Here is a 57,087-nt window from a genome sequence, read left to right on the forward strand (position 1 = left end):
CATTTGGTGCAGTGCTCGGCGGCTGAACGGCTGTCATAGTCATGGCGTAAGTGCTATCGCCGAGATGCGTCCTCGAGTTACGCGTGGCCAACGGTAACTCTTAGTGACAATCCGCTCGCGGAGCGGGATCCGGCCCGCCTCAGCGCCGCAGTGAGCACTCTGTCGACGCAGATGTGGCGACTTGTCAGCCGGCACTCGACGGGGGAGCGCGATCGGTGACTCGATCAGGTTGACAGCAGTACGGCCGAAGGCTGCCGATCCGGGCGGGGGACGACTTTTCGAACGATGCGATGTCCGTGCGCGCGTTGGCTTGCGCCTTCAATGGTCGAGTACTCAAGCGCGAGGCCGGCCGAGGCGGAGTATTCCACCTCGGCCGGCCATTTGCCTACGACTGGCAGGTTGCGGGTTCCCGATAGCAACCCAGTACGCGGTCACGGAATGCGGCCTGACCGGCAATGGTCGGATGGTAACTCTCGTTCTTCGTCGTCTCTTGCCTCGGACTGTGCATTAGATTAATCCAGCGGTCTCGGTCGGAGTCGACGCAGGCATCATGACCAGCGAAAGCGTTCTCGACACTGACAAATGAGACCCAATCCCCAGCCTCCAGGGAAACTGTGCGAATCTCAGCGTTGAGTGCCGTTGCGAGGGCATTGAGTCTGGTCATCTCCTTGATCTGAAAGCTCACTCCGGGAAACCCGGTCGAGCATTGATCGCTCGGAGCGTCCGGAAACATACGAGGATAGCCAACGACGAGAATCCTAGCGCGCGGCGCGCGCTCGTGAATGTCGCGAAGCACTGAAGCCATCGGCGCCCTCACGTTCGACACCCGGTCAGTCGCGCCTTCTATCTCTCCCACGCAGTTGGCATCCCAGCCGATGCGAGCCAGCTTCCCGATTGCACAGTTCGCGGCGACGCCACCAAAACCGATATCGTTTCCTCCTAGGGACAGGGTGACCAGTGAGGTGTCCGGTCCCACGGCGCTCCTCTGATCAGGTTGACCGGCCCGTTCGCTCTGCGGCAGCCAATAGTCATGCAGTACAGCACCGCTGCAAGCGACGAAATCGGTCGGCATCCCGAGCGTCCGGCCGACCTCGACGCCGTAGGCATTATCGGATCGGTGGCAGAGGTTGGTCTCAGTGTCATCGAGGTACTCCCGTCCTGCCTCGGGTGCCCCCTCTCCCGACGAGAACGAGTCTCCAAGCGCGGCATACCTTCCGGTGCCCTGCGGAATCTCGTCTGTCTGTTGAGGAGATCCATCTGGAGCATCAGTGTTGCTCCCTGACGCGTGCTCGGCTTGATCGACCAGCAAGTCAGCCGTCGCCGCCCCCACGTTGCCGTCGACCGGCAAGTGGTTGCGACCCTGGAAGTCGAGGACGGCAACTCGAGTCGCCGGACCGAAGAGGTCAGTCCCCGGAAGATTGTAGGTGGGGTTCGTCGAATTGAGATCGCGTTGAAGTCGAACCACGCAAGAGTTTCGTTGACTCTCAAGCAGGACCGGGCAACCCGGATAGCTTCGTGTATCCGTCGACGGCGGCTGAGTGGCTCCGGGGAGTCGTCCAGCGCACTCCGCTGGAGCGCGGGCTGCCAGCAAAGCTCCGGTCGCGGGGCCAACGACTCCGACATTAGGCAAGTTGTTTTCCACCTGGAAGCGGCGGACCGCCTGAACAGTCCGCGGGCCGAAAGTTCCGTACGAACCGCCCCCGGGGTCGACGCCGAGACCCTGCTGAACGCACGTCACGGCTGCGGCGTCGGCGGAGCTAGGCCCGATTGAGTCCGTGTCTTGCTCAGCGGCTGCTGGCGTAGCAGTTCCTATCATCGAGGCGAGTACGCACGCGGCGGCGGCAACGCCAATCGTGAGCGTCCTCCACTGCTTGCCTTTTCTGGGCAGCGTCATGATGTTCTCACGCGTCCTTCCCCCCTAGCGGTGATCACTCTTTGTGAAAGGAGACGCTAGGAGGCCGTAGTCATCTGCCGCGTGAGTGCTAGCCCCTCAACAGCGGGAGGGGTAGCCGCCCCTCGCGCGCTCGGGGGTGGTGGGCCCCGTGCTCGAGGCGGCCGAAGACGTGCTGCGCGACCGCGGCACCCGCTCGCCGTGTATGACGTTGCCCCTCGAGACCATGGTCTTCGTGGCCCAGGGCCCCGGCGGCCTCTCCACCGCCGTTGCCGAGGTCCTCGGCATCTCTCGCCGTCCCCGGCAGGCGACGGCGGTGCGCGCGCCCCACGGCACCATCGGGGTCGCGTTGCTCAGCGAACCCGCTCGCGAGTGGAATAGCCCACGGCACCGCGTCTTCCGCGACGAAGTGATGCCAGCCCTTCGTCGCGCCCGCGCCTCCGCGATTGGCGAGTCCAGCCCAGCTACTTGAGCGACGAGACGACAGCGCGTGAACTCTTGCCCGTGATCACATGGGCTGCGAGGAACATGCCGGGCGACGACCGCGCCTCGGCAAGCGAGTCGACGTCGACACTCGCGCCTGGGTCGACCCAGTTCGCCGGCTGTCTGAACCACCCCGGCACGTCGAACACCGACGCGGTTGTGGGGCGGGCATGCGTCGATCGCTCGGCGCGGCGAATCTCGCCCCCAAGTCCGCACCCTCGTGCGCAGGGGTTCGTGCGGCGCTGCATCGTTGGCCGTAGATGCCCTGGTGGGCTGGGGTGCCCCCGGCAGGATTCGAACCTGCGACAACCCGCTTTAGGAGGACGGTCCACCGCGGGCGCAGGGCCTGCTACCAGCGACTTTGCAGGCGATGGACGTGGCGGAGCCCGCCCCCCAGGCGGTGGTCGACCCCAGTTCGCCCCCGAACCCGCACCCCGAGCAAGATCGACAATAGATCGTCGTCTGGCTGCAGCGCCCGGGCGGAGCCACGCCGTGTTCCTAGTCCTGACCTGGCAACGACCCCGGTGGCCCGTTCCGACGTCCGGCTAGGTTCGACCACGGACTCCGCCGACATTCTGCGTGCACCTGGCGCACGCGCGGGTCGCGCGTCCGTCGGCTCGACTCGGGTGCCGTGGACGCCGCCGTGATCAGCGGGCTGGGGAGCCCGTGAGCACGCGTTCGGCCGCACGGGACACCGCCAGCAGCCGCGCATCGCCGTGGGGGGCCGCCTCGATGGACAGCCCGATCGGGAGGCCGGTCGACGTGGTGGCCACGGGCAGGCTGATGGCCGGCATGCCCGCGGTGGATCCGGGGCCGGTGTTGCGGATGTTGGTGAGGAAGGTGGGCACCTGCCGGCCGTTGTGCTCGGTGGTCTCGTCGTCGCCGAGAGGGGGCGCAGGCATGGGGACGGTCGGGTAGACGAGGGCGTCGATGGGCCCGTCGGGGTGGTCCAGGGCGGCGCGGTAGGCGGCGCGGAGCTGTTCCCGCGTGGCGAGCGCCTGCCGGTAGACGTCCTCGGTGACGGTGCCGCTCGCGGCGACCTCGAGGGCCGCACGGACGTCGGGGGACGCGGTGCGGTCGAGGACGTCGGCGAAGGTGAGCTCACGTTCCGGGCCGGGGAGGGTGGCGAGGTAGGCCGGCAGGTCCTGGGCGATCTCGTGGAAGACGATCGGGAAGCCGCACTCAGCATCGAGGGCGTGGGCGTCGGCCACTGCGGTCTCGACGAGCTCGACGCCGCCGTTGGCGAGGTCGTCGAGAGCGCGCTCCATCGCCTCGGCGACCTCGGGGTGCAGGTCGTCCCAGAAGCCGGGACGGGAGACGCCGATCCGGAGGTGTCGCGGCACGGGCGCGGCGGGCTCGCCGGTGACCACCTCGTCGACGAGGACCGCGTCGCCGACGGTGGCGGCGAGGACGCCGGCGGTGTCGCGGGTCCGTGAGATCGGTACCCCGCGCCCCGTGCCCCAGCGCCCCACGGTCGGCCGCCAGCCCACGACGCCGCAGTGGGCGGCTGGCACGCGTACCGACCCGCCGGTGTCGGTACCGAGCGCGATCGGCACGATTCCGGTGGCGACGGCGACGGCGGAGCCCCCGGACGAGCCGCCGGCCGAGCGGCTCGGGTCGTGCGGGTTGCGCACCGGGCCGAAGGCGGCGTTGTTGCTGGTGATGCCGAGGGCGAGCTCGTGCAGGTTCGTCTTGCCGATCACGACGGCACCGGCCGCGCGCAGGCGGGCGACCGCATGGTGGTCGCGCCCGGGTCGGGAGGACGCAAGCGCCGGGGTCCCGCCCGTGGTGGGGAAGTCGTGGGTATCGAGGTTGTCCTTGACCGCCACGGGCACACCCGCCAGGGACCCGCTCCCGGGCACGGAGAGGTCGGCGCGTTCGGCCAGGGCGAGGAAGACCCCGAGTCCTCGGCTCCCGTGGCCCGCGTCGAGGCTCTCGGCGATGATCTCCGCCACCGGGGATAGGGAGAGGCGTCCGCGGAACTCGTCGAGCGATCGTGCGGCGTGTGGTGACATCCAAGCTCTCCTCACTCCGACGACGCCGGCGGCGGGGTCGGAGTAGGCCTCGGCCGCACAGGCTCGCACCATGTCACTTCCGGACGCAGTGCGGGAAGCTCGATCAGGAAGGTGGCGAGAAGGAGTACCGGTAGTGATCGCGCCCTTGGGGGCGCAGGCGGCGCCTGGTCAGCGCCGCCTGGCCGAGGGGGACACGGTCGAGGGCTCCCGGGTCATCGCTCAGCTCGGCCACAGCCCCGGCCTGCTCGCCTTCTGACGCGAGGCCGACCGCGCCCTCGTCGACGGCGAGGGGCCGATCAACCTGTCCACGGAGCCGCGCCGTCCCCGGTTGCTGCACGGCTATCCCGTCGACGACCTCGACGCCTGGACCTCGGACTCCCGCTGGGTGCGGTCGTGGTGACCGTTGCCGTGACGACGACGGCGGCCACCAGCAGGAGGCCGGCTCCCACGAGGAAGGCCGTGGGTAGCCGTGGGCCAGCGCATCGCCGGCAGCGGCCACGAGAGGCCCGTCGCCGACCGCCGTGGCCTGCTCCGCCACCTTTGCCGCGTCCAGCAGTCGCTGATCGGCGGCCGTGGTCGAGACCGTGGCCAGAACCGCCAGGTCCAGGGCCGCGCCGATCTGTTGCGCCGTGTTGAGCAGGGCCGAGGCGGCACCGGTTCAAGAACCCCGGCGTCGGAGACGTGTGCATCGTGGTCTGCGACGGCCTGGCCGGGCTGCCTGTGCGCTGCACCTGGTCCGCGACACCTTTCCGGTATGCCTCCCGGCGGCAGTGGGAGCAGATGGCCAAGGATGTGCGACCTGTCTTTACACCGGTAGTCCGACATTCCCGAGGGGTGGCGGGGGTCGCGCAGGGAGGAAGCGCCGAGCACCTGCGCTGGTCGCCGCTGGCGCGCCCACGGCCGATGCAGTGCGCTCACTCGGCACCTGCGGCGCGGACGGACCCGCGCTATGCGGTAGTTCGAGCCACGCCCGTCGTCATCACCGGTTGCGGGGGTCGTTGCCGGGCAGGTGCTCCTGGCCGGTCTGCCCGGCCGCGACCTCACCGACGCTCGAGGCACTCGAGCCGACGTGGGCCTCGAGCCGGATGCGCTCGGTGAGGTGCGGGTAGTGCAGCTCGAACGCCGGGCGCTCGGAGCGGATGCGGGGCAGCTCGGTGAAGTTGTGCCGCGGCGGCGGGCACGAGGTGGCCCACTCCAGGGAGTTGCCGTGGCCCCAGGGGTCGTCGACCTCCACCGGACGCCCGTAGCGGTAGCTGTGGAACACGTTCCAGATGAACGGCAGCGTCGAGGCACCGAGGATGAACGCGCCGATCGACGAGATCGTGTTCAGCACGGTGAAGCCGTCGGTGGCGGCGTAGTCGGCGTAGCGGCGCGGCATGCCCTCGTTGCCCAGCCAGTGCTGGATGAGGAACGTCATGTGGAACCCGATGAACGTGCCCAAGAAGTGGAACTTGCCCAGGCGCTCGTCCATCATCCGGCCGGTCATCTTCGGGAACCAGAAGTAGATGCCGGCGTAGGTGGCGAACACGATCGTGCCGAAGAGCACGTAGTGGAAGTGCGCCACCACGAAGTAGGAGTCGGTGACGTGGAAGTCGATCGGCGGGCTGGCCAGCAGCACGCCGGTGAGGCCCCCGAACAGGAACGTCACCAGGAAGCCGATCGCGAACAGCATCGGCGTCTCGAACGTCAGCTGGCCGCGCCACATAGTGCCGATCCAGTTGAAGAACTTGATGCCGGTGGGCACGGCGATGAGGTACGTCGAGAACGCGAAGAACGGCAGCAGCACCGCGCCGGTGGCGTACATGTGGTGCGCCCACACCGCGATCGACAGCGCGCCGATCGCGATGGTCGCGTAGATCAGGGTCTTGTAGCCGAAGATCGGCTTGCGGCTGAACACCGGGAAGACCTCGGTGACGATGCCGAAGAACGGCAGCGCGACAATGTAGACCTCGGGGTGCCCGAAGAACCAGAACAGGTGCTGCCACAGGATGGCGCCGCCGTTGGCCGGGTCATAGATGTGTGCGTCGAGCACCCGGTCGGCCAGCAGCCCGAACAGGGCGGCGGTGAGGATCGGGAACACCATCAGCACGAGGATGACCGTCACCAGGATATTCCAGGTGAAGATCGGCATCCGGAACATGGTCATGCCCGGGCCGCGCATGCAGATGATGGTCGTCACGAAGTTGACCCCACCGAGGATGGTGCCCAGACCGGCAACGGCGAGGCCGGCGATCCACAAGTTGGGGCCGAGCCCCGGCGAGTGCACGACGTCGGACAGGGGCGTGTAGGCGAACCAGCCGAACGCGGGGGCCCCGTTCGGGGTGAAGAACCCGGAGACGACGATGATCCCGCCGAAGAGGAATAGCCAGTAGGAGAAGGCGTTGAGGCGCGGGAACGCGACGTCGGGGGCGCCGATCTGCAGCGGCACGATGTAGTTGGCGAAGCCGAAGAGGATCGGCGTCGCGTACAGCAGCAGCATGATCGTGCCGTGCATGGTGAACAGCTGGTTGTACTGGTCCACCGACAGGAACTGCAGGCCCGGCTGGGCCAGCTCGGCGCGCATCAGCAGCGCCATGAGCCCGCCGATCAGGAAGAACCCGAACGACGTGACCAGGTACAGGATCGCGATGTCCTTGGGATCCGTGGTCTGCAGCATGTGGGCGAACGCCGACCCGCGCGGCGTTCGGCGCGGCGGGTAGGGCGACGTGACGACTGGGCTCGGGTGGGCCGGGCGTGTGGTCGTCATGGCGGCCTCCGTGGTCGTCCGAGGGAGGGGCTCGCAGGAGCACCAGCATCTCGACGGTAGGCCGCGCTCAGTGGCCGGACAACCAGCTCGGGCAGTTCCTTCCCGAGTTCTCGCCGCAGGGTGCGGGGGACACCGGTGGTACCGCCAAATGTGAGGCCACCCCGATACGCAGAGGCATCGATGTCGTCGAGCGACCCTCCCGGAGAAGGATTCGGCATGGAGAGCGACGAGTTCGAGGTCCCCGGCGCCGCGGCGACCGTGGACCTGCTCCGCCGCGCGACCGACGAGCTCGAACGGTTCCACCACCGAATTCCGTCGGGGCGCTGGTCGATCCGCGCACTCCTCGCAACCCGACCGAGATCGTCGCCGGGGATGCCGCGGGACGGACCGAGCACGTCGGGCCCGGTAGCGCAGCGCGCGGTGGATCCTCGCGGTGTCCCCGGCGATGGCACACCCGATCGTCGCCTGGCTCCACGAGACCGCCGAGGTGCTGGACCGGCCCCGGCCGGGCATGACCGCCTCGACCGCCGCGGCGGCTGCCCTCGCCACAGAGCTGCTCGAACAGTTCTGTCCACGGGCCTCCTAGGGCGTGCCCATCCTCCTCGCCCTCAGCAGGGTCGGTGCTGGCGGTGAGGTCGGCCGAACGTGCAGCTGCTGGGGCATCAATCGGTGTCACGCGCCGCGGTCGGCCTGGGTCGCCACCCCGTGCTCGTCGTGCCAGAGGGCACCGCCCAGGACCTCGACGGAGTCAGATTCGGGAGCCGTCCCCGGAAGGGGGACCGGCGGTGTGAACGAATCCACGACCGGGCGTATGGGGCAGCCCCGCGGCTGGCGCCTGGGCGCGGTCGGGGGCGATGGGGTCACGCCGCAGGTCCGGAACGGGTCCCGAAGCGCCAGACGGCGTACACGAGGCCGGCGAGGGCGACGTCGGAGAGCAACATCAGGCCGATCGCGTAGTCCCCGGTGACCTGGTAGACGAGGCCCATGACGATCGGGGGCAGGAAGCCGCCGAGGCCTCCGGCGGCGCCGACGACGCCGGTGACCGACCCGACCTGGGAGGCCGGTACCCGCTGGCCGACGAGGGCGAAGACGGCGCCGTTGCCGATCCCGAGGGCGAAGGCGATCGCGAGGAACGCCACGGTGGCCACCACGATGTGCGGCTCGAACGCCGCGACCACCGCCCCACCCGCGACCACGGCGAGAGCCCCGACGACGAGGCGGTGGGGCGGGCGGCGGTCGGCCAGCCACCCGCCGAGGGGGCGGGCCAGGGTGGCGAGCACGACGAACCCGGCGGCCCGGGCGGCGGCGTCGGTGACGGTGAGCTCGTAGACGTCGCGTAGGAAGGTCGGCAGATACACCCCGAACGCGACGAACCCGCCGAAGGTGATCGCGTAGAGGACGGCGAGGTCGATGCTCAGTCGCAACCCGAGCGCCCGCCGGAACCGTGGCCAGAACGGATCGGTTGCGGCTCGCCACGAGGGGGAGTTGCGCCCGAATACGACGAAGGCGACGGCGGTGAGGGCGAGCAGGCCGGCGACGAGCAGGAACGGAGCGGCCGGGCCCTGTGCGGCCCAGATGCGCGGGGTGAAGAAGGACGAGACGGCCGTGCCGGCGTTGCCGACGCCGTAGACGCCGAGCGCGAAGCCGCGCTGGTGGGCGGGGAACCATGCGTTGACGAACGGGACGCCCACCGCGAAGGAGGTGCCGGCGAGCCCGAGGACCAGCCCCCCGAGGAGCAGGGCCGGGTAGCTGTCGAAGACGGCCAGGAACAGCACCGGGACGATGGACACCGCGCTCAGGGCGGCGAACACCGACCGCCCGCCGTAGCGGTCCGCGGCGGCACCGAGGGGGATCCGGCCCAGCGATCCGACGAGCACGGGCAGGGCGACGACGACCGAGAGCGCGAGCGGTGACAACGAGAGCAGGTCCCTGTACTCGGAGCCCAGCGGGCTGAGCAGCGACCAGGCCCAGAAGTTGACCGTCATCGCGAGCGTGGCCAGCACGAGCGCCCGATATCGACCCGGAGCGCCGCGATCCTCGTCCGGGTCGCTCCGCGTGGACACCTTGGAGGGCCGGGTCACGACCCGGTCCGTTCCCATCCACGGCGCGGGGCGCGGCTGCCCAGGTGGGCGTCGCGGCTGCGGTAGACGATGTAGGGGCGGGTCAGGTAGCCGACCGGGGCGGTGAAGGCGTGCACCAGCCGGGTGAACGGCCACAGCGCGAGCAGGGCGAAGGCCGCGATGGCGTGCAGCTGGAACCCGATCGGGGCTGCGGCCATCAGGGCCGGGTCGGGCTGGAGGTAGAAGATGCCGCGGAACCACACCGACAGTCCGGTGCGGTAGTCGTAGTCGCTGCCGAGGATGTTGGCGATCGCGGTGTTGGCCAGGCCGAGCACGATGACCGTGCCCAGCACGAGGTACATGACCTTGTCCATCTTCGTGGTGGCCGAGAACACCGGCCCGACGGTGCGCCGCCGGTAGATCAGGATCGCCATGCCGACCAACGTGCAGACCCCGGCCACGGTGCCCAGCGCCACCGCGACCACGTGGTACGCGTGGTCGGAGATGCCGAGCGCGGTGGTCCAGCTCTCCGGGACCAGCAGGCCCATGACGTGCCCGAGCAGCACGACCAGGATGCCGAAGTGGAACAGGGGACTACCCCAGCGCAGGAGGCGGCGCTCGTAGAGCTGGGAGGAGCGGGTGGTCCAGCCGAACTTGTCGTAGCGATAGCGCCACACCAGCCCGCCGACCAGGATCACGAGGCAGACGTAGGGGAAGACCAGCCACAGCAGGACGTCGACGGTCGACGAGGGGCTCACCGCGCTGCACCTCCGATGTGGCGGGCGCCCGCCGGCCGGCCGCCCATGTACTCGGGCGGGGCGAACGCCTCGCTGTAGGGATCGAGACCGACGTCCTCGGCCGGAGGACCTTCGCGGGCCAGGGCGAGCACGGTCTCGCGGTCGCGGGCCGGCAGCGCCGGCAGCGTGCGGCACACCGCGTCAACCGCGTCGTGGTAGGCCGACGCGTCGTCGGCCAGTGCCAGGCGCAGCAGCTCCAGACCTGTGCGGTGCTCGCGCAGCAACGCATCGGCGGCCGCGAGGTGGGCGCCGGGCGGGTCGCCGGCCGCGGCGAACTCGAGCAGCACCGCGAGGTGATCGGGCAGCTCCTCGTCCGCGAGCTCGAGCCCGCTACCGCGATAGGCGTGCTTGAACGCCAGCAGCGCCATCCCGCGTCTGCGGGTGTCGCCGTACACGTAGTACGTCAGGTACGGGCAGCAGCGCCGCTTGAGGTCGAAGGTGGCGACGTAGTCCGCGGCCAGCGCCGTCGGCGACCCCGCGCCCAGGTGATCGCACACGCGGCGCAGCGGTTCGCCCACGCCGGTCGGTAGGCCCTCGACGGCGCGCCGCAGCACCGGCAACACCTCGAGCAGCCCGTCGTCGGGGTAGCCCAGCAGCACCGACGCCGCCTGGTAGACCACGGCACGCTGCCGGGCGGGCAGCGCCACCCGTGGGTTGGCCGCGTTCGTGCTCGCCGGCGGGGTCACGGTCGAGGCTCCACTTCACCGTCGGGGTCAGCGCCGTCCATCAGCTGCGGCGCGGCCGGGCGCTCGGTGGGTGGGGTGGGGAACAGTCCTTCGGGGCGGCCCTTGCCGTCCCAGTTGAGCAGGTTCACCCGCTGCACCCGGTCGGTCGGGTCGGCCACGGTGTCGGCGGTCTGGCGGTCCTTGAGCATGTGGAAGTTCTCCACCGCGATGGGGGCGGCGCCGCCGGATCCCTCCCCGAACGGCCCGCCGCCGACCATCCCGGGCCCGCCCTCGTAGTCCAGGGAGCACTCGGTGGCGGCCTCCTCGAGCTTGTGGGCCAGCGCCTCCGGGTCGCCCAGCTCGGTGTGCGCGGTGGGGATGACGTAGCGCTCGTCGTAGGGGGCGAGGGCCAGCAGCCGGTACATGTCCTGCACCTCGTCGCCGGTCATGCCCACCGTGGCAGCGATCGACTCGTCGGTGGGCCGGCCGAGGTTGACCTCGCGCATGTAGGAGCGCATCGCCGCGAGGCGCCGGAGCACGGTGGTGACCGGCGCCGGGTCGCCGGCGGTGAACAGCTCGGCGAGGTAGCCGATCGGGATGCGCAGTGCGTCGATCGCGCCGAAGAGGTTGCCGGCGTCCTCGCCGTCGACCCCGGTGTCGCGGACGATGTCGACCACCGGCGACAACGGCGGGATGTACCAGACCATCGGCATCGTGCGGTACTCCGGGTGCAGCGGCAGGGCCACCCGGTAGGTGTTGATCAGCGCCCAGAGGGGGGAGCGCTGCGCGGCCTCGATCCAGTCCCGGGGGATGCCCGCCCGCTCGGCTTCGCGCGCCACCACCGGGTCGTTCGGGTCAAGGAAGACGCGGCGTTGGGCCTCGTAGAGGTCGTGCTCGTCGGTGGTGGAGGCGGCCTCGGCGACGCGGTCGGCGTCGTAGAGCATCACCCCGATGTAGCGCAGTCGACCGACGCAGGTCTCCGAGCAGACCGTCGGCAGCCCGACCTCGACCCGCGGGAAGCAGAACGTGCACTTCTCGGCCTTGCCGGTGCGGTGGTTGAAGTAGACCTTCTTGTACGGGCAGCCGGTCACGCACATCCGCCAGCCGCGGCAGCGGTCCTGGTCGACCAGCACGATCCCGTCCTCGGTGCGCTTGTACATCGCGCCGGACGGGCACGACGCGACGCACGACGGGTTGAGGCAGTGCTCGCAGATCCGCGGCAGGTAGAACATGAAGGTCTTCTCGAACTCGAGGCGGACCTGCTCGTTCGCCTTCTCGGCCATCGCCTTCAGCGTCGGGTCCGAGCGGGTGAGGTCGGGCCCGCCACCGAGGTCGTCGTCCCAGTTGGCGCTCCAGCGCACCTGCATGTCCTCGCCGGAGATCAGTGACTTCGGCCGGGCGACCGGGACATGGTCACCGAGCGGGGCCTGGACGAGGTTGTCGTAGTCGTAGGTCCAGGGCTCGTAGTAGTCCTCGATGGAGGGCAGCTTGGGATTCGCGAAGATCGAGAACAGCTTCTTGAGCCGGCCACCGGCCTTGAGGCTGAGCCGTCCCCGCCGGTTGAGCGTCCACCCGCCGAGCCAGCGCTCCTGGTCCTGGTAGGTGCGCGGGTACCCCTGCCCGGGTCGGGTCTCGACGTTGTTGAACCAGACGTACTCGACGCCACTGCGGTTGGTCCAGGCCTGCTTGCAGGTCACCGAGCAGGTGTGGCAGCCGATGCACTTGTCCAGGTTCATGACCATGCCCATCTGGGCCATCACACGCATCTCAGTACTCCACGTCCTGGCTGCGGCGCCGGATCACGGTCACCTCGTCGCGCTGGTTGCCGGTCGGACCGAGGTAGTTGAAGGCGAACGACAGCTGGGCGTAGCCGCCGATCAGGTGCGTGGGCTTGATCAGCAGCCGGGTCAGCGAGTTGTGGATGCCGCCGCGGCGCCCGGTGGTCTCGGTGAGCGGGACGTCGATGAGCCGGTCCTGGGCGTGGTACATGTACACGGTGCCCTCGGGCATCCGGTGCGACACGACCGCGCGGGCCACCACCACGCCGTTGCGGTTGACCGCCTCGATCCAGTCGTTGTCGCGGATGCCCACCCGGCCCGCGTCCCCGGGGCTCATCCACACCGTCGGCCCGCCGCGGGAGAGCGAGAGCATGAACAGGTTGTCCTGGTACTCCGAGTGGATCGACCACTTGTTGTGCGGGGTCAGGTACCGCACCGTGATCCCGAGCTCGGTCTGCTCGCCGATCGCGGGCTCGTCGAACAGCTGGGTCATGTTCAACGGCGGCCGGTAGACCGGGAGCTGCTCGCCGAGCTCGGCCATCCAGTCGTGGTCGAGGAAGAAGTGTTGGCGGCCGGTCAGGGTGTGCCACGGCCGGCCCCGCTCGACGTTCTGGGTGAAGGGGGAGTAGCGACGCCCGCCGGTCTCCGAGCCCGACCACTCGGGAGAGGTGATCACCGGCACCGGTCGGGCCTGGGTGTCGGCGAAGGTGACCTGGGTGCCCTCGTGCTCGGCGGCGAGGTCGGCCAGGCGAGTGCCGGTGCGCCGCTCGAGCGTCTGGAAGCCCTGCACCGCCAGGTGCCCGTTGGTGGTGCCCGACAGCGCCAGGATCGCCTCGCAGGCGTGGGTGTCGCGGGTCAGCAGCGGGCGCCCGTCGGCCGGGCTGCCCGGGGCGCGGACGACCCCGTTCCTGGCCTTGAGGTACTCCACCGAGCGGGACACGTCGAACGTGACGCCCTTGGTGGTCGCCCCGAGGCGCTCCAGCAGCGGTCCCAGTGAGGCCAGCTTCGCCCCCACGTGGGGGTAGTCGCGCTCGACGACGGTCAGCTTCGGCATGGTCACCCCGGGGACCGGTGCCACCTCGCCGGCGGCCCAGTCGCGGACCACGCCGCCGGGGGTGGCGGTCTCGTCCGGGGTGTCGTGCAGCAGCGGCGACGCGACCAGGTCGCGACGGACCCCGAGGTGCCGCGTGGCCAGCCGGCTGAAGGCGCCGGCGATGGCGTGGAAGGCGTCGAAGTCCGTGCGGGTCTGCCAGGGCGGGGAGATCGCGGGGCTGAACGCGTGCACGAACGGGTGCATGTCGGTCGAGGACAGGTCGTGCTTCTCATACCAGGTCGCCGCGGGCAACACCACGTCGGAGAACACGGTGGTGCTGGTCATCCGGAAGTCCAGGCTCAGCAGCAGGTCGAGCTTGCCCCGGGGCGCGCCGCCGTCGGCCTCCTCGCGCCAGCGCACCTCGGCCGGCCGGTGCGCGGGCGGGGTCTGCTCGGCGCGCACCGCCTCGTCGGCGCCGAGCAGGTGCTTGAGGAAGTACTCGCTGCCCTTGGCCGACGAGCCCAGCAAGTTGGACCGCCAGACCGTCATCACCCGTGGCCAGTTCGCCGGTGCGTCCGGGTCCTCCCCGGCAAACCCCAGGCGCCCGGCCTGCAGCTCGGCGACCACGTGCGCCGCGGCGTCGCCGCTCGCCTCGGCCTCGTCGGCCAGGTCCAGCGGGTTGCGGTCGAAGGTCGGGTACGAGGGCATCCACCCCATCCGCGAGGACTGGGCCAGCACGTCGGCGGTGGCCTTGCCGGCGAACCGCCCGGAGCCCAGCGGGGAGGACAGGACGTCGGCACCGAAGCCGTCGTAGCGCCACTGGTCGGTGTGCAGGTAGAAGAACCCGGTGCCGATCATCTGCCGGACCGGCCGCGACCAGTCCAGCGCGTTGGCGAGCTGGGCGTGCCCGGTGACCGGGCGGACCTTCTCCTGCCCCACGTAGTGCGCCCAGCCCCCGCCGTTGACGCCTTGGCAGCCGGTCAGCGTGGTCAGGGTCAGGAACGCGCGGTAGACGGTGTCGGAGTGGAACCAGTGGTTCGTCCCCGCGCCCATGACGATCATCGACCGGCCGCCGGAGTCCTCGGCGCTGGCGGCGAACTCGCGGGCGATGCGGGCAGCGGCCGAGGCGGGCACCGAGGTGATCTCCTCCTGCCACGCCGGGGTGTAGGGCTGGGTCGCGTCGTCGTAGCCGGTCGGCCACGCCCCGGGCAGCCCTGCCCGTTCCACGCCGTACTGCGCGCACAGCAGGTCGAACACCGTGGTCACCAGCCGCCCGGCGACCCGGCGCACCGGCACCCCGCGCCGCAGCACCCCGGCGGCCCCACCGGTGCCGGGCTGCGGGTCGAAGCGCGGCAGCAGCAGCTCCGCGGTCTCGCCGACCCCGCCGTCGTACAGCGTGAGCAGCGGATCGACGTCGCCGAGCTCGAGGTTCCACCGGCCGGCGCCGGAGTCGGTGAACCGGAATCCCAACGAGCCGTTGGGCACCGCCGGGGCTCCGGTGGCGGCGTCGAGCAGCACGGTCTTGAACGCCGCCCCCTCGACGCCGGCCTCGTGCCCCTCGCCGAGCGCATCCGCGGTGAGGAAGCGGTCCGGGACAAATGTCCGCGCACTCTCGTTCCCGGCGTGCTCGCGCAGGGTGACCAGGAACGGGAGGTCGGTGAAGCGCTGGGCGTAGTCGGTGAACCTGGGCGTGGTCCGGTCGACGAAGAACTCCTGGAGCACGACGTGGCCCATGGCCATCGCCAGCGCACCGTCGGTGCCGGGCTGGGCGGGGAGCCATTCGTCGGCGAACTTGACGTTGTCGGCGTAGTCGGGGGAGACCGCGATCACCTTCTGGCCGCGGTAGCGCGCCTCCGTCATGTAGTGGGCGTCCGGGGTGCGGGTGACTGGGAGGTTCGAACCCCACATGATCAGGTAGGCGGCGTCCCACCAGTCCGCGGACTCGGGCACGTCGGTCTGGTCGCCGAAGACCTGCGGGGACGCCACCGGGAGATCGGCGTACCAGTCGTAGAACGAGAGCATGGGGGCACCGAGCAGCGAGAAGAACCGCGAGCCGACGGCGTGGCTGACCATGCTCATCGCCGGGATCGGCGAGAACCCGGCGATCCGGTCCGGCCCGTAGGCCTTGATGGTGTGCACGTGGGCGGCGGCCACCAACTCGACCGCCTCGTCCCAGCCGGCCCGCACGAGTCCGCCCTTCCCGCGGGCCGACGTGTAGCGCCGGCGCCGGTCGGGGTCGCCGGTGATCTCCGCCCAGGCGTCCACCGGGTCGCCGAGCCGATGGCGCGCCTCTCGGTACATCTCCAGCAGCACCCCACGCACGTAGGGGTAGCGGACCCGGGTGGGCGAGTAGGTGTACCAGGAGAACGCCGCCCCGCGTGGGCAGCCGCGCGGCTCGTACTGCGGGCGGTCCGGCCCGACCGAGGGGTAGTCGGTCTGCTGGGACTCCCAGGTGATGATCCCGTCCTTGACGTACACCTTCCAGGAGCACGACCCCGTGCAGTTCACGCCGTGGGTCGAGCGCACGACCTTGTCGTGCGCCCAGCGGTCCCGATAGAAGGTGTCCGCCTCGCGGCCCCCGATCTGGTACAGCGCGCGGGCGTCCGACGACACCTCACCGGACCGGAAGAACCGACCCATCCGCAGCACCGCGTCGGTGGCCGGGCCGTCCATCCCGGCGTCGCCGTCCGCGGCGACGCGCTGGTGTTGTCCGGTGTTGATGCCGTTGCCCGTGCGACTGCGACCCACGCCGTCCTCCTGCACGCCGGCCTCACTGATCCGAGGTCATAGGAGCCCCAGCAGTATGGAGCATGATTATCCGCGGAACTAGGTCGTCGTCGGTGCGAGGCGGCGACCGGTCACCCGCTCCGCCCGGATGCGGATCACGTGGGCGGTGCGTCCCGGCGCCCACGGCCGGTCCGCGGGCTCGGCCAGCGCGACCAGCTCGTCGATGTCGTTGACGATCTCGGCATGCCCGACCACGACGACACTCCAGCCGGTGCACGTGTCCGGGTCGAGCTCGTCCGCCTCGAAGGCGATCGTGCCCCGCGAGACGGCGGCCGCCAGCTTCCCGCCTCCGCTGGTGCGCACGATCACGTCGCCCCCGTCCAGGCTGAAGTTGACCGGGTGCACCATCGGCATCGTCTGGTCCGTGAAGACCATCCGGCCGACCTGGAGCCGCCCGAGCAGGCCGAGGCACTCCGTCCGGTCCAGCTCCACGAGCTGCGGGTGCTCGCCCATCACTGATTCCCCCGTGGTGCTCTCGCCGTTCCGTTGTCGGCGAGTATGAGGGATATTCGTCCTCAAAAGTAGGGCCGACGGAGGGGAGTGGCCGTGACCTACGTGATCGCCGAGCCGTGCATCGACGTCCTGGATCGCTCCTGCGTGGAGGTGCTCGGTCGATTGCATCTACGAGTGCGCGCGAGCGCTCTACATCCATCCCGACGAGTGCGTCGATTTCGGGGCGTGCGAGCCGGTCTGCCAGGTGGAGGCGATCTACTACGAGGACGATGTGCCCGAAGAGTGGGCGGCGTTCACCGACGACAACGTCCGGTTCTTCACCGATCGACTGCTGGGTGCGGTGACGGCGCTGGGCTCCCCGGGCGGCGCGGCCAAGCTCGGTGCCGTGGGCGCGGACACTCCGTTGGTTGCCGGTCACCCATCGCGGGGATGATTGATGAGTGAGCGTTCGACCTCCCGCCGTCGATCCGTACACAGCGCAGGCCTCACCCGCGCGTCGCCACGTGCTCGCCCTGTTGCGCGATGCTGGATCGCCACGAGACGCTCAGCAGCTCGCGGCCGCCATTTCCCTCCACGTGTCCACGGTGCGGTTCCACCTCCGGATCCTCGAACAGGCCGGTCTGGTGAGCAGCCGTTCCGATCCCCGAGGCAGCACCGGACGTCCGCGCACCGTCTACACCGCCATGCCCATCACCACGGGGGAGGGTGCCCCCTCGCCCTACGAGCAGATCGCCCGCGTGCTCGCCGCGCACCTCGGCGAGACCGAGGCCCGGCGCACCGCGCGCGCCGAGGAGGCCGGAGCCTCGTGGGCCGCGCAGCTCTCCCGCCCGCGTCCGAACGGGACGGGCACCGGCATCGACGCGGCGGTCGAGCACCTGACCGGCGTCTTCGCCGACATGGGGTTCGATCCCGAACCCGTCAGCGTGGGGGCCCGGCGGCACATCAGGTTGCGCGCCTGCCCCTTCCGTGCCGTCGCTCGCGAACATCCCGACGTCGTGTGCGGGATACACCGGGGACTCCTGCGCGGCATCCTCTCCCGCATCGGTGCACCCCCCGTGACGACCGAGCTGCTCCCCTTCGTGGAACCGGAGCTCTGCGTCGCGCAGGTGTCGCCCACGACGAGCACCACCGCGAACGCATGATGCCGCGGCACGCCTGAGTGCGGTGTGATCGACCACAGCAGGCCGGGGATCACGGGTTGATCGCAGCGCGAGTGGAGTCTCGGAGGCGATGCGAGCCAGCTTGTGCGGCGCATTCGGGACGCGGAGGCCGCGGGCGACACCGGTGACGATCGCGACGCGGGGTCAGGCATCGGAGGGGCTCCCTTCGAGGGGTGGCAGGGTCACGCAGACGCGGCGCGGAGGCCGCCACCGATGATGAGGCGTTGGATCTTGCTGGTCCCCTCGTAGAGCCGCAGCGCGCGCACGTCGCGGTAGATGCGCTCGACGGGGATGTCACGCATGTACCCGGCGCCACCGTGGACCTGGACGGCGAGGCCGGCGGCGGTGCCGACCATCTCGGTGCAGAAGAGCTTGGTGGCCGACGGGGCGATCCGTCGGTCCTCGCCCGAGACGATAGGCGCGGGCGGTCTCACGGACCATCGCGCGGCCGGCGAGCACACCGGTCTGGATGTCGGCGAGCATCGCCTGGACGAGCTGGAAGTCGCCGATGCCCCGGGATCGCCTACACCGTCGGCGCGCCGACGAGGCCACCCGCGAAGCGGGCGCGGAGTGGACCACGGCGACCCGCGCGTCGAGTCCCTCGAGGACCCGCGACCGATGTCCATCGCGCGCCCCCTCGTCCTGCGCTCCGCGGAGTCCCGCTACGCAGATTCAGGCTGCGGCCGCCCCCGGCAAACCCGATTGTCGACCAGCGACAATCGCCAGTAAACCTCCTGGTCAGACCGACAAGGTCGGCTCGGGGATCAGTCCTGGTCGTGCTCCGTCGCTGCGAGCGCGATGATCATTGCGAGCCGCTGTTCGGGCTCGTCGACGGCGAGGTGGGTGGCGCCGTTGATCTTCCGCAACCGGTAGCGCACAGTGTTCGGGTGCACGTCGAGCTGAGCCGCTGTGACGGCGACGTCGCCGTGCGCCCCCAGCCAGGCCCGGAGGGTCTCGATGTAGCGGGTGCCGTGCAGCTCGTCATGCCGTCGCAGTTCGGCGACGGGACCCCGCGTCGGGACCCGCCCGTCCGCGGCGATCGAACGTAGGCGACGCAACAAGATGCGGTCCCACGACTCGTCGTAGACCGCGGCCGGCGCGTCGGGCCGGGCGGCGTGCAGTGCGAGGCTCTCGTCGGCCTCGCGACGACTGGCGGGAAGCGACATCGGCTCGGACGGCGCCCCGATCCCCGCGACAAGGGCGATGTGCGAGGGCAACGCGGCCCGCACGGTCTCGACCCAACGGCGAGCGCCGACGGCGTCGTCTCCCGACGGCAACACCGTGTACACGGTGGTGGCGAACAGTGCACTGCGGCCCAGTCGGGACCAGCCGAAACCGGTGGTGACGTGCTCGAAGACCAGGAGGGCCCCCGCGTGCTGCTCGTCGTCGACATGGGCCTGCAGCGCCACCACCCGCAACCCCGTCGAACTGAGACCGAGCTGGCTGATCATGGCCTGGGCGTCGCCGCTGCCTTCCAGCAGCCTGGTGACCAGATCCGATTCGACCTGACGCTCCAGATCGGCGCTCGCCCTCGAGCGCAGCAGGTGTAGCGCCGCGGTTCGCGCGCCGTCCTCGAGGACCCGGCGCTGCTGATCGTCGCAGGGTTCAGCGGACTCCACCCACAACGATCCGAGCAGCTCGCGGCCGGCGCGGACCGCGACCACGATGCGCCCTCCGAGCCCGTGCGAGGGGGAGGGCGCGACGTACAGCGGAACATCCGAAGCGGCAAGGTGAGAGAACACGCCGCGCTCGGCGAACACCGCGCGCACCGCATCGGGCAGGCGCCGGCCCAGGATGGTCTGGGAACGCACGGCGTCCACGGCGCCCTCGGCGGTGGAGTACGCCAGCACCCGAGAGAGCTGGTCCTCGATGACCACCGGGCGCGCAACCGCGGCGGCCAGGGTGTCCGCGAGAGCGAACAGGTCGGTGGGGCCCCGCCCCGACTCGGTCTCCCGTCCTTCGAGGACAAGCCCGTACGCCAACCCCGTCAGGTGGCTCCATGACGCCTCGAGATCGGCCAGCACCACCGCGACCCCGGTCTCCTCGGCCGCCGACAACACCCCGGGTGCCAGCGGCGAGGGCGCGCGGAGCAGCACCACCGTCGCCCTCGCCGCCTGGGCTAGATGTCGTGACCCGTCACGTTGTTAGCAGGCGAGTCGGGTGATGGGTGGCCGGCCGCCGAGGGCGGAGTGGGCTCGGCGAGTGTTGTAGTCCTGCACCCAGCTGTCGAGGGCGGTGAGTCGTTCGGTGTTGCTGGTCCAGGGTTGGGCGTAGGCGAACTCGGTGAGCAGGGTGCGGTTGAGGCGCTCAGCTTTGCCGTTGGTCCAGGGGCAGCCGGGCTTGATGAACCGACGGCGAATGCCCAGCCCGACACAGACCGCGGCCCAGGTCCCGCCGCGTCGATAGCTCTTGGCGTTGTCGGTGAGCACTCGCTCCACTCGCACTCCGCGCTGCTGAAACCAGCTCGCCGCCCGGTGCAGGAACCCCGCGCAGGTGGGGTCCTTCTCATCAGGCAGGGCTTCGATGTAGGCCAGCCGGGAGTGGTCGTCGACCGCGACGTGCAGATAGTCGTAGCCGATCGGTGTCTTCTTGTGCCGGTGCTCGACGGTGGCGTCGCGTCCGTGCAGGCGCCACCCGCCGCCATCGGGGACCCGCCCGAGCTTCTTCACATCAACGTGGAGCAGCTCTCCGGGCCGGCGACGCTCGTAGCGCGGGCCACCGCGACGTCCCCGGATTGCCTCACCGGTGATCGGGTCGATGCTGGCCAGAACCGGCATCTGATGACGGGCCAGGATCCGCCCGACGGTCGAGGCGACAAGCCCGAGCTCGCCGGCCAGGAACACCGCCCCACGACGGCGCTCGGCGCGCAGCGCCAGCACCTGGGCCTCGACTTCGGCGTCGGTGCGCCCCGGAGTGGTGTGCGGACGCGAGGAACGGTCCTCGAGCCCAGCCGGTCCCTCGGCCTCATAGCGCTGGCACCACTTGGTGACCGTGCCCCGAGAGACACCCAGCTGTTCAGCAATACGGGCCTGGGGCCAGCCCGCAGCGCGGCGCTGCACGATCAGAGTGCGGGCATAGACGGTCAGGCGGGCATTACGGTGCGGCACCGAGGGCCTCCTGTGCTCGGGGCGAGTGCGTCAGACACACCCACCCCGCACCGGAGGCCCTCCCTGCTTCAACCCGACACGCCGCCGCACACAACGTCTCGGGTCACGACAGCTGATATGGAGTGCAGTCCTGTCAAGTGAGCAGGGTTGTTCGAGCCCCGATGTGTCGCGTCGGGGCTGGTCAGGGCGTTATGGGTCCGGCGGGGCCGGGTGGGTGGAGGCGTGTCGGCGGCGACGCGCGGTCAGACTGATATGCGCGGGTTGGTTACCGCATGACCGGGTGTTCGTCGGGAGCGTTCCGCGAATCTAGGGGCGAGCGTCGCCCTGTCCCGGCGGCGCCGGGACCGAGCTGCTCATAGCTGTATCGCGGGTCGCTCCTCGCGCTGCCTGCGTCCGCACCCGGCGCCCGCCGGGGTTTGTGGGTGGCCGAGCTCAGGCTGCGTGCTGGTCGTCGAGCACCGCGAGGCTCCAGCACCATCCGGCGAGCTCGCGGGCGACCGCGACCACCGAGACCGTGGGGCGCTTGTTGCGCTGCTCGAGGCGACACCAGCGCTGGTGCAGACGCCGGTTGCCAGCCTCCGCGCGAGCCCGCACCGTCGCGGGCTGCCCGTCGGCACGCCGGGCGCGTTCCCGGTTGGTGCGCAGCGGGCGGCGGTGGTGCCAGGCGGCTTCGACCAGCAGCCGGCGAGCGTGGCTGTTGCCGGTCTTGGTGATCCCGCCCTGAACTCGACGGGCGCCGGAGGAGAACTCCGAGGGCACCAGCCCCAAGTAGGAGCCGATCGTTGAGCCGGTGAAGCGGTGCCAGTCGGCGACCTCGACACACAACCCGACCGCGGTCAGCGTCGAGACCCCACGTAGACAGCGCAGCCGCCCGACCGGACCGGCCAACGCCGCGTCTGCCGAAGCCATCTCTTCGATCGCGGCGTCGAGACGGTCGCGGCGGGCATGCACGGTGAACACGGTGTCGAGGGCCTCGTCGAAGGCCAGCTGCACACCGCGCCGGTCGAAGCGGTGGCTGCGCAGCCAGTCCTCGTGCGCGCCGGTCCAGGCGCAGCGGTCCCAGACCAGGCCCTGGCGCAGCAGCAGCTTCGAGAGCCGGTGGCGCGCGCGCATCAGGTCTGACCGGCAGTCCTCGCGGGCCCGCACCACGTCCCGGGCGGCCTCCTCGGCCTCGGTGGGCACCCGCACTCCCGGAACTTCACCGATGCGCAGCAGCCGGGCGAGCCGCTCCGCGTCGCGGCGGTCGGTCTTGACCCTATCCCCGGCCGGACGTTCCAGCTTCGAGGGCGCCACCACCTCGCAATGCACCCCGGCGGCGCTCAGAGCTCTGGCCAGCCCGAACCCCGTCGGCCCGGCCTCGTAACAGGCCACCACCGGACCGGGCTGAGCTCTGACCCAGTCCACGATCTGTTCGGTCCGCGCTCCGATCCGCGCGGTCCGGATCTCAGCGGTCGACTCGTCGATCGCGCAGCCCACCACCGAACGCGCGTGAACGTCCAACCCGACCCAACTACCCTCGCCAGGCACCGGCGCCTCCCCGTAAATGCGGCACCGCCACCAGCGACGGTGACCCGCGCCAACTTACGAGCGGAGGCGCCGGCCTCCATACGGTCTAGACGCACCGCCCGCTCCGGAGAGTCGACTCCGACCGCGAGGAAGACGTCCCCCGTGGCCGTGCGTCGATCGGTGGGGTCGTGCAGGAGGAGACTGCGCAGCATCGCCTCGCGGGAACGAGGGCAGCACACCAGCCGCGTCCCGCTGCTGGTCAGGACGTTCACCAGTCGATCCAGAGTGATCATCGCTAACCGTTCTCCCGGGGGACCGCACGTACCGCCGTGATATGGCATGCGGGGTCGGGAGCATCTGTCCCGGCCGACAGTAAGCGTCGGCGCCTTTGTTCCGATGCAACAACCAATGGTGTCGCCGCAGGGTCCATCGTCGGGGCTCGAGCAGAGTCACAGGAGGTGCCCATGGCCGGGCCGGGTGGCGACATGACGCCGCGTAGCGCCGTCGTCGTCGGAGCTGGGATCGTCGGTCTCTCTACGGCGTGGTTCCTGCAGGACCGTGGCGTGCACGTCACGGTGGTCGAGCGCGACGAGGTCGGTGCCGGAGCGTCCTGGGGGAACGCTGGCTGGCTGTCACCGGGCCTGGCGATGCCGCTGACTTCACCGCACGTCCTGGCCGAGGGACTGCGCGGACTCGCCGATCGACGGGCTCCGCTGAGTATTCCGGTGCGCCCGGATCCCCGCCTGTGGGGCTTCCTGCTGCGCTTCGCGGCGCACTGCCGCACCCGGTACTGGCGGCAAGCGGTGCAGGACTACCTGCCCTTGCTGACCGAGAGCCTGCCCGCCTTCGACACCCTGGCCGCCGAGGGCGTCGAGGTCGCCGCCCACGACGCCTCGGTGGTGGCGGGGTTCGGGACGAAGCGGGCGGCCGAGGGCTTGGTTCGCGAGCTCGCGCTCGTCCGCCGGCTCGGCGTGCCCGTGTCGTTCGACGACCTCGATCACGACGAGCTCCGGACGCTGCGTCCGCAACTCTCGGACCGGGCGATCGCCGGGGTCCGGCTCGACGGGCAGCGCTTCATCGACCCGGGGCATCTCCTCGCCGGGCTCGCCCAGTCGGTGGTGAGGCGTGGAGCCACCGTCCGCCCGCGGTTCACGGTCTCGTCCATCGGCGCCGACCGCGGTCGCGTCGCGGTGTTTCCTGAGGAGGGCCCGCCGGTCACCGCGGACGTCGCTGTCGTCGCCACCGGCGCTCGTCTCGACGACCTCGTCCGCTCCCGTGGGGTGCGGACCCGGGTCCGGGCCGGGAGGGGCTATTCGTTCAGCGTTCCCACCGACGCCCCGGTCACGGGCCCCATCTACCTGCCCGGCGTGCGGGTTGCTTGCACTCCCTACCGGGGTCAGCTGCGGGTCGCGGGCACGATGGAGTTCCGGGCCTCCGACGACCCGATGGACCTCAAGCGTGTCGACGCCATCGTCGACTCCGCCCGCCCCCTGCTCACCGGAGTGCGCTGGGACGAGCGCAGCCGCCCCTGGGTCGGCGCGCGGCCCGTCACGGCCGACGCACTGCCCGTCGTCGGCGCCACTCGCCAACCCCGCGTCTTCGTGGCCGGCGGCCACGGCATGTGGGGCGTAACCCTCGGCCCGGTCACCGGGCGGCTGCTGGCCGAGCAGATCACGACCGGGAAGCAACCCGCCGAACTGGTCCCGTTCGACCCTCTGCGTTAGACGGGCCCAACGGGCGACCGAGCACGACCGATCCGGGATTGACCATGATGGTTATCGACGAGACCAGTCAGCGCGGCGACGGCCAAGGCCTGGCGAATGCGGTCGTCGGCGTGGAGTCTTTCGTCCAGACCCTGATCGGCACTCCACGACGTGAGGGCCTCCAGCCGATCCTCGACACCGTGCTGGCCGGTGCGCTCCGCGTCGTGCCCGGGGCACGAAGCGCGACGGCGCTCCTGCTCGATCGCCGCCAACAGATTGCCGCACGGGCGTCGTCGGACCCCGCAGCCGCCGAGTCCGACGATCTCCAGGTCGCGCTCGGGGAGGGACCGACTCTCGAGGCCGCCTTCTCCTCCACCGGCGTCGGCAGCACGAACCTGCACCGAGCGGTTGCGTGGCCACGGTGGTCAGCGCACGCGGCCGGGGTCGCCTACACCGCGGCGCTGGCGGTTCCCCTGCAGGGCCAACTCCTTGGAGGCGCCCTCACGTTCTACCGGACGCCCGACGACGTCGCCCTCGACGAACCGATGGCACGGCTCGTGGCTTGCGCAGCCGCGATGGCCCTCGACCATGCTGTCGACGTCAGCGGGCTGGCGCGTGCGTTGGAGACCCGCGACGCGATCGGACAGGCCAAGGGCATCCTTGTTGAACGTCTCTCCGTCGATGCCGACCAGGCATTCGCGCTGCTGGTCAGTGCCTCTCAGGCCACCAACATCAAGCTCCGCGACGTGGCGGCCTGGCTGACACGATCTGCCACCGCGGCGTCCCCCGACCAAACCCCGTACGAGCGGCCGTCTGAGAGCGGGCATAGCTGCGATCACGAGGCGTTTGGTGCTCTGCGACGCCATCTCGCCGAACAGGAGAAGCGCGATCATGGCGACGAGACATCATCTATCACCGGACATCGTCTCAGGATGTGAACGAGAGCGAAGTGCACCTGGGGACGCGGTGGACGATAGAGGAAATCGGAAGCTGCCGATCTCGAGCGAGGCGAGGAGTGGCACGTTGTCGGGAAGTCCGTGTGTCTGATGCCTCGACTGGTGTCGTTCTTGTGGCGGAGTCGCGGACGACGACCCACCTACGCGCTGCCCACTTTGCGGGCGCCCGTCGACCGCTGATGGGGCGAGCGTTGAGGCGGCCAAATTCTGCGCTGTGCCGGCCTGGCCGTAGTCAGGCTGCCGAAGGTCCCCTGGCCGCTGGGATACCTGTGAGGGCCTGACAGATCGTCTTCAAGAGATTGTCCGTACACACCATCCCGTTCCTCACGGGAAGGGTCATCCTGGTGCGGTAAGCACGACACCTGAAAGGTGGAGGTGGCGGAGATGCCCGGAACCGGGCTCGGCAGCGGCGCCCGAGGAACGCAGCAACCTCAACCGGAGATTCGGCCGATCGAGCGTCCGGAACGGGTCGGAATCGTGGTGGGTGTCGACGGTTCCCTCAGTGTGCTCGGCGCGGTGGCGTGGGCCGGGGTCGAGGCGACGCGACGCGGCGTGGGGTTGCACCTGGTGCAGGTACTGCCGCCGTTGCGTAATTCTGGATCTCGATCCGAAGTGCCGCGCGGGCGAGCCCGTGTGCTGCTGCACCGGGCGATGGGTGCAGTCGGCACTGTGGTCCCAGACGTGCCCATCACCATGGCCACCATTCACGGCAGTGTGGGTCCGGCACTGGTGTCCTACGCAGCTCAGGCGCCGCTGCTCGTCCTCGGCGCCCCCGGAGCCGGGTCAGTGGCGATGTCGGCGGGGCGGGCAGGGACACATGTCTCCACCCACGCCGCATGTCCCGTGGTGGTGGTGCCGCCGAAGTGGGCGGGCTCCTGGTCCCCAACGCCATCGCTTCGGCCGGTGGTGGTGGGCGTCGACGACTCCGATGGCGGCGCGCGTGCGCTCTGGTTCGCCGCCGAGGCCGCGGTCCGGCTCGGAGTGGACCTGCTCGCGGTGGCCGCGGAGAACCGCTTCCGGATCGCGTCGCCTGATGGTCCGGAGCGCGAGCCGCTCCCATCTCGGCTGGCCATTTGCCGTACGAGCCATCCCGGCTTGTCCATGAGATTCCGCGTGGTCGAAGCCGGCGCCGCCGAAGCCCTCGTTCGCGCGGCACGCGACGCTCAGCTGGTCGTCGTAGGCTCCCGTGGACGTGGCACCGCGGCCGGCGCTCTGCTCGGGTCCACCAGTCAGGACTTGTTGCGCGAGAGTCCCTGCCCCGTCGTCGTGCTCTCCCCTCGAACGCCCGCTCCTCCTGCCCTGCGGTCAGCGATGACGCCGGCATCGGCAACAGCGCCGGGAAACGGCGGGCCGGCAGCTCACGACGCCGAGAACCAGGTCGAGACGGTCCCCTCGTGAGCGCGTCCCCCGCAGCGGCGTTGGCGCACGGTCACCTTAGGTGAAGTACAGGCCTACCTGGAGTCGTCAGCGTTCCTGCAAGCCTCGCTTCGCCATCAAGCAACTCGCTGATCGACTCGCCAACCTTCCCCCGGCGTCGCCTCGCTACAGAGAACCTGTCGTACCTCAAAATATCGTGATACGATACAAACAACGCGGCACCTCACCGGTGGGCTGCCGCTAGGTCAGGAGGCCGGTCATGCTCAATGACCACGAACGCGAGACGCTCCTCGACATCGAACGCCGACTGCTCGTCGACGACCCGGACTGGATCATGGCGTTCGACGCCACCGACAGGCGGGTGTCGCGTCAACGGACGTTCGAGATGACCTTCCACATCATTGCGATGGCATTCTCCGTGACTCTCGCCATGCTCATGTTCGCGGCGCACGCGCCGGGTCCCGCGCTGTTCTTCACCACGGTGACCGGAGTGTTGATCTGGTTGATCCGACGACTTCGTCGGAATGCCGGGACTGGCACTCATTCCGCGGGTGCCGACAAGACGGCCCCGGATGGCAGCGCCGGCGGTCCAGCCCAAGTATGACGAAGCGGGTCAGAGTCGCCCTTGAGGACCATCCTCACCGTTGCGGACGCACGCGGTGAGCCAACGAGATGCAGGAGAAGTGAAATGGTGACTTTCAGCATGGTGCTCCTGGCGGCCATTACGCTGCTGATAGTGGCAGTTCTCGGGTCGAGTGTCCGCATCGTCCGGCAGTTCGAGCGCGGGGTCGTGTTCCGGTTCGGGCGGGTGGCCGACGGGACCACTCGCGGCCCGGGAATCGCACTGCTCGTACCGATCGCCGATCGCATGCAGAAAATCAACATGCAGATCGTCACCATGCCGGTCCCCGCTCAGGACGGCATCACCCGCGACAACGTCACCGTCCGGGTCGACGCCGTCATCTACTTCCGCGTGGTCGATCCGGTGCGCGTCGCGGTGGACGTGCAGGACTACCTCGCCGCGGTGGGCCAGCTCGCCCAGACATCACTGCGCTCGATCATCGGCAAGAGCGACCTCGACGACCTGCTGAGCAACCGGGAGAAGCTCAACCAGGGCATGGAGCTGATGATCGACAGCCCGGTGGGGGATTGGGGCCTGCACATCGACCGGGTCGAGATCAAGGACGTCGCGCTGCCCCAGACCATGAAGCGCTCCATGTCACGCCAGGCCGAGGCGGAACGGGAACGCCGCGCCCGCATCATCATCGCCGACGGCGAGAAGCAGGCCGCGGCGAGCCTCACCGAGGCCGCCGACCTCATGGCCGAAAGCCCCGCGGCACTGCAGCTGCGGCTGCTCGAGACCGTCGTCGAGGTCGCCGCCGAGAAGAACTCCACCCTGGTGCTGCCCTTCCCCGTCGAGCTGCTGCGCTTCCTCGAGCGAGCCACCCCCGCCGACCCCGACCGCGCCGCCCAGGCACCCGTCGACGTGCCCGCCCCGGCGCTCTCGGCGGAACCGTCGACGGCGGTCCCCGCCTCCGCCGCCGCGGACCTCATCAAGGCAATGGTCCAGGCGGACGCCGCCGGGTCGGCACCGCCCGAACCGGCTGCCCTCCCTGATGAATCCGAATGGAGACCGGCAATGTCGGTGCCTGAAGCCGGGAGTCGGCGATGAAACAGCTGGTCTCGCCACCTTCCCCCGCCATGGGAGGCCGACTCGATGGAGAGCGATGACGCGGCTACGTCCTCGACCCGCCCCTATCCCCCGTATGTCGGCACCAGTACCGCCCGCCATCTTCGCGCCGCTGCTGCGGTCGGCGCGGCTGCGGGCGTCCGGCAGCTGCCCTCACCCGACCGCGGTGACCGCGACCGCGATCAGCGAGCGCCGGTCCCGGCGCGGCGCGGGGAGCGATGAGCGCGGGGCGCCCCGAACGATTAGATCAACGACCCCCCGAATTCCCGACGCACGCGTGGGCGAGGGGCTCGACGAACAGGATCTTGCCTACCACCGGGTGGCCTGAGGGCGACGCGGAATCCGCAGACGACACGGGCGAGCCATGCTTCGCGGTCGCGATGACCACGAGCGCAGTTCCCGTGGTGTGTGCGGCGGGGGAGCTCGACCGAGCCGCGGTCGAAGAGCTGCACGCAAACCTGCTCGCCCACCTGCGCCATTGTGTGGATGACTCCGCGATCATCTGCGACCTCAGCCAGGCCCGAATCTTCGACCCCACGGACCTGACCCGACTACTCGCCGACACAGCGGCCCGCGCCGCGATGCACTCGGTCCGTCTGCTCGTGTTGGCATGTCCTGGGCTGGCCACATCAGCATCGACGACGGTGCCCGGCGACAGCGCCGCGGGTACCTACGCGTTGCTCGAGGACATGGACGCCGGGTTGTGCAGGACAGGCCGCCCCGAGCTCGAGTACGACGATCAACAAGTACGCCGGATCCTCGACCGCACCATCAGGCACGGCCTGCGGGACTTACGCGGCCAACCGCCCTACGACACCATTGACCCCGCCACGCGCCAGGCGTTGCGGTGGCGACTCACCGATGCTGCCCATGCAGGCGTCGACGCCGGTCCGGGCCTGCTCGCGGCCGCCGCGGGTGTGCGCAGAGCGCTCACCCATCTCAATGCCCGACAGCACGTGGATGCCTACTTCGCCTTACTCACTGCCGAAGACCACCTCGCCGGCCGTGTCGAGCCGAGCCCGACTGAGCTCGCGACCTTGACCGCATCACGCACGGCGAGCATTCCCGAACCGAGGACGGACTCCGGCCTGGAGGACACGCGGGGTCGTTTCTTCGTCGTACGGCAGCCACCTGCGCGGCGACCCCAGTCGACGGGAGGCAGGGGGTGACTTCGGTCCGTTCGAGTCCGATAGCCCTTCGGAGGACGCCACCGCGCCGCTCGCTCCGAGGTGGTTCGGTGGTGCGCTACTTGCACACCACCGACCCGAAGGACATCGCGGTCCTCTACCTGGTCACGTCGTTCGGGTTCTTCATGGTCGGCGGGCTCATGGCGCTGCTCATCCGGGCAGAGCTGGGCCGACCGGGCCTGCAGATCCTGTCGGTCGAGCAGTACAACCAGTTGTTCACCATGCACGGCACGATCATGCTGCTGCTGTACGCGACGCCGATCCTGTTCGGGTTCGCGAACTACATCGTTCCGCTGCAGATCGGCGCGCCGGACGTCGCGTTTCCGCGGCTCAACGCCTTCTCCTACTGGCTGTTCCTCTTCGGCGGCCTCATCGTCATGTCCGGCTTCTTCACCCCGGACGGGGCGGCATCGGCGGGGTGGTTCGCCTACGTCCCGCTCTCGGGCATCACCCACAGCCCTGGTCTGGGCCAGGACGTGTGGGCGCTCGGGCTGGTCGTTTCCGGGCTGGGTACCATTCTGGGCGCGGTCAACTTCGTGACCACGATCGTCTGCATGCGCGCCCCGGGCATGACGATGTTCCGGATGCCGATCTTCACCTGGAACATCCTGATCACCACCTTCCTCATCCTGGCGGTCTTCCCCGCCCTCACCGCCGGGCTGCTTGCGCTCGAGCCTGACCGCCATCTCGGTGCCCACATCTTCGATCCAGCCAGTGGCGGGGTCATCCTCTGGCAGCACCTGTTCTGGTTCTTCGGTCACCCTGAGGTCTACATCGTCGCGCTGCCCTTCTTCGGCATCATCACCGAGGTCATACCCGTGTTCAGTCGCAAGCCCATGTTCGGCTACAAGGTCATGATCTACGCCACGGTGAGCATCGGCATGCTCTCCGTGGCCGTGTGGGCTCATCACATGTACGCCACCGGCGCGGTGCTGCTGCCCTTCTTCGCGTTCACCTCCTACCTGATCGCGGTACCGACCGGCATCAAGTTCTTCAACTGGATCGGCACGATGTGGAGAGGCCAGCTGACGTTCGAGACACCGATGCTGTTCTCCGTCGGTTTCGTCGTCACGTTCCTCTTCGGCGGCATGACCGGCGTCCTGCTCGCTAGTCCACCGATCGACTTCCACGTCACCGACACCTACTTCGTGGTGGCCCACTTCCACTATGTGCTGTTCGGCACTATCGTGTTTGCCACATACGCCGGCATCTACTTCTGGTTCCCGAAGATGACTGGCCGGATGATGAACGAGCGTCTTGGTACATTCCATTTTTGGACGACATTCATCGGCTTCCACCTGACGTTCCTCGTACAGCACTGGCTGGGCAACGAAGGCATGCCGCGCCGATATGCCGAGTACGCCGAGATCGACGGGTTCACGACGCTCAACACGATCTCGACGGTCGGCGCCTTCATCCTCGGCGCCTCGACGCTGCCGTTCATCTGGAACGTCTTCCACAGCTACCGCTACGGTCGGGTCGTGGAGATCGATGACCCCTGGGGCCACGGCAACTCTCTGGAGTGGGCGACGTCGTGCCCGCCGCCGCGGCACAACTTCACCGACCTGCCCCGCATCCGCTCCGAACGTCCCGCATTCGAGCTGCACTATCCTCACCTGTCCGACCGGATGCGCAGGGAATCCCACGTCGGGTCGCAACACGCCACCACCGCCGAGGTGGCAACTGGACAAATGAGTCAGGAGCACCTGCCCGGCACCGACCCCCGCAACCGATGATGCGCTGATGTGGTCGCGGTGGATTCGAACGGCGGAGGATTCACACGGAAGCGTCGGAGGGACCGGGGGCCGGGGGATGTCCCGCATCTCCGTCGTGACGACCTTTCACCCGATCGCCGCCGGACAGCGGATCGGTGAGGAAGGCGTGCAGGCTGGCGTGGTCCTCAGCACAGGCCGGGCAGCCGACCAGGTGGGCGCGCATGCCCGGGACGCGGTCGTCGGCGTCTGCGCGCGCACGCTGCAGCTCCACGTAGTGGTCGAGCTGTTCGAAGCACTGCTCGCAGGTCAGCTCGGGACCTGCTGGCCCGAGCAGCCGCAACAGCAGGCGGCGGGCGTCGTGGGGCTGGGGGGTCATGGCGTGTCTCCCGCCGAGGAGCCGTCGGGGCGTAGCCCGCGGGCGGCCAGGGCCGCGCGGAGTTTGCGTCGGGCGTCGTGCAGGGTCTTGTAGAGCGCTCCGCGCGTCGTGGTGAGGCGCTCGGCGAGCACGTCGATGGGCACGTCGTTGACGGTGAGCGCCACGAGGACCTCGCGCTGGTGCGGACTGAGCACGGCGTCGATCGCCGCGCCCACCGCGGCGAGGAGCTCCCGGGTCTCGAGGTCGTGCTGGGGGGTCGGGGCATGGTCGACCACGGCCGGCCAGCTCTGGGGTTCCAGCGGAATCTCGCGTCCCTGCCAGGCGAGCCTGCGCAGCCGGACCGCGGCCTCGAGCAGCGCGAACTTGTAGGCCCAGGTGGTGAAGCGGCTCTCGCCGCGGAAGTCGTCGAGCTTGCCCAGCACGGCTGTCAGGGCGTCGTCGGCGCTCTGCTGGGCGAGGTCACCGCAGTCGTCGCCGCGCACGTGGGGCATCCTCGCGCGGCGGCGATGGACCTCGAAGCGCGCCGCGGCCAGCAGAAGTCCGTGCAGGGCCAGCACCGCGGCGTCCCGCTCGGCGCCGGGCCGGCGGAGCTGGTCGACCCACGCCCTCGACTCCTCGTCCATCACCCTCCGGGCTCCCGCGGGCGGCACGGACGCGGGGCCGGCCGGCTTGGTTCGGGACATCCTCGCCGACACGTCAACGCCAGGGGCGGGTAAGGGCGGGAGACGAGCAGGCCGCGGTGGGGTCACTGTGGTGCCTCCGTCTACGAGGGTAGCGGGGCCAGGATGCGAGCGGCGAGCTCGGGCGGGCAACCGCGGTCGGTGAGCTCGAGCAGGGCGTGCAGGTCGTAGTTCCGGTCGCGAGCCAGGGCCTCGGCGAGCGAGGCGCTGAAGCGGGCGTTGCGCAGACGATCGACCCGCCAGGCCGTCACCGGGTCGACCGTGGGCTGCGGGTCTCGCTCGGCGAGGTGCATGTCCTGTCAGCGTTGACTCCGACGGAGTGAGGTTCCCCCGGTAGCCCGGAGTGCTTCCTACCTGGCCGGGACGGGCTCGGGGTGAGCTCGGCTGGTGTGCCAGGTGTGCTCGTACTCGTCGGGGGACAGCCAGCCCAGGCGGGCCTGGATGCGTTCGCGGTTGTACCAGCCGTCGATGTAGGCGAACAGGGCGTTCTCGGCCTCTTCCCGGGTCCTCCAGGTTCGGCGGTAGACGAGCTCGGTCTTGAGGGTGGAGAAGAAGTTCTCCATCAGCGCGTTGTCGTAGGAATCGCCGACCGACCCCATCGAGGCGAGAATGCCGTGGTCCTCGAGTCGGGCGCCGAAACGGAACGACGTGTAGTTCGAGCCGCGGTCGGAATGGTGCCGAAGCTGGCCGTTGCGCACGTCGCGGGACCAGACCGCGTATTCGAGGGCGCCGAGGACGAGTTCGGTGTCGCACCGGTCGGAGGTCTTCCACCCGACGATGCGGTTGGAGAACACGTCGCGGACCGCAGCGAGCCACAAGGCGCCCTGGGCGCAGGGGATGCGGGTGGCGTCGGCGACCCAGAGCCGGTCCGGGGCCTGGGCGGTGAAGTCGCGTTCGACCAGGTCCGGGGCCGATGAGGCGCGCGGGTCCTGGCGGGTTGAGGGTGTGCGCCAGCGCTTGCGCAGGTAGGCGCCCTGCAGACCGGCGGCGCGCATGAGCCGCTCGACGCGCTTGCGGGAGACGTGTCGGCCGCGGCGGCGCAGGGTGGCGTGCACGCGTGGGGCGCCGTAGGTCTGGCCCGACCGGTCGTGCACCTCGCGGATCTCGGCGAGGACCTCGACATCTTCGCGACGGCGCGGTGAAGGGTCACGGTCCTGCTCGAGCCAGCCATAGAAGGTCGAGGGCGCCACCCCGAGCTGAGACAGAATCGGCTCGACGCCGAAGTCATCTTTCCGGGCGGCGACGAACGCTATGACCGTTTCCTTGTCGGGTCGATCTCCTGGGCGAAAAAAGCGCTCGCCGCCTTCAGGATTTCGTTCGCTCGGCGCAGCTCGGCGACTTCCTTGCGCAGCCGGCGCAGCTCCTCGGCCTCGGCGGTCGTGGGACGGTCGTCGCGCTCGCCGTGGTCGGCCTCGGCCTGGCGCACCCAGTTGCGCAGCGCCTCATGATGCACCCCCAGCTGCTCACCGAGCTGGCGGAAGGTCGGTCGCGGGGTGGACGACCGGTAGAGCCGCACCGCCCGCTCGCGCAGCTCATCGGGGTACTTCTTCGGTGCTGCCATCGGAGACTCCCTTCACGGCCTACGGCCATGATCGTCGGTCTCCGGGCTACCGGGGGAACCTCAGAGTCCGACCAGGTGCTGGTCGGGATCGAGACCGACCGCGGGCCGTGGGTGCAGGCCCTGCTCGTTGCGGGCTATGTCGTCTATGCGGTCAACCCACTGCAGGCCGCCCGCTACCGGGAACGCCACGGGGCCTCGGGCGCGAAGAGCGATCCCGGTGACGCGCACGTGCTGGCCGAGCTGGTGCGCCTGGACCGCGACCACCACCGCCCGATCGCCGGGGACAGCGCGATCGCCGAGCACGTCAAGGTCGTCGCCCGCGCCCATCAGTCGATGATCTGGTCGCGGCAACGACAGACCAACACGTTGCGATCGATGCTGCGCGAGTACTACCCCGGCGCTCTGGCCGCGTTCGACGACCTTGCCGGGCGAGATGCCCTCGCGGTGCTCGCGCTGGCACCGACCCCGGCCCAGGGGCGGCGCCTGCGCGGGGCGCAGGTCGAGAAGGCGCTGCGCGCCGCCGGCCGCCAGCGCAACCTCTCCGCGACCGCGCAGCGCATCGTGGCGGCGCTGCGCGCCGAGCAGCTCGAGGCCCATCCCGGGGTGGTGCACGCCTACGCCGCGAGCGTGACGGCCTTGGTCGCGGTGATCGGCGAGCTCGCCCGCCAGTGCGAGGTCCTGCGAGGCGAGGTGCAGGCGGGTTTTGGCCGGCACCCGGACGCTGAGCTCACCTGTCCCAGCCCGGGCTGGGACCAGTGCTCGCCGCCCGGGTGTTCGCCGAATTCGGAGACGACCCGCACCGCTACGCCGACGCGCGGGCCCGCAAGAACTACTCCGGGATGGCCCCGGTCACCCGCGCCTCGGGCAAGGCGCGAGTCGTGCTCGCCCGCCACGCCCGCAACCGACGACTCGCCGACGCGCTCTACCAACAGGCCTTCACCGCCCTGAACACCTCGCCCGGCGCCCGCGGCTACTACGACGCCCACCGCGCCCGCGGCAACACCCACCACCAAGCCCTGCGCGCCCTGACCAACCGGCTCGTCGGCATCCTGCACGGCTGCCTGCGCCACCGACGTCCCTACGACGAGGCCACCGCATGGCACCTCGTCGACAACACCACCCCAGCCGTGGCTCGACCGCTTACAACAGTGGGATGTCTAGCCGGGCTCGCCACGCGCCTTGCGGTACAGCACCCAGGCGAGGTCGACGAGGCAGATCGCGGCGACCACGCCGAACGCGGTCGCCGCCCAGGGCAGCCACACCACGGCGAGGAACACGACGACGCCCGCGATCGAGGTCACCAGCCCGAACGCGGCGAGCACGGCACGGAAGGTCAACGGACTGTAGGTCGGTGCCGCGCCGCCGAAGCCGGCCGTGGGGTCGTGGTAGTCGGGCAGACCGCGCTCGTAGTCCGCACGGGTGCGGCGGGGCTTCTTGGTCACGGCCGTCCCTCCTCTCGTCGATGTCGTCCGGTACATGGGCTCGCCGGCTGCGGGCGCCGGGCCCGGCCACAGAATGGTGGATGGACCCCGACCTCTCGTCGTGTGCGTCGACAGAATCGGCGTCTGCGGTTGTCAACCCGTACAGCGCCACGGTGCTCGATTCGATCAACGCCGACGACGGGCGCCCGCATGGCACGACGTGAGCCACGGCGGGCCGCCGATCTCTCGAGGCGGTCGGACTCTCGCTCGGCGACCTTCAGGCCGTCGCCGCGGTGCCCGGCGTCGTCTGCGGGCAGGGCGTGCCGGCCCACGCGGGTGGGGTCAACGCGGCAGCCATCCGTTGCATCTGGTCGCGGTGCAGCGGGCTCAGCAGAGCGAGCATGCGCTGACCTTCCGGAGTCAACAGGACCCGCACCGTCCGCCCGTCGTCCGGGTCTTCGTTCCGCTGCACCAGCCCGTTGCCCTGAGCGCGGTTGACCAGCTCGACCGTGCTGTGGTGCCGCAGCTGCAGCCGCTCCGCGAGTTCGCCCACGGAGGCCCACTCGCGGCCGGGGAAGCCCTTTAGCGCGAGCAGCAGCTGGTAGTGCTGGGGAGTGAGGCCGTGCTGGCGCACGGTCTCGTCGCTGAAGCGCAGGTAGGACCGGACCGCCAAGCGGAAATCCGCCAGCGCCTCGAAGTCACGCTTCGTCATCGGACCTGAATCATCCACGTCCAACCCCACGACCCTCATCACCTCGTGACCCACCGTCGCGCCGAGAATCTATCGTACGGCGAGATAATATCGTGTTACGATACAGAAAGTCAGGGTGCCAGCCTTGCGGTGTTCTTCGCCGCGGTGGCCGGGCTGTTGATCTGGCTGACCCGACGGCTCCGTCGGCCTGCAGGGGCTGGGACCGCGCTCGGGCTACGACGACTCGGGCCCGAGTCCTTCATGACCTCGTCGCTGCGGACGCAGGTGGTGAGAGAACGATGAGGAGTGGCAAGTGAGATGACGATTTTCATCGTGGTGATCGTCGTGGCCGTGGCCCTGTCGGCGGTGGTCCTCGGCTCGAGTGTCCGGGTGGTCAAGCAGTTCGAGCGCGGAGTCGTGTTCCGGTTCGGCCGGGTGGAGGAAGGAACCACTCGTGGTCCGGGGATCGCGATGCTGGTGCCGATCGTGGACCGGATGAAGAAGGTGAACATGCAGATCGTTACCATGCCGGTCCCTGCGCAGGACGGCATCACCCGCGACAACGTCACCGTCCGGGTCGACGCCGTGATCTACTTCCGCGTGGTCGACCCTGTGCGCGTCGCGGTCGATGTGCAGGACTATCTCTCCGCGGTCGGCCAGCTCGCCCAGACCTCGCTGCGTTCGATCATCGGCAAGAGCGACCTCGACGACCTGCTGAGCAACCGGGAGAAGCTCAACCAGGGCATGGAGTTGATGATCGACAGCCCGGTGGTGGGCTGGGGTCTGCACATCGACCGTGTCGAGATCAAGGACGTCACACTGCCCGAATCGATGAAGCGTTCGATGTCGCGGCAGGCAGAGGCCGAGCGGGAACGCCGCGCTCGGGTCATCATCGCCGACGGCGAGAAGCAGGCCGCGCTGAACCTCACCGAGGCGGCCGACATGATGGCCGAGAGCCCTGCCGCGCTGCAGCTGCGGTTGCTCGAGACCGTCGTCGAGGTCGCCGCCGAGAAGAACTCCACGCTGGTGCTGCCCTTCCCCGTCGAGCTGTTGCGCTTCCTCGAGCGGGCCACCCCCGCCGAGCCCAGCGGGAGCGTCGCGGCTGCCACCACGGCCACGGCCGACGAGCCCTCGCCTCCGTCGACGCCGTCGCCCCGCACACCGCCGGTGCCCGGGGACCTCGTCGGCGCGTGGCAGTCGGCGGACGCCGGGTCGGCACAGCCCGACCAGGCCCCCCTTCGCGACGAGTCCGAATGGCGGCCGGCGATGTCTGTTCTCGATTCCGCACCGAGGATGTGAGCGGTCACCGTCAGGCCTGACGTGGCTCGGGTCGCGCTCCGATCGCGTCGCAGATGTCCTGTGGGCGCACGACAAAGCATTGCGGCGAGTGTGTTCGCCGGCCACAGACCGCCTCCCGCCGGTAGGAGCGACACTTGCCCCGTGAGATGGGGGAGACCTCGTCCGAGGAAACCGGTGAGGGTCGGAGCGCGAGTTGATCCGCCGGCGATGGAGGTGTTCGGTGTCCTACCGTCATGAATCCTCTCGACGCGAGGTTCCTGGCCGGCCCGGAGTCGGTCGACCCCGGTTCCGGACGCGGGCGGCCGACGTGTCGGGCTCCACCGCGGCCCGTCCTCGACGTGGCCCGGTGCCCGCGGACGGTGTCGCCGGACCCGACACCCGCGCGGGTCCGACCCTCCAGGAGGTGGCCGCGGCGAGATGGGAGAACGAGGGCGGGCGCCTGCTCAGGCCGACGGCTCGCGGACGGACCCGCGGAGCGCCGGCGTGGGCGGAGTCGGAATGACGACGCGCCCCGCCGCACGGGTCGCCCGGGTCTACGAGCAGCGCACGCCCCAGGACGGAGTGCGGGTGCTCGTCGATCGGGTGTGGCCGCGCGGGCTGGCCAAGGCTGCCGCGGACCTCGACGTGTGGTGCAAGGACGTCGCGCCCTCGACCGCCTTGCGCCGGTGGTACGGCCACGACCCGTCGCGGTTCGACGAGTTCGCACGCCGCTACCGGGCAGAACTCGACGAACCGGGCCCGGCCGCGGCACTGGCACATCTGCGCGGGCTCGCGGCTGGCCGGACTCTCACCCTGCTGACCGCCACTCGGCAGCCCGAGATCAGCCAGGCCGCGGTGCTCGCGGACCTGCTCGACGCCCGGCGCGGCACCGGCTGACGGGTCGCACGGCGCCGATCGAGGACCACGGTGTTCGAAAGTGCGACGAGAACACCCTGATAGATCGTGTCACGATATAGCGACGGCCAGGAGCTCGCGCGGCGGCGCTCCATCCGTCGCCGACCGCGCGGGTCTCGACGATCCACGAGGATCTCTGGAGGGGTGATGAGCGATCCGGTCCCGGTGGTCGTGGGCGTGGATGGTTCGCCGTCCGGGCGAGACGCTCTGGACTGGGCGGTGGCCGAGGCCGCCACGCAGGTCCGCCCGTTGTGGGTCGTGCATGCTTGTCCGCCTCCGATCGACACGGGTCCGCTCGGGCCGCTCCCGTCCCTCTCGCCGTACACCGGCACCGGGGATGTACTCCACGAGGCGGCGCGACGAGCCGCACTCGTCGCGCCCGAGGTCGAGGTGACCACGCGCCTCGTGTCGGGCGGCCCGGTGCCGGCACTCCTCGGTCAGCGGGCCTGTCTGATCGTCGTGGGGGGTCGTGGTCGCCGGGGCGTGCGCCGTGCCCTCGCGGGCTCGGTCAGTGTCGCGGTCTCGGCGCGGGCCCAGTGTCCTGTGGTGACGGTGCCCCCGTTGCGCGAGGTGGTTCCCGGCCCGTCACGGGCCAAGGTCGTGGTCGGGGTCGACGGCTTGGATCTCTCGAGCCGGGCGATCGGTTTCGCGCTGCAGGCGGCGGCGCAGCGCGGGGTCGGGCTCACGGCCCTGCATGCGTGGACCCCGCGGCCTCCGGCTGACAGTGGTGGGCTCGCCGACGACTGGGCCGCGTCCCGAGCCGTGGAGTGCCGCGCGCTCGACGGCGCGCTCGCAGGGTGGCGGGAGCGGTTCCCCACCGTGGACATCACGCCCAAGCTCGCCTGCGACGACCCGGCGCACGCGCTCGCCGTGGAGTCGGCCGGGGCGGCGCTGGTCGTCGTCGGCTCCCGAGGACGCGGCTGCATGACCGGGGTCCTGTTCGGTTCGGTCAGCCAGGTACTGCGGCACGCCGCTCATTGCCCCATCGCCGTGGCCCGGCCGCGAGCGGTCACGGCCGGACGGGCTCGAGCAGCGTGACGGCCCCATCTGCAGATGTCCCATGGCACTCCCCGCACCAGGACGGAGTGCCCAGCCCCTGATCACGTCGATGTTCCTTCCCAGGAGGTAGCCACCATGGCCCAACCGTTCTATCCGCAACCCACATCGGAGCTCTCCGAGCGGCGCCAGGCGCTCGCCCCGGACATCCATGCTGCGTTCGAGGCCTTCAGCCGCGCGGTATTCGCCGATGGCGCTCTACCGGTGAAGACCAAGCAGCTCATTGCTGTCGCCGTCGCCCATGTCACCCAGTGCCCTTACTGCATCGACGGCCACACGCGGCTCGCCCGCAGGAAAGGCGCGAGCGAGGAAGAGCTCATGGAAGCGATCTGGGTGGCAGCCGAGATGCGGGCCGGCGGTGCGTATGCGCACTCCACTCTGGCCCTGCACGCATCGGGCGAGGTCAGCGCGCACGAGCATCGGTGACCTGAGCCGAAGACTCACGCTCCGACCCTGTCGCGGCTGTCCTGCAGGACAACGCACGAACGCTCCGCCCTGGTCATGACAGCCCGCTCGGGACCTCCGCGACCACCCCGGGGGCGCCCGCGACCGTCGGGGGTGACGGCTCGACGTGGGTGCGGGCCTCGGCGACCGCGACGCGCCGTCGCGCGCCGCAGCCATCTCGCTCGCACGTCGCGATAACTGTACGTCGTGCATAACGCACGACAAGCGGCTAGCATGAGCCACACGGGACGAGGTGGGAGGACGCGGATGGCGGTCGCGGCGGGGCGGGTGCGGGCGTGCCTCACCGTGTACCGCTGGGTGGCCTTCGCCGGCCCCCGGACCACGACAGGTGTGGGCGTGGTCCTCCTCGGCGCGCTCACCGTGCCGCAGCTGACCCTGCTGAGCGGGAGGTACCCGGGCTGGGTGCGCGTGTGGGCCGGGCTGGCCGTGGCGGTCGCGCTGCTCGCCGTGACGGTCATGCTCGGCGCGCGCTCCCGCCCGGTGGCGGGCCTCGGCTGGTTCGCGGGCAGCGCCGTGTGCGCCGTGTCGATCGCGCTATGGGTCCTCAGCCGCACCGTGGGTCTGCCCGGTGTGGTCGGCGCGCTCGGTCGCTGGGACCACCCCGGTGCCACAGCCGCCCTCGGCCTCGCGGCTCTGTTCCTCCTGTTGCACGGCTCGCTGCTGCTCGGCGTCACCGTCGCGCGGCCCGGACACCGGCACTGGCACGACTGAGCGACGGGAGCACCGTGACGACCCTGGACTTCCCGGCATGGTTGCGCATCGAGCACTGGCTGAACGTGCTGTTCCTGACCCTCCTCATGCGCAGCGGCCACGAGATCCTCGGCAGCTACCCGAAGCTGTACTGGCGCAACGACAGCCGGCCCGGCACCGAATGGGCCCGATTCACGCGCAAGACCATGCCGACCGACAAGCTCTACGACACCCTCGACGAGGAGGAGAACTACTCCCCGGTGATCTCCCTGCCCGGCCGGAAGATGCTCGGGATGGGCCGACACTGGCACTTCGTCAGCGTGCTCGGATGGGTGGGGACGGGCGTGGTCTACGTCGCGCTGCTGTTCGGGACCGGGCAGTGGCACCGCTACATCCCGTACTCCTGGGAGATCTTCCCGACGGCGTGGAACGATCTGCTGACCTACCTGAGCTTTGACCTGCCGCCCCTGCTGCCCGGCGAACCCCTCGACGGCATCCAGAAGCTCACCTACGCCGCGGTGATCTTCCTCCTCGCCCCGTTCCAGATCCTCACCGGTGCCGCGCAGTCACCGGCGGTCGAGGCCCGGTTCCCCTGGTACGTGCGGCTCTTCGGCGGGCGCCAGAGTGCGCGCAGCCTGCACTTCCTCGGGCTGGTGGCGTTTCTGGCGTTCGTGGTCGTACACGTCGCGATGATCGCGCTGTGGGGGTGGGGCGAGCTCAACGCGTTGATGATCTTCGGTGAGGTGCGGGACACGCGCTGGGCGATCGCCGCCTCGCTGGGCATCATCGCCGCGATCGTCCTGCTCCACGTCGCCGCGACGGTCTGGAGCCTGCGGCACCCGCGCTCGGTGCAGCGCGTGCTCGGCGCGGTGCTCGAGCGCGTCCGGCTGTTGACGCTCCGGCCGCTGGTCTCGCGGCAGGACTACTCCACGGCCGAGCTCTCACCCCAGCACCGGGTCAACGGCAAGCCGCCGGACAGCGACGCCTACAAGACGCTCGCCGTGCACGGTTTCGCCGATTGGCGCCTCGACGTCGGGGGGCTGGTGGACCGTCCCGTGCGGCTCTCGCTCGACGAGCTGCGGGCGCTGGGGGAGCCGCAGACCCAGCGGGTGCTGCACAACTGTGTGCAGGGCTGGTCGAGCATCGGGGAGTGGACGGGCCTGCCGCTGCGGGTGCTGCTCGACCGCGTCCAGCCAATGCCCGAGGCGCGCTACCTGTGTGTGCTCTCCCTGCAGGACAACGCCCGCGACGAGCCGAGCTCCGAGGGCGGAGGCCGGTTCTACGAGGTCATCGACCTCGACCTCGCGCGGCAGTCGCACACGCTCCTCGCCTACGGGATGAACGGCGGCTCGCTCCCCATCAAGCACGGTGCCCCGCTCCGGCTGCGCATCGAGAACCAGGTCGGTTTCAAGATGGTCAAGTGGATCGAGCGGATCGAGCTCGTGTCCTCCTACGACGTCATCGGGCGCGGTGCCGGCGGCTGGCGCGAGGACAACGTCTACTACGACAAGGACGTCGCGATCTAGATGAGCAGCCTGAACGCCGCCGACACCCGCCCGGCCGACCTCGTCCCGCTCGACGACGGGCAGCGCGCCCGGGTGCAGGCCCAGCTCGCGCGGGAGGGCATCTCCTGTGGGGCCTGCGGGGGCACCGCGTTCGCCGTCGGCGACGCCCTCTACCTGGGCTTCCTGTTCCGCAGCGAACGGACCGACGCGTGGATGGTCGCGCTGACGTGCACCGCGCCCGGCTGCCCGTCGCCGCACTCCGCGGTGAGGGTGCACGACGCGCGGGGCCTGCTCGGACCACGCGACAGCACCGGAGAGGCGCTTCGTGGGAGGTCCCTGCGGGTGCGCCCGCGCTCGCGGAACGGGACCGGCCCGCTCCGCTCCGGCGCCGGGTCCCCGTAGCGCGGCCCGGGGACAGCGAGGACATCCCGGACAGGAGGAGGCGGTGACGACGCTGACCGCCGGGTACGAGCGGTCCCCGCAGGAGATCGCGGAGCGGTTGCGGGCCGACGACCGCAGACTCGTCCGCCGCCTGGCGCGCCACCGCATCCTGCTGCGGGGGCTCGGCGTCGCACATCCGCCGGGTGCGCCACCTCCTCGCCGCCCTCACCTCGGCCGCCGTCGCCGTCGCCGCTGCTCGGCGCATCGGCGGGCCGCCACCGGTGGGACCTCCGCGAGGCGGGCCGCCGCCGGCCGCGGTAGGGCGGGCCGGGTCAGCGGGCGCCGACGGGCAGCACCACCCGACCCCAGGTGGCGTTGGTGACGATCGCGGCCGACGCGTACCAGGCGGCCAACGCCGTGGCCAGACCGACGTACCCGCCGACGGTGGCCAGGCCACCGACCCCGAACTCGCCCACGGTCAGCAGCAGGAAGGTGACGAACAGCAGCACCACGACGGCCGCGATCGCGGCGTTGGTGCGCACCGAAGCGACGGCCATGTACGCGGTGAAGATCGTCCACGCCAGGAGGTACAACCCCGTGTACGGGGCCGCGGCGGCCGTCCCACCGAGCGCGGGGACCACGAACTGGACGTACGCGGCGAACGAGAGCCAGAAGGCGCCGTAGGAGGAGAAGGCCGTCGCGCCGAAGGTGTTGCCCTTGCGGAACTCCCACATGCCGGCGAGGACCTGGACGAGGCCGCCGTAGAACAGGGCCAGCGGGAGCACCACCTTCTCCCCGGCCGTGGGCAGCAGTCCGGCGTTGAAGCAACTGAGCACCATCGTGGTCGCGGCGAAGCCGGCCAGGCCGAGGGCTCCGGGGTCGGCGATGACCGCAGCCGCCGCCGAGGCCTGTCGCTGCACCCCGGATTCGCCCGCCAGCTCTCCGACCTGGGTCTCGCTGCTCATGAACGTCCCCTTCCGTCTCGATCCGTGCCGGTGGCGCACCACCCTCCAAGGTAGACCGAAGGCCCATTTTGCGCGACGTGCATTCCGGGCGTCGTGCTCCGCCTGGCGTGACGGCGGGGCGTCAGCGCCGGACCTTCACGTCCGGCGGAACCGGGCGGTGACGGGGGTCGGGGAGCCCGAGACGGTCGAGTACCGGCGCCAGCTCGGCCAGCTCGACCTCGAGATCCGTGTAGCGGGTGCGCTGCCCGTCCGACATCGCTCCACGACGGTGCAGCAGGGCGAGGCGGTGCAGCCGGCCCGCGACGAGGGCGCCCCAGCGGATCGAGGCGTCGTACACGCGGACCTCGTCGTGCCGGCGGTCCTCGGCCGCACCCAGGGCCCGCAGCGCGGCGACCGCGGCGAACGCCCGGTCGAGGTCGGCCGTGACCCCCGTGACCCCCGGGACCGGGTAGGCGTCGCGCGCGGTGGTCTGTTCGCTCACGGGGGTGTCCTCACGGTTCCGGGATCGGTGGTCGGGCGATGCCCACGACGGTGTCCTGCCCGTCGAACGTCAGCCAGACGCGGTCCGGGCCGACGGCCAGCCCGGACACCGAGGCGTTCCGGGCCGGTCCGTCGGGCAGGGCGTCGCGGTAGGGGACGGTGGCGACGCGGTGCAGGTGGCCGTCCGGGTAGCCGATGAAGCTGTCGGTCGCGAAGACCACCAGGGCGTCGTCGGTGGCGGCGTAGACGCGGGTCTCGTCGGTCCCGACGTCGCGCACCGGGGACCCGAGGTCGGCCGTGGCCACGACGGACAGGCTCTCGTGGTCCGGCGGGGTCTCGACCGCGAGCAGGCGGTCGCTGTCGCGCTCGGCGACGTAGAGACGATCGACCTTCACCTCGTCGCCCGCGCTGTGGCCGGCCCGCACGGCGATCCGGCCGGTCTCCTCGACGGGCCCGGGGGCGCCTTTGTGGTGAGTGATCCCGTCGGGGCCCAGGACGTGGTACTCCACGGGCCGGCCGCGGGCGGCGCCGTCGAGCTCCGCGTCGGGGCTCGCGTGCACGTCCTGCGGCGGCAGCGGGCGCAGGTTCCCCAGGTCGTAGCCGGACACGGTCGTGCGGTCCTCGGAGAGGGCGAGCAGGGTCCGGGCGCCGTCATCGGTGGCGAGGTAGTCGGGTTCGGGGCCGACGGTGACCGCGCCGGCGGGCCGCAGGGCGGTCGCGTCGAGCGCGACGACCCGGCCCGCGTCCGGCTGGGCGACGAAGACCTGCGAAGGGTCGTCGGGGTCGTCGACCACGTTCTCCCCGAGCCTGCCCAGGGGCGCCGACACCGTGCTGGTCGCGGGCCACCCGGGCCCCCCGGGATCGACCCGGACGACCCGGCCGTCGTCGGTGAGGGCGACCAGGGCGTGCGTGCCCGCGGACCAGACCGGCTCGTGGAGCGCGGCGCCAGCGTGCGCCACGACCACGACCACGGCCGCGCCCGTCCCGGCCCGGCCGGCCGTCGCGCAGCCGGCCAGGAGGACGGGGAGGACGGCGGCCGCGGCGACCGCGAGGCCGCCGGTGCGGCGTGCCCTCGACACCCCCGCGGTGGTGTCGCGGTGGTGGTCGCCGGACGGGACGCACCGTTCCCGCCCGTCGGGCCGGCACGGGCGCCGGGCGAGATCCTGCTCGGGGTGGTCGGCCGCGGGACGCCGGCCGCGGACGGCGGCGGCGAGCACCTCGGCGAGGTGCACCGGGGTGCGGTCGACGTCGGACTGCTCGATCTGGGTGCGGCAGCTGTATCCGTCGGCGATCACGAGGGTCCCGGGGTCGGTGGCACGCAGCGCGGGCAGCAGCTTGTCCTCCGCGCAGGCCATCGACACGTCGTAGTGCCCCTCCTCGAAGCCGAAGTTGCCGGCCAGGCCGCAGCACCCGGCGTTGAGCACCTCGAGGTCGACGCCCGCCGCGGCGGCCACCGTGCGGTCGGCGTCGGTGCCGAGCACGGCGTGCTGGTGGCAGTGCGGCTGCATGACCGCACGCCGGTCCAGCCGGGTCGCGGGCCGCCAGTCGGGCGCCTTCTGCGCCAGGAGCTCCGCGAGCGTGTACGTCTGGGCCGCCAGCCGGTGGGCGTCCTCGTCACCGTGCATCAGCTCGGGCAGGTCGGACCGGAACACCGCGGCGCAGCTCGGTTCGAGCACCAGCACGGGTGTCCCGTCGCGCAGCTGGGGACGCAGCACCTCGAGGGTGCGGCGGAGCACCCGCTGGGCGACCGGCAGCTGTCCGGTGGAGATCCAGGTCAGGCCACAGCACACCTCGGCGTCGGGCACGGTGACCTCGAAGCCCGCGGCCTCGAGCACGGCGACCGCCGCGCGCGCGATCGCCGGATGGAAGGCATCGGTGAACGTGTCCGGCCACAGCAGCACCCGTCCCCGGGGGTGGGGCGGCGCGGGGACCTGTGGGGTGCGGCGGGCGAACCACGTGACGAAGCGCTCCTCGGCGAACGCCGGGATCGCCCGCTGCTCGGCGACGCCGCCGGCCTTCTTCACCAGCCGGGACAGGCCGGGCGTCGCAGTGATCCGGTTGACCCAGCGGGCGACCGGGGCCGCGCGGGTCGCCAGGCGCGCCCAGAGCGGGAGCCAGCCCATGGACCAGTGGGCGAGGGGGCGGCGCCAGGCCCGGCCGGCGTAGTGGTGGGACAGGAACTCGGCCTTGTAGGTGGCCATGTCGACGTCCACCGGGCAGTCGCTCCTGCAGCCCTTGCACGCCAGGCACAGATCGAGCGCGTCGCGCACCTCCGTCGAGCGCCAGCCGTCGGTGATGACTTCGCCGCGCATCATCTCGAACAGCACCCGGGAGCGGCCGCGGGTCGAGTGCTCCTCCTCGCGGGTGGCCCGGTAGCTCGGGCACATGACCCCGCTCTCGTGCCCCCGGCAGTGGCCGATGCCGACACAGCGCGCGACCGCGGCCGAGAACCGGTGCGAGTCGTCGGGGTAGTCGAAGAAGGTCGTCGGCTCCCAAGGGCGGTGGTCGCTGCCCTGGCGCAGGTCCGCGTCGACGCGGCGCGGGTGCACGACCTTGCCGGGGTTCATCTTCTCGCCCGGGTCGAACAGCGTCTTGAGCTCGCCGAACGCCTCCACGATCCGCTCGCCGAACATGATGGGCAGCAGCTCGCCGCGGGCCTGCCCGTCGCCGTGCTCGCCCGAGAGTGACCCGTCGTACGACGTCACCAGGTGCGCGGCCTCGACGAGGAAGGACCGGAAGTCCTCCACGCCGCCGGCGGTGCCGAGGTCGAAGGGGATGCGGCAGTGCACGCACCCCTGGCCGAAGTGGCCGTACACCGCCGTCTCGCCGAGGCCATGGCGGCGGAGCAGGTCGAGGTAGTCGCGCAGGTAGTCACCGAGCTTCTCCGGCGCGACCGCGGCGTCCTCCCAGCCGGGATGGGTGGGCGAGGCGAGCGGGGGGTAGGCCGTGGCGCCGAGTCCGGCCTCGCGTGCCTCCCAGAGCCGCTGCTCGGAGAGCGGCTTCTCGAGGATCTTGCTGGTCGGGGGGTGCTCCCGCCGGCCCAGCTCGTCCACCAGACCCTGGGCGGCGCGGTCGACGGCGTCCTGGTCGTCACCGGAGAACTGCGCCATGAGCCAGGACTCGCCGCGCGGGAGCTCGGCGATGGCCTCGTCGGCCAGCGACTCGTTGCGCTCCAGCTCGACGAGACGGGAGTCGATGCCCTCCAGCGCCGAGGGGCCGTGCGCGACGACCGCGGGGACGTCGGAGCCCGCCGCGACCACGTCGGGGTAGCCGAGCACCACGAGGGCCGAGGCGGAGCGCGTGGGGAACAGCTCGATCTCGGCGCGCAGGACGGTGACGAGCGTGCTCTCGCTGCCGACGAGGGCCTTGGCGACGTCGAACCCCTGCTCGGGCAGGAGCGCGTCGAGGTTGTAGCCCGAGACCCGGCGCGGGATGTCCGGGTAGCGCGCGCGGATCTCGTCGGCGTACCGGTCGCGCAGGGCGCGCAGCCCGCGGTACAGCTCGGCGCGCCGGCCGCCGTCGGCGACGATGCGCTCGTACTCCCCGTCGCTGGTCGGGCCGACCCAGCACCGCAGCCCGTCGTAGGTGAGGATCTCGAGCCGGCGCACGGAGTCGGCCATCTTGCCGTAGGCCTGCGCGGTCGAGCCGCAGGAGTTGTTGCCGATCATCCCGCCGATCGAGCAGCTGGCGTGGGTGGACGGTTTCGGCCCGACCCCGAGACCGTGCTCGGCGAGCTGGTCGTTGAGCGGGTCGAGCGCGGCGCCGGGTTCGACGACGGCCGTGCGGGCGTCGACGTCCAGGGAGACGAGCCGGTGGCAGTACTGCGTCCAGTCGATGACGACGGCCGTGTTCGTCGTGCTGCCGGCGAGGTTGGTGCCGCCGCCGCGGGACAGGATCGGGACGCCGTGCTCGCGGCACACCGCCACCGCCGCCTCGGCGGCGTCGACGCTGCGCGGTACGACGACGCCAATCGGCACCTCGCGGTAGTTGGACGCGTCGGTGGAGTAGATCGCGCGGGCGCCGGCGTCGAGGCGCACGTCGCCGTCGACGCGGGCACGGAGGTCGGCCTCCAGCGCGGCCGCGCCGGTCGCCGGCTGCCGGCGACGGGCCCGGGGGAGGTCCAGGTCGACGATCACCGGCCACCACCCGGGAGGTGCGACTTGATCGACTCGGTGAACTCGTGGACCTTCTGCTTCGCGCCCTTCTCGACGATGCCCAGCGTCTCCGGGTCGCCCTTCGCCACGGCCGTCGCGGCCTTCGTCGCCTGCTCGGCCATGAGATGGGGTGGCACGGGCGGGATCTCGGGGTCGACGACGACCTCGAGCACGCACGGGACGTTCGAGGACAGCGCCTCGTCCCAGGCCTTGCCGATGTCGTGTGGGCTGTCGCACCGGAAGCCGCGCAGCCCGAGCAGCTCGGCGAACTCCGCGTACGGGACGTCGGGGATCCACTGGCTGCCGGGGTACTTCGGGTCGCCGGCCATGGCCCGCTGCTCCCACGTGACCTGGTTGAGGTCCTGGTTGTTGAACACGCAGAACACCAGCGGCGCGCTCTCGAACCGCTCCCGGTAGCGCTTGATCGTGATCAGCTCGAGCATCCCGTTCATCTGGAACACACCGTCGCCGACGAATGCGATGACCGGGCGGTCGGGGAAGGCGAACCGCGCCGCGATGGCGTAGGGGGTGCCGGGCCCCATCGTGGCGAGGTTGCCGGCCAGCGACGCCTTCATCCCGCGGCGCAGCGTGAGGTGCCGCGACCACCAGTTGGCCACCGACCCGGCGTCGGTGGTGAGGATCGCCCCGTCCGGCAGCCGCCTCGAGGCCTCGTGCACCACGAGCTCGGGGTTGAGCGGGCTGGCGTCGTCGTGCGCGCGGTCGTCCAGCACCCGGTGCCACTCGTCGACCTCGCGCTCGATCTCCTCGCGCCAGGAGCGGTCGGTCTTGCGCTCCAGCAGCGGCAGCAGCGCGCGCAGGGTCTCGCGGGCGTCCCCGACGACGTTGGCCTCCATCGGGTAGCGCACCCCGACCATGCGGCCGTCGAGGTTGATCTCCACGCCGCGGGCCTGGCCCTCCTCGGGCAGCCACTCCGCGTAGGGGAAGGACGTGCCGACGAACAGCAGCGTGTCGCACTTCTTCATCATGTGGTCGCTGGCGGTCGAGCCGAGCAGCCCGATGGGCCCGGTGACGTAGGGCAGGTCGTCGGCCGGTTCGACCCGGCCGAGCGACGTCTTGGCAACGCCGGCGCCGAGCACCTCGGCGACCTCCATCACCTCGTCGCCGGCCTCCTGGGCGCCCTGCCCGACCAGCATCGCGACCCGACCCCCGGCGTTGAGGACGTCCGCGGCACGCTGCAGCTCCCCGGGGTCGGGCAGGACCCGCGGCCGGCTCCAGCCCACCCCGGAGAACACCGCGCCGTGCTCCCGCGGCGGCGACGGGACGGCGTCGGCCTCGGCCACGTCCTCGGGGATGATGATCGTCGCGACGGTGCGGTTGGTCAGCGCGACCTTGCAGGCGCGGTCCACCAGGTGGCGGGCCTGGGCGGGGTGCATGCAGGTCTGCACGAAGTCCGACGAGACGTCCTTGTAGAGCGTGTTCGGGTCGATCTCCTGCTGGAATGCCGAGCCCAGCCCGATCCGCTTCTGCTGCCCGACGATCGCCACCACCGGCTGGTGGTCGAGCTTGGCGTCGTAGAGCCCGTTGAGCAGGTGGATCGCGCCGCCGCCCGAGGTGGCCATCGCGCACCCGAGCTCGCCGGTGAACTTGGCGTGGGCGCTCGCCATGAACGCGCCCATCTCCTCGTGGCGCGGCTGGATCAGTTCGGGGTCGCCGTCGGCGCGGTCGAGGGCCCCGAGCAGCGCGTTGATCCCGTCCCCGGGATAGCCGTAGATGCGGTGCACGCCCCACCGGCGCAGGCGCTCGAGAACGAAGTCCGCGACGAGCATCAGCCCGACTCCTTCCGGTTCGACTGCCCCGAGGATGGCACAGCTTCGTGCGTGACGCACGACGTGTTTGAGAAACGAAGTGCACGTGGTACGACTTGGGCGTGAGCACGACGGTGCCCCTCGAGGGGCTGGAGGTGGCGGCCTACACGCTGCCCACGGACGCCCCGGAGTCCGACGGCACGCTGGACTGGGACGCCACGACGCTCGTCGTGGTGCAGGCGCACGCGGCCGGGTGCACAGGGCTCGGCTACACCTACGCCGGGTCGCCGGTGGCGACGACGGTCGACGCCGTCCTGGCCGACGTCGTGCGCGGCCGTGACGTGCTCGCGGTGCCGGCGGCGTGGGTGGCGATGCACCACGCGGTGCGCAACCTCGGCCGTCCCGGGGTCGTCGCCGAGGCGATCTCCGCGGTCGACATCGCGCTGTGGGACCTGCACGCCCGTGTGCGCGACGTCCCGCTGTCGGTGGCGCTGGGCGCGGTCCACGACGCCACGCCGGTCTACGGCAGCGGCGGGTTCACCTCCTACGACGACGGTCAACTGCGCACCCAGCTGCGGCGGTGGGTGGCCGACGGCGTGACCTCGGTCAAGATCAAGGTCGGGCGGCACCTCGAGGACGACGTGCACCGCCTGGACGTCGTCCGTGCCGCCCTGGGCGACGACGTCGAGCTCATGGTCGACGCCAACGGCGCCTACACCCGCAAGCAGGCCCTGGACTGGGCCGGGCGGCTCGCCGACCGGGGCGTCACCTGGCTCGAGGAGCCGGTCAGCTCCGACGACCTCGAGGGCCTGGCCCTCGTCCGGGACCACGGTCCGGGCGGCGTCGAGGTGGCGGCCGGCGAGTACGGCTACGACCTGCCCTACTTCCACCGCATGCTCGCGGCCGGCGCGGTCGACTGCCTGCAGGCCGACGTCACCCGGTGCGGCGGCTACACGGCCCTCACCCGCGTCGCCGCCCTCTGCGACGCGCGCAGCCTGGACCTCTCGCTGCACTGCGCGCCACAGGTCAGCGCGCACGCCGGCACCGCCGTGTGGCACCTGCGCCACCTCGAGTACTTCCACGACCACGTGCGCATCGAGTCCCGCGCCTTCGACGGCGTGCTCAGCCCCTATCCCGACGGCACCCTGCGGCCCGACCGCTCTCGGCCCGGGCACGGGCTGAGCCTGCGCGCCGCCGACCTAGAGCCCCACCGGGTCGCCTGACCCGTCCCATCGATAGCCCTCGCCCCCCGGAGCTCCTCCGTGACCATCCAGGAACAGGACGCGCCCGCCGACGCCGCGACGGCCGCCCTCGACTCGCCGCAGGTCCTGCGCGAGTACGCGCTGCTCGCCGACGGCGAGCGCGGCGCGCTGCTCGGCCCCCGTGGCGACATCGTGTGGATGTGCGCCCCACGTTGGGACTCGCCCGCCGTGTTCGGCCGGCTGCTCGGGGCGCCCGGGCACTACGACCTGACCCCGACCGAGCGCTACGTGTGGGGCGGGCACTACGAGGACGGCTCGTTGATCTGGCGCAGCCGGTGGATGACCGATGGCGGACCCGTCGAGAGCCGGGAGGCGCTCGCGCTGCCCGCCAACACGGATCGGCTCGTGCTGCTGCGCCGCGTGCTCGCCGACGACGTCCCGGCCTCGGTGCACGTCGTGCTCGACCCCCGCGGGGAGTACGGGTGCCACCCGCTCACCGAGCTGCACCGCGACGACGACGGCTGCTGGACCGGCCGGATCGGCGGGCTGCGGATGCGGTGGCGGGGCGGCGACGACGCGGTCCCGGTGACGGCCGACGGCGGGACCCGCCTCGAGCTCGACCTCGTCCTCCCGCCCGGGCGCCACCACGATCTCGTCCTGGAGAGCGGCTCGCGGCTGCCCGACCGGGCGCCCGACCCCGACCTCGCCTGGCGGGAGACCGAGACCCGCTGGCACGCGAGCGTCCCGGCGACCTCGCGGCTGATCGGGGCAGCGCCGCGGGACGCCGCGCACGCCGCCGCGGTGCTGCGGGGCATGACCACCGGCTCCGGCGCGATGGTCGCCGCGGCCACCACCAGCCTGCCCGAGCGTCCCGGCGGCCAGGCCAACTTCGACTACCGCTACACCTGGATCCGCGACCAGTGCTACGCCGGACGCGCAGCCGCGCTCGCCGGCCTCGACGACCTGCTCGACGACGCCGTCCGCTTCCTGGGCGCCCGGCTGCTCGACGACGGGCCACGGCTGGCGCCGGCGTACGCGGTCGACGGCGGCCCGGTGCCCGACGAGGTCCACCTCGGCGTGCCCGGCTATCCCGGCGGCGGCGACCGGGTCGGCAACCGCGGCGGGCACCAGTTCCAGCTCGACGCGTTCGGGGAGATGCTGCTGCTCCTGGCCTCGGCGGCCGAGCGCGACCGGCTGGACGCCGAGGGGTGGCGGGCCGTCGAGACCGCCGTCGCCGCGATCGAGCAGCGCTGGACCGAGCCCGACGCCGGGGTGTGGGAGCTCGAGGACCGGGAGTGGACGCACAGCCGTCTGGTCTGCGTGGCCGGGCTGCGCGCCGTCGCCGCAGTCATGGGTGGTGGCGAGGCGGGGCGCTGGTCGGCGCTCGCCGACACCATCCTGGCCCGCACCGCCGGCACGTCCACCCACCCGAGCGGACGCTGGCAGCGCGCCGCCGACGACCCCCGTCCCGACGGGGCGCTGCTGCTCGCCGCGATCCGCGGGGCGGTCCCCGCGGACGACCCGCGCAGCCGCGTGACCCTCGGGGCCTACCTGCGCGAGCTGACCAGCGAGGGCTACGCCTACCGGTTCCGAGTCGACGACCGGCCCCTCGGCGACGCCGAGGGTGCCTTCCTGCTCTGCAACTTCATCACCGCGCTGGCCTGCCAGCAGCAGGGCGACGCGCTGTGCGCGCGGCACTTCTTCGAGCGGGGCCGCTCGGCCTGCGGGCCGCCGGGCCTGCTCACCGAGGAGTTCGACGTCACCCAGCGTCAGCTGCGCGGCAACCTGCCGCAGGCCTTCGTGCACGCCCTGCTGCTCGAGGCCGCGACGGTCCTCGAGCCGCTCGAGGCCGGCGCCGCGAGCACCACCCACCGAACGGAGAAACGATGACCAGGACCGCAGTTGTCACCGGCGGCACCGCCGGGGTCGGGCGGGCCACCGTCCGCGAGCTCGCCGCGGCGGGCTACGACGTCGCGGTGCTGGCCCGCGGGCAGGCCGGCCTCGACGCCGCGGCCGCGGACGTCAAGGACGCCGGCCGGCGGGCGATGCCCGTCGTCTGCGACGTCGCCGACGCGGACGCCGTGGCGCGGGCGGCCCAGCAGGTGGAGGACGGCCTCGGCGAGATCGACCTCTGGGTCAACGTCGCCTTCGTCGGCTCGCTGGCCTTCTTCTGGGACACCACCCTCGAGGAGTTCCGGCGCGTCACCGAGGTCACGTACTACGGGCAGGTGTACGGCACCCGGGCCGCCCTGGCCCGGATGCGGCCCCGCGATCGAGGTGTGGTCGTCAACGTGGGTTCGGCGATGGCCTACCGCTCGATCCCGCTGCAGTCCGCCTACTGCGGCGCCAAGCACGCGATCAAGGGCTTCAGTGAGTCGGTGATGACCGAGCTGGCCAACGAGCGCAGCCGGGTGCGGGTGTGCATGGTGCAGCTGCCGGGTCTGAACACGCCGCAGTTCACCTGGAACCTCGAGCGGGTCCAGGCGCACCCCCGACCGGTGGCGCCGGTGTGGCAGCCCGAGGTCGCGGCGCGCGCGATCCGGTTCCTCGCCGAGCACCCGCGACGCAACATGTGGGTCGGTCTCGCCACCGTCTACACGATCCTCGGCGAGCGCCTCGCCCCCAAGCTCGTCGACCTCTACCTCGGGCGCTACGGGGTGGCCGGCCAGCAGACCCGGGCGGACCTGCCCCGGCGCGGGTCCAACCTCGACGAGCCGCGCGACGCCGAGGTCGACGCCGGCGCGCACGGACCGTTCGACGACGAGGCCTGGTCGATCGACCCGCAGACGTGGGCCTCGACGCACCGTCGTGCCCTCCTCGGTGCTGGAGCCGCCGCCCTCGCGGCGACCCTGGTGGCCGTGCGGGAGAGCGCGGCGACGTGATCGGGCGGGACGGGCGGTCGGGCCTGCTGCACACCGCGCACCTCGTCCACGGGGGAACGTTGCTGCTGCGCACCGACGTCGCGGTGCGGGCCGGCGGGGGAGCCGCGGACGGCCGGACGGTCACCGTCGTCCGGGTGCTCGGTGCCCGGCACGTCCTGCAGGGGCTGGCCGGGCTCACCGCGCCGCGGTGGATCACCCCGCGTATCGGCCTTGCGGTGGACGGCATCCACGCGGCGAGCATGCTCGGCCTCGCCGCGCTCGACCGCGATCACCGCCGCGGGGCGATCGGCAGTGCCGTGGTGGCCGCCGCGTTCGCGCTCGCCGCGTGGTGGGCCGCCCACGACGATTGACCGGCGCAGCTCGTCGCGCCCGTGGTCTGTCGTGCAGGATGCACGACGTCTGGGCGGCTCACGAAGGGACCATGGAGTCATGGGTGAGGCATCGGGGCCTGCCGCGGTGGACGGGAGGGGCCGGACCGGCGACGGGGTCGCCCCGGGGTTCGCCGGTCGCCTGGAGGTCGCCCTGCGCGGACTGCTGGAACTGAGCGTCGGCGTCCTCAGCGTGATGGAGGAGAACGTCTCGCCGTCCCACCTCCGCGCGCTCCAGTCACTGGACCACCTCGGAGGCGCCAAGGTGACGGCCCTGGGCGACGCACTCGGCGTGCCGCCCTCGACCGCGAGCCGGATCAGCGACCGCCTGACCGCCGCCGGGCTGATCACCCGGGAGGTCGCGCCGGACAACCGGAGGGCGACCTGGCTCGACCTCACCCCGGCCGGGCGCGCCGTGCTCTCCGATCTCGCCGACGCCCGCGCGCAGGAACTTGTGTGTGTCACCGAGGCGATGACCCCGGAGGAACGCGACGCGCTCCTGCTCGGCGCGGAGGGCTTCGCCCGCGCCTACGAGGTCGTCAGCGCCCGCGCCGACGAGGAGGAGGCGGGCGAACGGCGATGACACCGCGGGAGATCGCGGCGGAACTGCTGGACCGGGTCCTGGAGGTCCCGGGCCACCGCGCCGCGCACTCCGCGGTCTCGTGGCTGTGCGCGGTGCTGGACGCCGACCGCGTCGAGGTGCACATGCTCGACCGGCGGCGGGTGCGCCTCCACCTCGCGGCCGGCGCGGCGCGCGACGCGGCCCAGCCCCCCGCCGCACCCCACCTCGACGTGCGGACGAGCCCGGCCGCCCAGGCGCTCCGGGCCGGCGTGGTGCTCTCCCACCGGGTGGACGACCGGGACGTCCACCACGTCCCGCTCGAGTCCTACGGGCACACGGTCGGGGTGCTCACCGTCGCCGGCCCGACCTCGGCCGGGACGTTCGGGTCGCCCGATTGGCGGCGGCTCGGCCGGGCCCTGACCCTCGTGCTGCAGCAGGCGGCCACCACCACCGACGAGCTGGAGCTGGCCCGGCGCACCTACGAGTACAGCATCGCCGCGGAACTGCAGTGGGATCTGCTGCCGCCCGGCGACACGGCGACCGACCGCTTCGCCCTCCGGGCCCTGGTCGAGCCCGCCCCGCGCGTCACCAGCGACCTGTTCGACTGGTCGCTCAACGGCGACCGCCTGACCGTCGTGCTGCTCGACGCCGCGGGTCGGGGACTCGTCGCGACCCAGGTCGGGGACCTCGCCCTCGCCGCGCTGCGCAACGCGCGCCGCAGCGGCCTGCCGATCGCGGAGCAGGCGGCGCTCGCCGACCAGGCGTTGTGGGACCGGCACCACGGTCACGCGGCCGTCGACGCCCTCCTGCTCGAGGTCGACCTCGCCGGGGCCATGGCGACCGCGGTGCACGCCGGGTCCCCACTCGCGCTGCGCCGACGCGACCACGAGGTCGAGCTCCTGGACCTCGACACGCACGAGCCCCTCGGTCTGCTCGACCGCACCCGGTACGACGCCGTCGAGGTCGACGTCCGGCCCGGGGACGTGCTCATGCTGCTCTCCGACGGGGTGGCCGGCGCCAGGGGCCCGGGCGACGAGGTCTACGGGCTCGACGGGCTGGCTCGGCGGCTGGCCCACAGCAGCGCGCCCTGCGACCTACCCTCGTGGCTCATCGCCGACCTCCGCGCCCGCGCCCGCGGCGATCTCGACGACGACGTCACAGCCGTCGTGCTCGAGTGGCGTCGCGGGTAGGGGCGTCAGGCCGCCGCGACCGCGTCCTCTGAGTCCTCTGACTCCTCCGACTCCTCCGTCCTCGGGGCGGGGGAGCGCCCTTGCCGGAGCTCGAGCACCGGCGAGCGGCTGAGCAGGACGGTGCCGACGGCGAGGAGGACCGCGCCGGCGGCGGTGCCGACCAGCCAGAGCCCGGCGCGGACGTGCTCGCCGAAGACGAGGACGCCCCAGGACACCCCGACCAGCGGGTTGGCCAGGGTGAGCCCCGGCTCCGAGGCGACCAGGAGACCGGCGTGCAGGGCGCTCTGCAGCAGCGCGAATGCCGCGGTACCGACGACGAGCGCCAGGTACGTCTGCCACGCGCCCACGGGCGCGGTCAGCCCGTGCCGGGTCGTGGTGCCCGCGGCGGAGAGCAGCGCGGCGGTCATCCCGTAGCCCACGCCCGCCGCGGTCCCGAGGAGCGCGGCGCGCCGGTTGCCGCGAGTGAGCACGCCGGCCACGGCGAGCACGGCGACCAGCACGGCGAGGACGCCCAGACCGAGACCCCACGTCGCGCCAGGCACCGCCATGGGGTCCCCGCCGCCGGGTGCGGGACAGAGCACGACGGCGGCCACCCCGAGCGTCATGATCGCGACCGCCGCGCCGTCGCGGCGCGAGAGCCGCACCCCGAACAGCAGGCTCGCGCCCAGCACGGCCACCGGGAACTCGAGGACCAGCAGGGGCTGGACGGTGGCGATCGTGCCGGTCGACAGCGCCACCACGTGCACGCACAGACCGACCAGGCTCACGCCGACGCCCGCGAGCCACCCCGGACGCCGTGTGACGCGGGCCAGGAGCCGCAGGGGGCCGCGGTGGCCGCCGGGCTCCGTGCGCATCGAGCGGCGCTGGAGCAGGTCGCCGGCGGCGTTCAGGACTGCGGCCAGCACGGCCAGTCCGAGGGGCAGGATCACCGCGTCCTCCGGATCGTCGTGGTGGATGGCGGCGTCACGATGCGGCCCCGGCTCACCGCGGTGAGCCGGGGCCGCGGTCCCGTGCTCAGCGCTTCGTCCGGGCGCCGCCGATGCCGCCGAGGGCGGCGGCGATCACCGAGACGCCGAGCCAGAGGGCGGCCCACCCGCCGGCGTCGGCCGTGGACTGCGCGAGCGACCCGGCGCTCGGCGCGGGCACGTTGGTCGCGCCGGCGAACAACGCGCCGACGTCGCCGCCCAGCGCGCCCCCGCCCAGGGCCGCCACGGCGACGAAGCCGGCGGTGGCCAGGGCCCACACCAGGACGCCGTGCAGCACGGCGCCGTCACGGCGCGCGGGACCGGCGACCCGTGCGGCGAGCAGACCTCCGACGAGGAACGCGACGAGCGCGAGCACCGCGCTCACGATGCTCGCCGCCGCGCTCTGCTGCGTGCCCAGGTCGAGC

At 71.4% G+C, this 57,087-nt stretch carries 50 protein-coding genes and 4 pseudogenes (1 of these 54 running past the window's edge); 27 read left to right on the forward strand and 27 right to left on the reverse strand.

Features of this window, described 5'->3' with window-relative positions; translation table 11 throughout:
* Positions 1-385 precede the first annotated feature (385 nt).
* On the reverse strand, positions 386-1,894 hold the full coding sequence (locus ACQPYN_RS07475) for a peptidoglycan-binding protein (RefSeq protein ID WP_433035295.1): 1,509 nt from the start codon (positions 1,892-1,894) through the stop codon (positions 386-388).
* 148 nt (positions 1,895-2,042) lie between these two features.
* Here ACQPYN_RS07475 and ACQPYN_RS07480 point away from each other — a divergent pair, with 148 nt between their 5' ends.
* The gene (locus ACQPYN_RS07480; protein WP_433035298.1) at positions 2,043-2,363 is read left to right on the forward strand and encodes a hypothetical protein; all 321 of its coding nucleotides are present in this window, start codon (positions 2,043-2,045) and stop codon (positions 2,361-2,363) included.
* 658 nt (positions 2,364-3,021) lie between these two features.
* Here ACQPYN_RS07480 and ACQPYN_RS07485 read toward each other — a convergent pair.
* Positions 3,022-4,389 (reverse strand): amidase family protein, encoded by a 1,368-nt coding sequence (locus tag ACQPYN_RS07485; protein WP_433035301.1) that lies wholly within the window; start codon positions 4,387-4,389, stop codon positions 3,022-3,024.
* A 133-nt stretch (positions 4,390-4,522) separates the two neighbouring features.
* Here ACQPYN_RS07485 and ACQPYN_RS07490 point away from each other — a divergent pair, with 133 nt between their 5' ends.
* Entirely contained in the window at positions 4,523-4,645 is a 123-nt protein-coding gene (locus ACQPYN_RS07490) for a hypothetical protein (protein WP_433035304.1), read from the forward strand.
* 723 nt (positions 4,646-5,368) lie between these two features.
* Here the strand turns inward: ACQPYN_RS07490 and ctaD (ACQPYN_RS07495) are convergent.
* Complete coding sequence (gene ctaD, locus ACQPYN_RS07495; RefSeq protein ID WP_433035307.1) at positions 5,369-7,135, reverse strand: aa3-type cytochrome oxidase subunit I; 1,767 nt, start codon at positions 7,133-7,135, stop codon at positions 5,369-5,371.
* Positions 7,136-7,580: 445 nt separating this feature from the next.
* On the opposite strand from ctaD (ACQPYN_RS07495), the gene ACQPYN_RS07500 reads away from it, so the two are divergent.
* Positions 7,581-7,721: a hypothetical protein gene (locus ACQPYN_RS07500; protein WP_433035310.1), complete on the forward strand. Its 141-nt coding sequence runs from the start codon at positions 7,581-7,583 to the stop codon at positions 7,719-7,721.
* Between the two features lie 274 nt (positions 7,722-7,995).
* Here the strand turns inward: ACQPYN_RS07500 and ACQPYN_RS07505 are convergent, their stop codons facing one another.
* The 6 genes from ACQPYN_RS07505 to ACQPYN_RS07530 form a co-directional block, all read right to left on the reverse strand.
* Entirely contained in the window at positions 7,996-9,216 is a 1,221-nt protein-coding gene (locus ACQPYN_RS07505) for an MFS transporter (protein WP_433035313.1), read from the reverse strand.
* Positions 9,213-9,953: a respiratory nitrate reductase subunit gamma gene (narI, locus tag ACQPYN_RS07510; RefSeq protein WP_433035316.1), complete on the reverse strand. Its 741-nt coding sequence runs from the start codon at positions 9,951-9,953 to the stop codon at positions 9,213-9,215. The genes ACQPYN_RS07505 and narI overlap by 4 nt, the downstream gene beginning before the upstream one ends.
* A complete protein-coding gene (gene narJ, locus ACQPYN_RS07515) occupies positions 9,950-10,678 on the reverse strand; it encodes a nitrate reductase molybdenum cofactor assembly chaperone (protein WP_433035319.1) in 729 nt (242 codons plus the stop codon). The genes narI and narJ overlap by 4 nt, the downstream gene beginning before the upstream one ends.
* Positions 10,675-12,423 carry a nitrate reductase subunit beta gene (gene narH / locus ACQPYN_RS07520; protein WP_433035322.1) on the reverse strand — a complete coding sequence of 583 codons (1,749 nt, stop codon included), beginning with the start codon at positions 12,421-12,423 and terminating at the stop codon, positions 10,675-10,677. Before narH ends, narJ begins: the two co-directional genes overlap by 4 nt.
* A 1-nt stretch (position 12,424) precedes the next feature.
* On the reverse strand, positions 12,425-16,141 hold the full coding sequence (locus ACQPYN_RS07525; protein WP_433038771.1) for a nitrate reductase subunit alpha: 3,717 nt from the start codon (positions 16,139-16,141) through the stop codon (positions 12,425-12,427).
* Positions 16,142-16,294: 153 nt separating this feature from the next.
* Positions 16,295-16,708 (reverse strand): pyridoxamine 5'-phosphate oxidase family protein, encoded by a 414-nt coding sequence (locus ACQPYN_RS07530; protein WP_433035325.1) that lies wholly within the window; start codon positions 16,706-16,708, stop codon positions 16,295-16,297.
* A 93-nt stretch (positions 16,709-16,801) separates the two neighbouring features.
* On the opposite strand from ACQPYN_RS07530, the pseudogene fdxA reads away from it, so the two are divergent.
* From fdxA to ACQPYN_RS07545, 3 genes and pseudogenes are all read left to right on the forward strand, one after another.
* Positions 16,802-17,141: pseudogene (gene fdxA, locus ACQPYN_RS07535) on the forward strand (ferredoxin).
* Positions 17,142-17,148: 7 nt separating this feature from the next.
* Positions 17,149-17,328, forward strand: a pseudogene (locus tag ACQPYN_RS07540) (ArsR family transcriptional regulator); the annotation flags it as partial.
* 63 nt (positions 17,329-17,391) lie between these two features.
* Positions 17,392-17,850 (forward strand): hypothetical protein, encoded by a 459-nt coding sequence (locus ACQPYN_RS07545; RefSeq protein WP_433039184.1) that lies wholly within the window; start codon positions 17,392-17,394, stop codon positions 17,848-17,850.
* 200 nt (positions 17,851-18,050) lie between these two features.
* Here the strand turns inward: ACQPYN_RS07545 and ACQPYN_RS07550 are convergent, their stop codons facing one another.
* From ACQPYN_RS07550 to ACQPYN_RS07570, 5 genes and pseudogenes are all read right to left on the reverse strand, one after another.
* The gene (locus tag ACQPYN_RS07550) at positions 18,051-18,302 is read right to left on the reverse strand and encodes an acyl-CoA dehydrogenase family protein (RefSeq protein WP_433035328.1); all 252 of its coding nucleotides are present in this window, start codon (positions 18,300-18,302) and stop codon (positions 18,051-18,053) included.
* Positions 18,303-18,327: 25 nt separating this feature from the next.
* Positions 18,328-18,447 (reverse strand): annotated as a pseudogene (locus tag ACQPYN_RS07555) (hypothetical protein); the annotation flags it as partial.
* A 185-nt stretch (positions 18,448-18,632) separates the two neighbouring features.
* The gene (locus tag ACQPYN_RS07560) at positions 18,633-19,967 is read right to left on the reverse strand and encodes a PucR family transcriptional regulator (protein ID WP_433035334.1); all 1,335 of its coding nucleotides are present in this window, start codon (positions 19,965-19,967) and stop codon (positions 18,633-18,635) included.
* Between the two features lie 45 nt (positions 19,968-20,012).
* A complete protein-coding gene (locus tag ACQPYN_RS07565) occupies positions 20,013-20,975 on the reverse strand; it encodes an IS481 family transposase (protein WP_433035337.1) in 963 nt (320 codons plus the stop codon).
* A 432-nt stretch (positions 20,976-21,407) separates the two neighbouring features.
* Positions 21,408-22,502, reverse strand: a complete 1,095-nt coding sequence (locus tag ACQPYN_RS07570; RefSeq protein ID WP_433035340.1) for an IS110 family transposase — start codon at positions 22,500-22,502, stop codon at positions 21,408-21,410.
* Between the two features lie 443 nt (positions 22,503-22,945).
* Here ACQPYN_RS07570 and ACQPYN_RS07575 point away from each other — a divergent pair, with 443 nt between their 5' ends.
* From ACQPYN_RS07575 to ctaD (ACQPYN_RS07605), 7 genes are all read left to right on the forward strand, one after another.
* Positions 22,946-24,205, forward strand: coding sequence for an NAD(P)/FAD-dependent oxidoreductase (locus ACQPYN_RS07575; protein WP_433035343.1), 1,260 nt, complete (start codon positions 22,946-22,948; stop codon positions 24,203-24,205).
* A gap of 44 nt (positions 24,206-24,249) precedes the next feature.
* Entirely contained in the window at positions 24,250-25,122 is an 873-nt protein-coding gene (locus ACQPYN_RS07580) for a GAF and ANTAR domain-containing protein (protein ID WP_433035346.1), read from the forward strand.
* Between the two features lie 402 nt (positions 25,123-25,524).
* Entirely contained in the window at positions 25,525-26,538 is a 1,014-nt protein-coding gene (locus tag ACQPYN_RS07585) for a universal stress protein (protein WP_433038773.1), read from the forward strand.
* Between the two features lie 238 nt (positions 26,539-26,776).
* Positions 26,777-27,121 carry a DUF3040 domain-containing protein gene (locus ACQPYN_RS07590; RefSeq protein ID WP_433035349.1) on the forward strand — a complete coding sequence of 115 codons (345 nt, stop codon included), beginning with the start codon at positions 26,777-26,779 and terminating at the stop codon, positions 27,119-27,121.
* Between the two features lie 99 nt (positions 27,122-27,220).
* Positions 27,221-28,189, forward strand: coding sequence for an SPFH domain-containing protein (locus ACQPYN_RS07595; RefSeq protein ID WP_433035352.1), 969 nt, complete (start codon positions 27,221-27,223; stop codon positions 28,187-28,189).
* 398 nt (positions 28,190-28,587) lie between these two features.
* On the forward strand, positions 28,588-29,376 hold the full coding sequence (locus ACQPYN_RS07600) for a hypothetical protein (RefSeq protein WP_433035355.1): 789 nt from the start codon (positions 28,588-28,590) through the stop codon (positions 29,374-29,376).
* On the forward strand, positions 29,373-31,130 hold the full coding sequence (ctaD, locus tag ACQPYN_RS07605; protein WP_433035358.1) for an aa3-type cytochrome oxidase subunit I: 1,758 nt from the start codon (positions 29,373-29,375) through the stop codon (positions 31,128-31,130). The genes ACQPYN_RS07600 and ctaD (ACQPYN_RS07605) overlap by 4 nt, the downstream gene beginning before the upstream one ends.
* A 40-nt stretch (positions 31,131-31,170) precedes the next feature.
* Here the strand turns inward: ctaD (ACQPYN_RS07605) and ACQPYN_RS07610 are convergent, their stop codons facing one another.
* The 5 genes from ACQPYN_RS07610 to ACQPYN_RS07630 form a co-directional block, all read right to left on the reverse strand.
* Positions 31,171-31,485 carry a hypothetical protein gene (locus ACQPYN_RS07610; RefSeq protein WP_433035361.1) on the reverse strand — a complete coding sequence of 105 codons (315 nt, stop codon included), beginning with the start codon at positions 31,483-31,485 and terminating at the stop codon, positions 31,171-31,173.
* Complete coding sequence (locus ACQPYN_RS07615; protein ID WP_433035364.1) at positions 31,482-32,108, reverse strand: RNA polymerase sigma factor; 627 nt, start codon at positions 32,106-32,108, stop codon at positions 31,482-31,484. Before ACQPYN_RS07615 ends, ACQPYN_RS07610 begins: the two co-directional genes overlap by 4 nt.
* 140 nt (positions 32,109-32,248) lie before the next feature.
* Complete coding sequence (locus ACQPYN_RS07620; protein WP_433035367.1) at positions 32,249-32,458, reverse strand: hypothetical protein; 210 nt, start codon at positions 32,456-32,458, stop codon at positions 32,249-32,251.
* Positions 32,459-32,515: 57 nt separating this feature from the next.
* On the reverse strand, positions 32,516-33,418 hold the full coding sequence (locus ACQPYN_RS07625; protein WP_433038774.1) for an IS3 family transposase: 903 nt from the start codon (positions 33,416-33,418) through the stop codon (positions 32,516-32,518).
* Positions 33,415-33,726, reverse strand: coding sequence for a transposase (locus ACQPYN_RS07630; RefSeq protein WP_433035370.1), 312 nt, complete (start codon positions 33,724-33,726; stop codon positions 33,415-33,417). Before ACQPYN_RS07630 ends, ACQPYN_RS07625 begins: the two co-directional genes overlap by 4 nt.
* A gap of 63 nt (positions 33,727-33,789) precedes the next feature.
* On the opposite strand from ACQPYN_RS07630, the pseudogene ACQPYN_RS07635 reads away from it, so the two are divergent.
* A pseudogene (locus ACQPYN_RS07635) lies at positions 33,790-34,826 on the forward strand (IS110 family transposase); the annotation flags it as partial.
* A 57-nt stretch (positions 34,827-34,883) separates the two neighbouring features.
* Here the strand turns inward: ACQPYN_RS07635 and ACQPYN_RS07640 are convergent.
* The gene (locus ACQPYN_RS07640; RefSeq protein ID WP_433035373.1) at positions 34,884-35,168 is read right to left on the reverse strand and encodes a DUF6343 family protein; all 285 of its coding nucleotides are present in this window, start codon (positions 35,166-35,168) and stop codon (positions 34,884-34,886) included.
* Positions 35,169-35,424: 256 nt separating this feature from the next.
* Positions 35,425-35,859: a MarR family winged helix-turn-helix transcriptional regulator gene (locus ACQPYN_RS07645; protein ID WP_433035376.1), complete on the reverse strand. Its 435-nt coding sequence runs from the start codon at positions 35,857-35,859 to the stop codon at positions 35,425-35,427.
* A gap of 297 nt (positions 35,860-36,156) precedes the next feature.
* Here ACQPYN_RS07645 and ACQPYN_RS07650 point away from each other — a divergent pair, with 297 nt between their 5' ends.
* From ACQPYN_RS07650 to ACQPYN_RS07680, 7 genes are all read left to right on the forward strand, one after another.
* Positions 36,157-37,137, forward strand: coding sequence for a slipin family protein (locus tag ACQPYN_RS07650; RefSeq protein ID WP_433035379.1), 981 nt, complete (start codon positions 36,157-36,159; stop codon positions 37,135-37,137).
* Between the two features lie 498 nt (positions 37,138-37,635).
* On the forward strand, positions 37,636-38,013 hold the full coding sequence (locus ACQPYN_RS07655) for a DUF488 domain-containing protein (protein ID WP_433035382.1): 378 nt from the start codon (positions 37,636-37,638) through the stop codon (positions 38,011-38,013).
* Between the two features lie 165 nt (positions 38,014-38,178).
* On the forward strand, positions 38,179-39,069 hold the full coding sequence (locus tag ACQPYN_RS07660; RefSeq protein WP_433035385.1) for a universal stress protein: 891 nt from the start codon (positions 38,179-38,181) through the stop codon (positions 39,067-39,069).
* A 96-nt stretch (positions 39,070-39,165) separates the two neighbouring features.
* Entirely contained in the window at positions 39,166-39,513 is a 348-nt protein-coding gene (locus ACQPYN_RS07665) for a carboxymuconolactone decarboxylase family protein (RefSeq protein WP_433035388.1), read from the forward strand.
* A 285-nt stretch (positions 39,514-39,798) separates the two neighbouring features.
* Positions 39,799-40,263, forward strand: coding sequence for a hypothetical protein (locus ACQPYN_RS07670; RefSeq protein ID WP_433035391.1), 465 nt, complete (start codon positions 39,799-39,801; stop codon positions 40,261-40,263).
* Positions 40,264-40,277: 14 nt separating this feature from the next.
* Positions 40,278-41,768, forward strand: a complete 1,491-nt coding sequence (locus ACQPYN_RS07675; RefSeq protein ID WP_433035393.1) for a molybdopterin-dependent oxidoreductase — start codon at positions 40,278-40,280, stop codon at positions 41,766-41,768.
* Positions 41,769-42,149, forward strand: coding sequence for a hypothetical protein (locus ACQPYN_RS07680; protein ID WP_433035395.1), 381 nt, complete (start codon positions 41,769-41,771; stop codon positions 42,147-42,149).
* 311 nt (positions 42,150-42,460) lie between these two features.
* Here the strand turns inward: ACQPYN_RS07680 and ACQPYN_RS07685 are convergent, their stop codons facing one another.
* The 4 genes from ACQPYN_RS07685 to ACQPYN_RS07700 all read right to left on the reverse strand — a co-directional run bounded on the left by ACQPYN_RS07685 (position 42,461) and on the right by ACQPYN_RS07700 (position 49,514).
* Positions 42,461-43,093: an acetate uptake transporter gene (locus tag ACQPYN_RS07685; protein ID WP_433035397.1), complete on the reverse strand. Its 633-nt coding sequence runs from the start codon at positions 43,091-43,093 to the stop codon at positions 42,461-42,463.
* A gap of 121 nt (positions 43,094-43,214) precedes the next feature.
* Entirely contained in the window at positions 43,215-43,574 is a 360-nt protein-coding gene (locus ACQPYN_RS07690) for a hypothetical protein (protein ID WP_433035400.1), read from the reverse strand.
* 10 nt (positions 43,575-43,584) lie between these two features.
* On the reverse strand, positions 43,585-47,709 hold the full coding sequence (locus ACQPYN_RS07695) for an FAD-linked oxidase C-terminal domain-containing protein (protein WP_433035403.1): 4,125 nt from the start codon (positions 47,707-47,709) through the stop codon (positions 43,585-43,587).
* Positions 47,706-49,514 carry a thiamine pyrophosphate-requiring protein gene (locus tag ACQPYN_RS07700; protein WP_433035406.1) on the reverse strand — a complete coding sequence of 603 codons (1,809 nt, stop codon included), beginning with the start codon at positions 49,512-49,514 and terminating at the stop codon, positions 47,706-47,708. Before ACQPYN_RS07700 ends, ACQPYN_RS07695 begins: the two co-directional genes overlap by 4 nt.
* Before the next feature lie 101 nt (positions 49,515-49,615).
* Here ACQPYN_RS07700 and ACQPYN_RS07705 point away from each other — a divergent pair, with 101 nt between their 5' ends.
* The 6 genes from ACQPYN_RS07705 (at position 49,616) to ACQPYN_RS07730 (ending at position 55,697) form a co-directional block, all read left to right on the forward strand.
* Positions 49,616-50,716, forward strand: a complete 1,101-nt coding sequence (locus ACQPYN_RS07705; RefSeq protein WP_433035408.1) for an enolase C-terminal domain-like protein — start codon at positions 49,616-49,618, stop codon at positions 50,714-50,716.
* A 39-nt stretch (positions 50,717-50,755) separates the two neighbouring features.
* The gene (locus tag ACQPYN_RS07710; RefSeq protein WP_433035411.1) at positions 50,756-52,585 is read left to right on the forward strand and encodes a glycoside hydrolase family 15 protein; all 1,830 of its coding nucleotides are present in this window, start codon (positions 50,756-50,758) and stop codon (positions 52,583-52,585) included.
* Positions 52,582-53,577, forward strand: a complete 996-nt coding sequence (locus ACQPYN_RS07715) for an SDR family oxidoreductase (RefSeq protein WP_433035414.1) — start codon at positions 52,582-52,584, stop codon at positions 53,575-53,577. Before ACQPYN_RS07710 ends, ACQPYN_RS07715 begins: the two co-directional genes overlap by 4 nt.
* Positions 53,574-53,927, forward strand: coding sequence for a hypothetical protein (locus ACQPYN_RS07720; RefSeq protein WP_433035417.1), 354 nt, complete (start codon positions 53,574-53,576; stop codon positions 53,925-53,927). The genes ACQPYN_RS07715 and ACQPYN_RS07720 overlap by 4 nt, the downstream gene beginning before the upstream one ends.
* Before the next feature lie 79 nt (positions 53,928-54,006).
* A complete protein-coding gene (locus ACQPYN_RS07725) occupies positions 54,007-54,528 on the forward strand; it encodes a MarR family winged helix-turn-helix transcriptional regulator (protein WP_433035420.1) in 522 nt (173 codons plus the stop codon).
* Positions 54,525-55,697, forward strand: coding sequence for a PP2C family protein-serine/threonine phosphatase (locus ACQPYN_RS07730; RefSeq protein ID WP_433035423.1), 1,173 nt, complete (start codon positions 54,525-54,527; stop codon positions 55,695-55,697). Before ACQPYN_RS07725 ends, ACQPYN_RS07730 begins: the two co-directional genes overlap by 4 nt.
* A 5-nt stretch (positions 55,698-55,702) precedes the next feature.
* Here the strand turns inward: ACQPYN_RS07730 and ACQPYN_RS07735 are convergent, their stop codons facing one another.
* Positions 55,703-56,626, reverse strand: a complete 924-nt coding sequence (locus ACQPYN_RS07735) for a DMT family transporter (RefSeq protein WP_433035426.1) — start codon at positions 56,624-56,626, stop codon at positions 55,703-55,705.
* 85 nt (positions 56,627-56,711) lie between these two features.
* Positions 56,712-57,087, reverse strand: the 3' portion of a protein-coding gene (locus tag ACQPYN_RS07740; RefSeq protein ID WP_433035429.1) for a hypothetical protein. Its footprint extends 71 nt past the window's final position; 376 of the gene's 447 nt are visible here — the last part of the coding sequence; its start codon lies off the right edge, out of view — the gene reads right to left on this strand; its stop codon occupies positions 56,712-56,714.

The organism is Actinomycetospora sp. CA-053990, from assembly GCF_050948445.1.
Classification (GTDB): Bacteria; Actinomycetota; Actinomycetes; order Mycobacteriales; family Pseudonocardiaceae; genus Actinomycetospora; species Actinomycetospora callitridis.

Bases quoted from the DNA above. Each gene is read 5' to 3' on its own strand.
- ACQPYN_RS07685 (WP_433035397.1), bottom strand. From the start codon at position 43,093: ATGAGCAGCGAGACCCAGGTCGGAGAGCTGGCGGGCGAATCCGGGGTG.
- narH (WP_433035322.1), bottom strand. From the start codon at position 12,423: ATGCGTGTGATGGCCCAGATGGGCATGGTCATGAACCTGGACAAGTGC.
- ACQPYN_RS07475 (WP_433035295.1), bottom strand. From the start codon at position 1,894: ATGACGCTGCCCAGAAAAGGCAAGCAGTGGAGGACGCTCACGATTGGC.
- ctaD (WP_433035307.1), bottom strand. From the start codon at position 7,135: ATGACGACCACACGCCCGGCCCACCCGAGCCCAGTCGTCACGTCGCCC.
- ACQPYN_RS07630 (WP_433035370.1), bottom strand. From the start codon at position 33,726: ATGGCAGCACCGAAGAAGTACCCCGATGAGCTGCGCGAGCGGGCGGTG.
- ACQPYN_RS07530 (WP_433035325.1), bottom strand. From the start codon at position 16,708: ATGGGCGAGCACCCGCAGCTCGTGGAGCTGGACCGGACGGAGTGCCTC.
- ACQPYN_RS07620 (WP_433035367.1), bottom strand. From the start codon at position 32,458: ATGCACCTCGCCGAGCGAGACCCGCAGCCCACGGTCGACCCGGTGACG.
- ACQPYN_RS07600 (WP_433035355.1), top strand. From the start codon at position 28,588: ATGACCACGAGCGCAGTTCCCGTGGTGTGTGCGGCGGGGGAGCTCGAC.
- ACQPYN_RS07730 (WP_433035423.1), top strand. From the start codon at position 54,525: ATGACACCGCGGGAGATCGCGGCGGAACTGCTGGACCGGGTCCTGGAG.
- ACQPYN_RS07615 (WP_433035364.1), bottom strand. From the start codon at position 32,108: ATGGACGAGGAGTCGAGGGCGTGGGTCGACCAGCTCCGCCGGCCCGGC.
- ACQPYN_RS07655 (WP_433035382.1), top strand. From the start codon at position 37,636: ATGACGACGCGCCCCGCCGCACGGGTCGCCCGGGTCTACGAGCAGCGC.
- ACQPYN_RS07650 (WP_433035379.1), top strand. From the start codon at position 36,157: ATGACGATTTTCATCGTGGTGATCGTCGTGGCCGTGGCCCTGTCGGCG.
- ACQPYN_RS07670 (WP_433035391.1), top strand. From the start codon at position 39,799: ATGGCGGTCGCGGCGGGGCGGGTGCGGGCGTGCCTCACCGTGTACCGC.
- ACQPYN_RS07725 (WP_433035420.1), top strand. From the start codon at position 54,007: ATGGGTGAGGCATCGGGGCCTGCCGCGGTGGACGGGAGGGGCCGGACC.
- ACQPYN_RS07590 (WP_433035349.1), top strand. From the start codon at position 26,777: ATGCTCAATGACCACGAACGCGAGACGCTCCTCGACATCGAACGCCGA.
- ACQPYN_RS07580 (WP_433035346.1), top strand. From the start codon at position 24,250: ATGATGGTTATCGACGAGACCAGTCAGCGCGGCGACGGCCAAGGCCTG.
- ACQPYN_RS07525 (WP_433038771.1), bottom strand. From the start codon at position 16,141: ATGGACGGCCCGGCCACCGACGCGGTGCTGCGGATGGGTCGGTTCTTC.
- ACQPYN_RS07610 (WP_433035361.1), bottom strand. From the start codon at position 31,485: ATGACCCCCCAGCCCCACGACGCCCGCCGCCTGCTGTTGCGGCTGCTC.
- ACQPYN_RS07715 (WP_433035414.1), top strand. From the start codon at position 52,582: ATGACCAGGACCGCAGTTGTCACCGGCGGCACCGCCGGGGTCGGGCGG.
- ACQPYN_RS07500 (WP_433035310.1), top strand. From the start codon at position 7,581: ATGGCACACCCGATCGTCGCCTGGCTCCACGAGACCGCCGAGGTGCTG.
- ACQPYN_RS07700 (WP_433035406.1), bottom strand. From the start codon at position 49,514: ATGCTCGTCGCGGACTTCGTTCTCGAGCGCCTGCGCCGGTGGGGCGTG.
- ACQPYN_RS07585 (WP_433038773.1), top strand. From the start codon at position 25,525: ATGCCCGGAACCGGGCTCGGCAGCGGCGCCCGAGGAACGCAGCAACCT.
- ACQPYN_RS07680 (WP_433035395.1), top strand. From the start codon at position 41,769: ATGAGCAGCCTGAACGCCGCCGACACCCGCCCGGCCGACCTCGTCCCG.
- ACQPYN_RS07595 (WP_433035352.1), top strand. From the start codon at position 27,221: ATGGTGCTCCTGGCGGCCATTACGCTGCTGATAGTGGCAGTTCTCGGG.
- ACQPYN_RS07645 (WP_433035376.1), bottom strand. From the start codon at position 35,859: ATGACGAAGCGTGACTTCGAGGCGCTGGCGGATTTCCGCTTGGCGGTC.
- ACQPYN_RS07660 (WP_433035385.1), top strand. From the start codon at position 38,179: ATGAGCGATCCGGTCCCGGTGGTCGTGGGCGTGGATGGTTCGCCGTCC.
- ACQPYN_RS07545 (WP_433039184.1), top strand. From the start codon at position 17,392: ATGCCCATCACCACGGGGGAGGGTGCCCCCTCGCCCTACGAGCAGATC.
- ACQPYN_RS07575 (WP_433035343.1), top strand. From the start codon at position 22,946: ATGGCCGGGCCGGGTGGCGACATGACGCCGCGTAGCGCCGTCGTCGTC.
- ACQPYN_RS07485 (WP_433035301.1), bottom strand. From the start codon at position 4,389: ATGTCACCACACGCCGCACGATCGCTCGACGAGTTCCGCGGACGCCTC.
- ACQPYN_RS07665 (WP_433035388.1), top strand. From the start codon at position 39,166: ATGGCCCAACCGTTCTATCCGCAACCCACATCGGAGCTCTCCGAGCGG.